The following is a 55,866-nucleotide window of genomic DNA, read 5'->3' as shown; positions in this document are numbered from 1 at the left end:
GACGCCGCCACCGGCGACGATCAGCGGGCGCTCGGACGCGTTCAGCATCCGAAGCGCCTTCTCGATCTGCGGGCGGCTCGCGCACGGCTTGTAGACCGGCAGCGGCTCGTACGTCTCGGGGTCGAACTCGATCTCGGTGAGCTGGACGTCGACGGGCAGGTCGATGAGTACGGGCCCGGGGCGACCGGAGCGCATCAGGTGAAAGGCCTGCTGGAAGACGCCGGGGACCTGCGCCGCCTCCAGCACGGTGACCGCCATCTTGGTGACCGGCTTGGCGATCGAGGCGATGTCGACGGCCTGGAAGTCCTCCTTGTGGATCACGGCAGTTGGCGCCTGACCCGTGATGCACAGGATCGGGACGGAGTCACCGGTCGCGGAATACAGGCCGGTGATCATGTCTGTGCCTGCGGGGCCGGAGGTACCGATGCAGACGCCGATCTTTCCGGGCCGGGTACGGGTGTACCCCTCGGCCATGTGCGAGGCGCCCTCGACATGGCGCGCGAGGGTGTGGTCGATTCCGCCGGAGGCCTTGAGGGCGGCGTACAAGGGGTTGATCGCCGCGCCCGGCACACCGAACGCGTCGGTGACGCCTTCCAGTTTGAGGATCTCAACTGCCGCGCGGGCAGCGGTCATTCGAGCCATTGCGTACTCCTGCTTCGGCCGTCGGTTTCCGGCTCCCGTCGCGCCCCGCGGAGAGCTTCACCTTCCTGCCGGAACCCTTCGCAGAATTCCGTATTGCGGAAAATGACTTCTACTATCTGGAAGTAATGTAGGCGTGGCCCCAAGGGCCGTCAAGACACGGCGCCCATCCGGCAGGAACCACTCCGCCTGGCCCGACGTCTCCCTGCTCGCACCACGGAAACCGATGGACTACGGCTGGGGCACGGCGTGGTCGCAGCGTCCCGGGAAGCCCGCGGTGCCGGTGAGGGAAGCAACCTGCGCGGCGAATCCAGGAAGCTCATCGGTGCCTGGCTCACCGAGGACGTTCTGGTGCGCGCCAATGAGAAGGACGTACGGGCCTTCGACTCGGACACCGGAAAGGCGCGGTGGACCGTGAAACCGCCGGCGCCGGGGCTGGTGCCCTGTGCGATGTCGGGGACGCCGGGTGATGGTGGAAAGCTTGGGGCGATCGTCTACGGCACCGGACCGAAACCAACGGAAGGGTGCGACCAGTTGGTCGTGCTCGACCTGGCGAACGGGCGCACCACCTGGTCGCGTTCGCTGACGGTCCGGAAGCCGCCCGGGCCCGAGGCCGTGACCCGGATCGGTGTCGCGGGCGGCACGCTCGTCGTCCTGTCCCCCGCCGACGAGGCCGGATACCGCCTGTCGGACGGCGGGCGGTTGTGGAAGCGCCGCTGGTACGACAGCGGCTGCGTACTGGCGGGCGCACGGGTCGGGCAGGCCACCGTCGTCGAGGTGGCGCGGTGCGGCCCCGGGGAAGGGCGCCTGCGGATACGGGAGGTCGACGCCCGGGACGGTTCGGTGCGGTGGGCCACGCAACTGCCCACGGATGTCATCGTGACCGGCATCGCCACCGCGAAACCCGCCTCCGTGACGCTCCGCGCCACCCGGAGTCGGCGATCGGGGTGATCGCGTACGAGTAGATCGTTTACGCGTCGGTGTGGTGCACCGGGTGCCCGTTGTTCCAACTCCCTGCCGTGGCTCTACCGGTTGGAGGACGATGGGGGTGTCCCGCTGGGGCGTTTGTGGATGTGACGTTTCTGGAGTGGTCATGGCCGAGAGCGTGCCGGTACGGTGTCCGGCCTGTCGGCGCGAGCATGTCTATGCGGCGCCGTCGTACCCCTGTGTGTGCGGTGCGCCTGTCACGCCCGAGCTCGACCGGGACGCGGTCCCGGAATCCCTCACGCATCACACCTGGGACGACGACTGGATCACGGTCCGGTGCACAGCCTGTGGCCGGCAGGACCAGTGGCCGCGGCCCGAACTGGGGTGCCCCTGCGGGACGGTGCTGCGGGTGCCGTTGGCTCAGGAGCGGTCGGGGCCGGGGGACGCGTTGACGGAGGAGGCAGACGGGGAGCGGGACAACGACTCGGGCGTGGGTACGGGTACGGTCGGCGAGCCGGAGGCCACGGCCTCCGGCAGCGGCTCCGACGCGGACGCCGACCAAGGCAGCGAACTCCCGGCGCCCCGTCGCCCCGGCTCGCGTCGCCCCCGCATCCCACTCCCCCGTGCGGCTCCTACGCCCCGGCCCCCCTTCAACCCGGTGACGATACGTACGGCCCGGGACGCCGTGACCGCCGCCGCCCTGTACCTCCGCTGGCTCGGCTACCAGGACATCCGGCGGGCGGACCAGCGTCCGCCCGCCGGCATCGGGCTGGCCGCGCGCGGCGTTCTCGCGCAGGTCGACCCGACGCTGCGGCCGGCCTCGCTGCGTGACGTGGAGTGTCTGTGGCTGACGGCGATGACGGAGTCGACGGGCTGCGTCTACTTCTCCCTGGCCGGGTACGCGGATGACGCCCGCTCCGTCGCCGACTCTCTCGGAGTCCCCCTGTTCGTGCTGGACCTCACGGGGACGCCTCAGCCGGTCAACAGCTCGGCGGACGAGCTGGTCGCCGCGGGTGCGTGACCAGGGGCTCTGCACCTGGGCCCCGCTGGGGCTCCGCCCCAGGCCCCCGATCGGCCTGAACGGCCTCGTCCTCGAGCTCCACCAGACGAGCTGATTTATTCATGCGGGACCCAGCTGCAAAGTTCGCATACTTGGCCCATGCCCATCAGACCCGCCGCCTCCGCCGACCTCCCGCTCCTCCAGGACATCGAGCGCGCCGCCGGCGAACTCTTCCGCCCCCTCGGTATGCCGGAGATCGCCGATGACGAGCCGCCCTCGCTCGAGCAACTGGAGCGTTTCCGGCAGGCGGGGCATGCCTGGGTCGCCGAGGACGATGTCACCGGGCGCGTCGTGGCGTATCTGATCGGTGAGCCTGTGGACGGCGCGTTTCATGTCGAGCAGGTCACCGTCCATCCGGACGCGGGGCGCCGGGGCGTAGGCCGGGGCCTCATCGCGTACGCCGCCGAGCGCGCACGTGACGAGGGCCTGACAGCTCTCACCCTGACCACCTTCGCCGAGGTCCCCTGGAACGCGCCGTATTACGAGCGCCTCGGCTTCCGCATCCTGACCGGCCCCGAACTCACCCCGGGCCTACGGAAGATCCGCGCCGCGGAAGCCGAACACGGCCTCGACCGTTGGCCCCGGGTGTGTATGCGCGGAACCTCCGGCTGGAGAGGCCGAGAGACGCAGGTCACATTCGCGGATGTCACATCTCGCCGCGCCGTCCCGTCGTAGAGGTGAAGCCACCAACAACGACGGAGGAGCTCATCGTGGAAGCTCGCTTGGACATCATGGCCCGCCCGCAAGCAGCCAAGGCCTTCAAGCACATCGTCGCGGCGGGCAAGGCGCTCGCGGACTCGACGCTGCCGCTCTCGACGCAGGAGCTGGTGAAGCTTCGCGCCAGTCAGATCAACGGCTGCGGCTTCTGCACCGACATGCACAGCAAGGAGGCCATACACGCCGGGGAAACCTGGACGCGCCTCAACCTGGTCGCGGCCTGGCGGGAGGCCACCGTGTTCACCGAAGCCGAGCGCGCGGCTCTTGAGCTGGCGGAGCAGGGCACCCGCATCGCGGACGCGGCCGGTGGTGTCACGGACGAGGCCTGGGCGAACGCCGCCAAGTACTACGACGAGGACCAGCTCGCCGACCTGGTGTGCGTCATCGCCATCATCAACGCCTTCAACCGCGGGAACGTCATGCTCCAGACACCCGCAGGCGACTACCAGCCCGGCATGTTCGGATAACTCGGACTACGAGGACCACCGCGGCACACGCACGCCCCGGGCACCTCTCGCAGGTGGCCCGGGGCGTTGTGGCCGTCTAGTCCGCGAACTGCTCCCTCAACTCCACCTTCCGCACCTTCCCCGACACTGTCATCGGAAAGGACTCCAGGATCCGCAGCCTGCTGGGCACCTTGTAGTGCGCCAACTGCCCCGCGCAGAAAGCCCGTAGTTCCTCCAGGGTCAGCGGGTCGGCGCGGTCGCGCGGGATGACGCAGGCGAGCACCTCCTCGCCGTAGCGCTCATCGGGTACGCCCACCACCTGGACGTCCGCGATCTTCGGGTGCGCGTACAGGAACTCCTCGATCTCGCGCGGGTAGATGTTCTCGCCGCCCCGGATGATCATGTCCTTGATCCGGCCGACGATCTGTACGTATCCGTCGTCGAGCATCACGGCCAGATCCCCGGTATGCATCCAGCGCCCGGAGTCGACGGCTTCGGCTGTCTTCTCGGGCTCGTTCCAGTAACCGAGCATCACGCTGTAGCCGCGGGTGCGCAGTTCACCGGCGGAGCCGCGCGGCAGCGTCACCCCGCTCGCCGGGTCGACGACCTTGACCTCGATGTGCGGCAGTACGCGGCCGACCGTGCCGGTGCGGTGTTCCAGGTCGTCGTCGCGGCGGGTCTGGAGTGAGACGGGCGAGGTCTCGGTCATGCCGTAGCAGATGGAGACCTCGGCCATGTGCATCTCGGACACGACCCGTTTCATGACCTCCACGGGGCAGGGCGAGCCGGCCATGATCCCGGTACGCAGGGAGGAGAGGTCGTACGTCGCGAAGTCCGGGAGGTTCAGCTCGGCGATGAACATCGTCGGGACGCCGTACAGCGACGTACAGCGCTCGCTCTCGACGGCCTTCAGCGTCGCCGCGGGATCGAAGGACGGCGCCGGGATGACGACGCACGCCCCGTGGGACATGGCGGCCAGATTCCCCATCACCATGCCGAAGCAGTGGTAGAAGGGCACCGGCACACACACCCGGTCCTGCTCGGTGTAGCCGACGGTCCGGCCCACCCAGTAGCCGTTGTTGAGGATGTTGTGGTGCGAGAGCGTGGCTCCCTTCGGGAAGCCGGTGGTGCCCGAGGTGTACTGGATGTTGACCGGGTCGTCACAGCTCAACTCGGCTTCGAGTGCGGCCAGTCGCTCGTACGGGACCGACGCCGCGCCGGCCACCAGCTCGTCCCAGCTCTCGTCGCCGATGTACACCGTCTCGCGCAACTGCGGGCACTTTCCGCGCACTTGGTCGACCAGCGCCCGGTAGTCACTGCCCTTGTGCGCGAGTGAGGCGGCCAGGAGCGAGATGCCGGCCTGCTTCAGCACGTACTCCAACTCATGGGCGCGGTAAGCGGGGTTGATGTTCACCATGATCGCGCCGATGCGGGCGGTCGCGTACTGAATGAGCACCCATTCGGGACAGTTGACCGCCCAGATGCCGACCCGGTCGCCCTTCGCGACTCCCTTGGCGAGCAGCCCACGCGCCACCTCGTCGACCGCGGCGCCGAACTCCTCGTACGTCCAACGCCGTCCGGAGGGCACATCCACGAGCGCGTCCCGCTCGGGATACTCGGCGATCGCCCGGTCGAGACGGGACCCGATGGTGTCGCCGAGCAGGGGTGTCGTACTGGTTCCATGCGCATAGGACAGCTCGGTCACCGGAAGTCCTCCTCGCGGTACTCGGCGTCCGACCCCGCCGCCGTCGCCTCACGCAGCTCGATCCGGCGGATCTTGCCGGACACGGTCTTGGGGAGGTCGCCGAACTCCAGTCGGCGGATGCGCTTGTACGGGGCGAGTGTGGTCCGCGCGTGCTCGAAGAGGACCTTCGCCGTGTCGGGGCCCGGCTCCCACCCCTCCGCCAGCACGACGTACGCCTTCGGGACGGCGAGCCGCAGTTCGTCGGGGGCGGGGACGACGGCCGCCTCGGCGACGGCCTCGTGCTCCAGGAGCGCGCTCTCCAGCTCGAAGGGGCTGATCTTGTAGTCGCTGGCCTTGAAGACGTCGTCACTGCGCCCGACATACGTGATGTAACCGTCCGCGTCCCGCGAACCGATGTCGCCCGTCCGGTAGTAGCCGCCCGCCATCGCCTCCGCCGTGCGGTCGGGGTCGCCGTGGTAGCCGGTCATCAGGCCCACGGGCTTCTGGGACAGGTCGAGCGCGATCTCGCCCTCGTTCGCACCCGGTGCCCCCGACACCGGGTCGAGCAGTTCGACGCGGAAGCCTGGACCGGGCCGCCCCATGGAGCCGGTCTTCAGCGGCTGCCCGGGGCTGTTGGACACCTGCACGGCCGTCTCGGTCTGCCCGAAACCGTCCCGGATCGTCACGCCCCACGCCCGCCGCACCTGCTCGATGACCTCGGGATTCAGCGGCTCCCCGGCGGCGACGACCTCGCGCGGCGGGGTCCGCAGCTGGGTCAGGTCGGCCTGGATGAGCATGCGCCACACAGTGGGCGGGGCGCAGAAGGTCGTCACGCCCGCGCGGTCCATCTCCGCCATCAGGCGGGCCGCGTCGAAGCGCGTGTAGTTGTGGATGAAGACGGTCGCCTCGGCGTTCCAGGGGGCGAAAAGGTTGGACCAGGCGTGCTTGGCCCAGCCGGGCGAGGAGATGTTCAGATGGACGTCACCGGGCTTGAGGCCGATCCAGTACATGGTCGCCAAGTGACCGATGGGGTACGACACATGGGTGTGCTCGACGAGCTTGGGGCGCGCGGTCGTGCCCGAGGTGAAGTACAGCATCAGGGGGTCGTCGGGGCTGGTGGCGCCGTCGGGCTCGAAGTTGGCTGGAGCGGCGTACGCGTCCTCGTACGACCGCCAGCCGTCCCGCTCACCGCCGACCGTGATGCGGGTGTAGCGGCCGGGTACGTCGTCGAACTTGGCGGTGTCCTCGGCCCGCACGATCACATGCCGTACGAGCCCGCGCTCGACGCGGTCGCGCAGATCCGCGGGGCCGAGCAGCGGTGTCGCGGGGATGACGACGGCGCGCAGCTTCATCGCGGCGAGGGCCGTCTCCCACAGCTCTGCCTGGTTGCCGAGCATGACGAGGACGCGGTCCTCGGGGCGTACGCCCTGGTCGCGTAGCCAGTTGGCGGCGCGGGCGGAGCGTTCGGACAGGGCTGCGAAGGACAGCTCGACGCGCTCGCCGTCCTCCTCGACGATGTGCAGGGCCGTCCGGTCGTTGCCGCGTGCGATGACGTCGAACCAGTCGAGTGCCCAGTTGAAGAACTCCGGCCGGGGCCAGGTGAAGCCCTCGTATGCCGTGGCATAGTCCTCGCGGTGCTTCAGCAGAAAGTCCCGCGCGCTGCGGAAGCGCTCCGTCGGCGTCGTCATCCGTGGTCCTCCTCGAACACGGCCACATAGCTGGGCGGCTCAATGACATCGTGTAGTCGTGACGTGGATCTCACCACCCCCGAACGGGGGGGCGCTGCGGCGGAAGGGACGGGCAGATGGTGCCGGATGTGACCGGAGCGGTGGAGATGCGGGGCGCCCTGATACGACTGCGGCGCGCGACGGGGCTGCCGGTCGCCTTCGGCGGCCTGGTCGAGCCGGATCGCGGGCAGACGCGTATCTGCGAACTGAACGGTACGAGGACAACGGCGCTCAGCGCGCTCGCGGTGACGTCGGGCAACGGGCTCGGCGGCAAGGCCGTGGCCCTGGCCCGGCCCTGTGCCGTGACCGACTACTCCTCATCGCGGCAGATCAGCCATGAGTACGACGCCGCGGTCGCGGCGGAGGGGCTGCGGTCCGTCCTCGCGGTGCCGGTTGTCGTACGCCGCCGGGTGCGCGGAGTGTTGTACGGCGCTCTGCGTACGGCCCAGCCGCTGGGCGACCGCACGCTGGGCGCGGCGGTGGAGGCGGCGCGGGACGTGGAGCAGTCGCTGGTCGTACGGGACGAGGCGCAGGGTCTGCTGGCGGCGGCACGGGAACATCGGGCAGGGACGGCCTGGGAGCAGGTCCGTGAGGCGCACGGGGCGTTGCGGGCGCTGGCCCCGCGGGTCGCGGACCCGAAGCTGCGGGCCGAACTCCTCGCCGTCTGCGACACCTTGGCGGCTCCGGTTCCGGGCCCGGCGGCCGGTGGTGTGCGGCTCGCTCCCCGTGAGCTGGACGTCCTCGTCTGTGTGGCGGGCGGTGCGACGAACTCGGTCGCTGCGGAGCGGCTGGGACTGCGGCCCGAGACGGTGAAGACCTATCTGCGGTCGGCGATGCGGAAGTTGGGGGCGCATACGCGGCTGGAGGCGGTGGTGGCGGCTCGACGGGCGGGACTGCTGCCCTGAAGCAGGGCCTGAAGTGGGGCTCCATTCATGCTCGGGCACCCTGAAATCCCGTATACCAAAACCTGAGCACAACCCCTGACCCTGTTATTTCCCTCACGGTGCACCCCTCCGAAATTCAGGGGGTCTTTGCTTAATATTGAAACGGACACGACATGAGAGGGGCGGTGCGCGTGCGACGGGATGCCGAGGAGCCTGTCAGACCCCGTTCCGACCAGGTCATCGGCCGGGACGAGCTGCTGGGGCGGGCGCGTGACCAGCTCTCCGGAGGGGGCAGCGTCCTCTTGCACGGTCCGCCCGGAATCGGGAAATCGACCATGCTGCGCGCGCTGGACGCGGAATACGCCGAATCGGCCCGGACCGTGTTGCGCTGCTCGGCCACCGAGTCGGAATCCCACCTCCCCTTCCTTGCCCTCGTCGATCTGCTCGGCCTTGTCGCCGACGAGGTGGCGGACGCGCTGCCCTTCCCGCAGCGTGCCGCGCTCGAGGCGGCGCTCACCGGCCGCGGCGAATCGTCCCTGCACCGGGACGGCCTGGCGCTGCGCCTCGCGGTGCTCTCGGTGCTGCGCGCGCTGGCGGCCAGGGGCCCCGTTCTCCTCATCGCGGACGACCTTCAGTGGCTGGACGCGCCCAGCGCCGAGCTGCTCGGTTTCGCGGCACGTCGCCTCGGCAGGATGCCGGTGCGGATGCTCGGCGCGGTGCGTACACGCACGGAGCCGAAGGAGCAAGAACACGTTCCGTATCTACGCGCGTATCCTCCGGAGTCGCTCGCCCTGCGCCTGACCCCGCTCACCCACTCCCAAGTCTCCGAACTCCTCGCCGCCCGCGGTTACACCGGTCTGCGCCGCTCGACCGTCCGGGACATCCACCACACCAGCGGCGGCAACCCGCTGTTCGCGCTCGAACTCGGCCGTGCCCTGGCCGAGAGCCCGACGCCGCCCCGCCCCGGCGAGCCGCTTCCGGTGCCGACCTCGCTGCGCGCCCTGGTCCTCAGCCGCCTCGATCTGCTGTCCGCCGAGGCCCGGCGCACGCTGCTCGTCGCAAGTGCCGGGGCGCGCCCCACGCTCGCGCTGCTGCACGCCGCGGGCCGCGCCGACGCGGAGTCGGAAACGGCGCTCGCGGCCTCCCTCGGGCTGGTGGCGACAGGCGGTCCGGACGGCCAGGAAGGAACCGTACGGTTCGCGAATCCACTCGTCTCGGCCGCGCTCTACGCGCAGGCGACGCCCCAGGAGCGGCGGGCCGCCCATACCGCGCTGTCCACGGCGGCCTCCGACCCGATCGAGCGGGCCCGCCATCTGGCCCTGGCCACGACCGGCACGGACGAGCAGGTCGCCACGCGGCTCGCCGAGGCCGCGACCCTCGCCCGGGACCGCGGCGCGCCCTCGGTCGCGGCCCAACTCGGCCTGCTCGCCGCCCGGCACACCCCGCACGACGCCCAACCGGGCGCGGACGAGCGCCGGTTGAGGTCCGCCGAGGACGCGCTGACCTCCGGTGACATCGACCTCGCACGGGAGGTGGCCCGCGACGTACTGGACCGGGCGACCGACGCGGCGATCCGGGTACGCGCCTGGATGGTCGTCATCGACGCGGCGGGGCAGGCGATGGCCGAGGTCGAGTCCGTCTTCCCGCAGGCCCTCGCCGACGCGGGCGACGACCCACGGCTCCTCGCGCTGGTCCGCTACCAACTCGCCTGGCGGGCCCTGCTCGTCGAGGGCGAGATGACGAAGGGCCGTGAGGAGGCCGCGCACGCCGCGCGGCTCGCCGCCACGGCCGCCGACCGGCGCACCGAGCTGATGGCCCTGTCGTTCCAGGCCCAGATGGAGACCCTGATGGGGCATCCCGACGCCCCGGCGACCCTGGAACGGGCGCTGACGGAGCCGCAGGACCCGCAGGTGGCCTGCGATCACAACGGCGCGGGCGCCACCCGCTTCCGCTGGCAGATCATGAGCGACCAGCTCACCGAGGCCCGTGCGACGATCACCGGGCTCCTCGTCGAGGTCCGCAAGCGCGGCATGGTCGAGGCCGAGGTGCACTTCCTGCGCGGCCTCGCCGAGACCGAACTGCGCGCCGGACACTGCGGCAGGGCCCTCGACCTCGCCCACGAGAGCCTCGCGCTCGGGCGGGACACGGGGATCGGCGAAGCGGCGGGCAACATGTTCACCTCGCTCGCCGAGGCCGCCGGCGGTGACGTGGACCGAGCCCTCGCCCTGGCCGGCGACGCGGTCAGCCGCGCCGAGGAGGACGGCGACCTGATCTACCTCTCACGCGCGCTGGGCGCGCTCGGACACGCCCAGCTCGTGGCCGGGAATGCCGCAGGGACGGTGCAATCTCTGCGCCGAGCAAGGGAGTTGGAGCAAGGGCTCGGCATCTTCGATCCCGCACGCGGCCGTTGGCACGGTGACCTCGCCGAGGCTCTGATCCGGATCGGCGAGCTCGCGGAGGCGCAGGACGTCATCGACACCACGCGCGAGCACGCTCAGCGGCTCGGGCGGGCGAGCGTTCTGGCCGTACTGGACCGCGCCGAGGCGCTGTTGAAGGCCGCGCACGGCGAACACGAGGCGGCCGTACGGCAGTTGACGTCGGCACAGGAGCAGTTGGCGAAGCTGGGGTACGGGCTCGAAGAGGCGCGCGTGGCACTGGAGTTGGGGCGGCTGCGGGCGGAGCGGGCTGGTGGATCGGGGCTGTCGGGACGGTCGGCGCGGGGTGCGTACGACGAGGCGACGCGGTTGTTGCGGCGGTGCCGGGCTGTGCCGTGGCTGCGGCAGGTGGAGGCGGCTGTTGTCGGCGCCACGGGGGCGGTGGGTTCGATGGGTTCCCCAGGCGCTTTGGGCGCGGCGGGTTCGGTGGGTTCCGTTGTCGGCGCCGTGCCGCCGGCCGGCGGCCGGTCCGCTCCCGTGGAGCTCGACCGGCTCGCCTCGACGGAGCGTCAGGTCGCCGCGCTGGTACTCGAAGGGGCCACCAACCGGGAGATCGCGGCACGGCTGTTCATCAGCGTGAAGACGGTCGAGGCGACACTGACGAGGGTCTACCGGAAGCTGGGGATAAGGTCGCGGGTCGACATCGTGCGGCTGGCGGCGGGGCAGCAGCGGACGGGGTGAATCGGGGTCGTCCGGTGGGTGACCGCGGCCGTCGAACGGCGCTTGCACGCGCGGGGCGTGCAAGGGGTGGCCGAGGGGTCGTAGGGACCTTTTGAGCGGGGTCGAGCGGTGGGTGGCCGAGGGTCGTAGGGACCTTGTGAGCGCAGGGCGAGCGGTGGATGACCGAGGGGTCGTACGGACCTTGTGAGCGCAGGGCGAGCGGTGGATGACCGAGGGGTCGTACGGACCTTGTGAGCGCGGGGCGAGCGGTGGATGACCGAGGGGTCGTACGGACCTTGCAAGCGCGGTCGGGCGACGGGTGATCGAGGGTTTACCCTCGTCAACTCCCGCAGGGAGTTCCCTAATTGGGGAAACGAGAGGTCCGCTTCTAGCGTGGGACCCACGCCCGCAGGCCGTCGCACCCCCCACACCGCTCCCCCCACAGTGCAACCCCCCACCGGCACTCCTGAGGAGACTCATGTTCGGGCTCACCCTTGCCAAGAAGGCCATCGCCGTCACCGCGGCGGTGGCCGCAGCCGCAACAACCGGACTGCTCGGCGCGACCACCGCAAGCGCCGCTCCCAACCCCATCGTCGGCGGCACGACGACCACGGCGTCCGCGTACCCGTACGTCATGCAGATCACCGACTCCTCCCAGAGCCAGTTCTGCGGCGGCACACTCGTGCGGGCGAACAAGGTCGTCACAGCCGCCCACTGTCTGGTCGGCGAGACCACGAGCAGCATCAGAGTGGTCGGCGGCCGCACCTACCGCAACGGCACGAACGGCACCGTGGCCAGAGTCAGCAGAATATGGATCCACCCCGACTACAGATCCGTCACACGGGGCGACGACGTCGCCGTGCTCACCCTGTCGACGTCGATGCCGTACTCCCCGATCGGCTACGTCTCCTCCTCCGACACCGGCGTCTACGCGGCCGGCGCCACCGCCCGCATCCTCGGATGGGGCACCACCCGCTCGGGCGGCTCCTCCTCCAACCAGCTGCGCACCGCGACGGTCCCGACCGTCTCGAACTCCTCGTGCTCTTCCGCGTACGGCTCGCGCTTCGTCGCCAGCGACATGGTGTGCGCGGGCTACACGCAGGGCGGCGTCGACACCTGCCAGGGCGACAGCGGCGGTCCGTTCGTGATCGGCGGCAGGCTCGCGGGCATCACCTCGTGGGGCGACGGCTGCGCCGACGCGGGAGTCCCCGGCGTCTACACCCGACTGACGACCTTCTCCTCGATGGTCACGTCGCAGATCAACTCCTGAGCACCAACCCGCTCAGGTAACGCCAGGGGGCGTTGCGGGCCGCCACGAGCGGGTCGCAACGCCCCCTATCCACGTATCGCCCCATCCACGTGCCTGGACGGTCCATATCTCTGCACTGTCCACAGGCCTTCACTGTCCACAGGCCGGGACTGTCCACAGGCCTCGGCAGGTTGTCGGCGCCGCCTGTTTCAATGTGGCTCGATGGAGGTGATGGGCATGGTGTCCATGGATCGTTTCCTGGCCTTCGCGGCCATGTCACTGCTCGTGATCGTGATCCCGGGCCCCAGCGTGCTCTTCGTGATCGGCCGCGCGCTGGCCCACGGCAGGCGCACGGCGGTGGCGACGGCGTTCGGGAACGTCTTCGGCTCGTACCTCCTGGTCGTGGCGGTGGCCATAGGTGTCGGCTCGCTGGTCGAGCGGTCGGTCGTCGCCTTCATGGCGCTGAAACTTGCGGGCGCCGCGTATCTGGTGTTTCTCGGCGTCCAGGCGTTCCGCCACCGCAAGGACTTGAAAGCCTCGGCGATCGGTGCCGAGCCGTCAGGGGCGGTGGTTGCGGCCCGTGGCGATCTGCGGACGGTGCTGGACGGGGTCCTCGTAGGCGTCACGAACCCCAAGGGCATCGTCTTCTTCGCCGCAGTACTCCCCCAGTTCGTGGACCACTCGGCCGGTCAACTGCCGTTGCAAATGCTCCTGTTGGGTCTTGTCCCGATATCCATAGGCCTGATCACCGACACCCTGTGGGGCCTCACCGCGGCTGCGGCCCGTACTTGGTTCGCGCGCTCGGACCGTCGCCTGTCGGTGATCGGCGGCGCGGGCGGCTTCGCGATGATCGGGCTGGGCGTGACGGTGGCGGCGACGGGACGCGCGGACTGAGGCTCTGTCCGTAGCGGTTCTGCCTGTGCTCTCAGGCGCGTACGACGGTGCCGAACCGGATGTCGTACGAGGCTGCCGAACTCAGGACCGACAGCATCCGCTCCGCTTCCGCGACCACGTCGTCACGCTCGCGCCGGGTGAGGGGGTCGAACGGCTGGACCGTGAGCACGGCGCCCTCACGTGACTCCTCAAGCTGCCACACGCCCCTGAGGAACCCGTCGACAAGGAGGGTGCGGTAGGCCTGATTTCCTTGCCAGCTGCGCCCCTTGTACGCGGCGGGGACCACTCGGGAGCGGTCGGCGTGTGAGAGAAGCAGGTTGTCGAACTCGGGCAGGAGGCGAGGTGGGGCCGGGGTGCCGGGGTCCGGGCGGGGCGCGTCCGGGAGGTCGAAGAGTTCGACGCCGTTCTCGTCGCGGAAGGTGAGCAGCCGGGGCCGTAGCCGTTCGAAGGCGTCGCGGAGCCGGGTGAGGCCGGCCCAGGTCTGCATGTCCTTGACGGAGGCAGGGCCGAAGGCGGCGAGATAGCGCAGCACGGTGTCGTCGGGCGGGGGGACGGGTGCGGCGGGACGGCCCAGCCAGTGCTCGGCGGTGGTGAGCGCGACCTGGCCGCTTCTGCCCCACATGCCGCGTGGGGTCACCTGGACGAGGGGCAGTCGGCAGCGGGCCGCGACGGAGAGGGCGAGCGGGTCGGCGTCGGGCCACTCGGCGAGCAACGCCTCACGCAACTGCTTCATGGTGCGCGGCTCGGCCTCGACGAGCTCCCGGCTGATCGCGGCGAGCCGGTCCAGGTCGACGCCGACGAGCCCTTTGCGGAAGCCGTGCAGTTCCCGCTCGCGCGCGGCCTGCACCAGCGGCCGCAGTATGAGGCAGTCGTCGGCGGTGTGCGTATGGATGGTCGAGCGCATGGTCACGATGCGTACGACCGCACGGGCGCCCATCGCCGCCGAGAGCTCCTCGGGATCGAAGCCCTCGAGGCGGGCGGCGAGCGCGTAGTACGGGGGCTTGACGTTCTGTGCCTGGAGGCCGACGAGGTGCTCGATGGCCTCCGTCGCGGACAGGGCTGCCCGGCGCAGGAGCAGTTGCCGGTCGAGAATCGCCCTGTTCAGGGCTCGGGCGCTCAGCACGGGGGCGGTCGAGGTCTTCGTCATGCTCCGCAGATTAGCGAGGCATGGGGACAGGTTCTGTCCGCATGCCCGGGCGCTTCGACTCGGAACTCCCTGGCATCAGTCAGACTCGGGGGCAGGCCGGACTCGGGGATGAGCCAGGCTGTGGAGTAAGCAGGGACAAGAGAGACAGCTATTCGACTCGACCCGGGAGGCAGTCGCGATGCCGGAGCGCCGAGCCCGCCCCCTACCCGCCGCGAAGAGCATCCGCAAGTCGGTGTGGCGACGCGGCATGACCCCGTCGGAGCCACCGTCCGCGGAGCCGCCGAACCCCCGTCCGGCTCCCTCGCCCACGACTGAGGCGGAATCGCGCAGCATCGTCCAGGCAGCGCTCTATCGCGACGGCGTACGTGTCTCCACGCCCGAGTCGCTCGCCGAGACCTTCCGTGAGCTGCGCAAGCAGCAGGACGGTATGGCGTGGATAGGACTGGCCCGTCCGACGGAGGCCGAAATCCTGTCGCTGGCCGACGAGTTCGACCTCCATCCGCTTGCCGTCGAGGACGCGATGGAGGCCCATCAGCGTCCCAAGCTGGAACGCTACGGCGAGACCCTCTTCGTGGTCCTGCGCGCCGCCCGCTACCTCGACGCGCCCGAGGAGGTCGACTTCGGCGAGCTGCATGTGTTCGTGGGCCCCGACTTCCTGATCACCGTCCGGCACGGTGCGGCACCCGACCTCTCGGCCGTACGCCGCCGTATGGAGGAGAGCCCGGAGCTGCTGAAGCTGGGCCCCGAGGCAGTCCTGTACGCGATCCTGGACGCGGTGGTCGACGGCTACGCACCGGTCGTCTCGGGCGTCCAGAACGACATCGACGAGATCGAGACCGAGGTCTTCCGCGGCGACCCCGAGGTCTCCCGCCGTATCTACGAACTGTCCCGCGAAATGGTCGAGTTCCAGCGCGCCACCCGCCCCCTGGTCGGCATGCTGCACGGCCTGATGGCGGGCTTCGCGAAGTACGGCACGGACGAGGAACTCCAGCGCTACCTGCGGGACGTGGCGGACCACGTCACCCACACCAGCGAACGCGTCGACGGTTTCCGTCAGGCCCTCACCGACATCCTCACGGTGAACGCGACGCTGGTCACGCAGCAACAGAACGCGGAGATGCGGGCGTTGGCGGAGGCGGGTTTCGAACAGAACGAGGAGATCAAGAAAATCTCGTCGTGGGCGGCGATCTTGTTCGCTCCGACGCTGGTCGGGACGATCTACGGCATGAACTTCACGCACATGCCGGAGTTGCACTGGGTGCTCGGGTACCCCTTCGCCGTACTGCTCATGGCTGCCGTATGTGCCAGTTTGTACGTCATCTTCAAGCGGAAGGACTGGCTCTGATTGACTTGCACCTCGGGCTGGAGCCCGAGGATTGTGGCCTTCCGTTCCGTTGCTTTCTCGCCCATCACCTGCCAGTCGACCTCATCCCCGCTCGCGTTGGACTCCTTGATCGACTCGGTGATCCGAGCCCCCAGGTTGACCTGCTTGCCCCCGGCGGCTCCCTTGTCGGCGTTGACCAGGCCGACGGGCAGCTTGGTCATGTGATCGACCGGATCGATGTTGGCGCCGACGTAGAACATGGCGAACAGCAGCGCGAGTACGCCCGTGATGACGCCGTTGGCCAACCACAGAGGTATGGCGCGCAGGACACGGAAGGGGTGAATGCCACTCATGACGTACGTTGCCCTCGCTCGGTGGACGCGGAACGCTTCGCCGGGGGCTGCCAGCCGCCGGTGACTTCCTTGACGGGCTTGTGGGGGAAACGGCGCTGGGCGTACTCCTGCGCGTGTGAGCCCGGCAGGACGTAGAGCGTTTCCTTCTTGTCCTGGAGCGGGCGCAGCACGGTGTCCATGAACGACTTGCGGTCGTCCAGGTACGGGCCGAGGACGTCCTCGCCGGCGGGGCAGACGGCAAGGCAGTAGCCGGACTTGTAGCCGGGCGGTGAGCTCAGGCTCTGCCACATGGAGGCGCTCTCGGAATCGGTGACCCGGGAGCGGTAGTCGGCGGCGTCCTCGCTGTCGGCCACGGTCTGCGCCCAGTCGGTGAACCCGCTCATGAACTCGCGGTAGTTGTGCGTGGTGCAGGCCAGCGCGTCGAAGGCTCCGTCCTTGGCGATGGCGCCGACCGGGCAGGCGGCGACGCACAACTTGCAGTCGATACAGGGGTTGTAGTCCAGCGCCTGCCCGTACTCGCTCACCTCCGCGTCCACCAGGACGGTGACCAGCAGGACGAAGCTGCCGAACTTCGGGTGGATGACGTTGCGGTGCAGGCCCATCACACCGAGCCCGGCGGCCACCGCGACCGTCTTGTGCGCCACCACCCAGATCCGCTCACTGGGGAAGCGGTCCATCTCCTGCGGGAAGCCGACGGACGGATTGAGCGCGCGGTAGCCGGCGTCCTGGAGCGCCTGAGTGACGCTGCGCGCGGCATGGTTGGCCTGTTCGTCGGCCTGATGGAACTCCTGGTTGGCCACGCTGCGGGCCGGGGAGCGGCAGTTGTCGCGGTTCATCCGGACCGCCATCGCGATCAGGGTGCGGGTGCCGGGCAGCGCGGACCGCGCGTACTCGCGCTCGCCGGCCAGGTCGGGGTGGTCCAGGCTGACCGCGGCCGCGTCGTCCGCACCGGCCGCCAGGCACAGCTCGCGCAGCCAGGCCGCGTCGATCACCTTCGGTGGGCGCACCGCGTCACCGGCCCTGCGTCGGGCCAGTACGGCCTGTACCGACGGGTGGGCGGCCAGCTTCGCCGGAAGCCTGGGACTCGGCAGTTGCCCCTCGGCGTCGCGCGCGGCAGTCATCCGTGCTCCTTGTGACTCGGGTCCGGAACTCGCCCGCCTGCACGACGAGAAACCGATCAGTTTCACCACTGTAAACTGATCGGTTTCCACATGCAAGCCCGAGTTGCGGGCCCGAGTCGCGGACCACCCCCGCTCCACCCGCCTTCGAAGCGCGCCGCAATCGGTCCTCACGCCGACCGCGCCGTCAGCGGCAGGTCACCCGGCCACTCCGCCGCCCCCTGGAGACCACCCCTATGGGGCCGCTAGCCCCGCAGCCGACTCCTCACTGCCCCGCCACCCCGTCACCAACGCCCGCAGGACCCGCTCGTAGCAGTCGGCGACCGCGAGCTCCGGGGGCTCGTTCCCGGACAGCACCAGGGAGACCAGGCCGTGGGCTGTTCCCCGGACCGACAGCGCGATGACCTCGGGGTCGGACGCGGAACCCAACTGCCCGGCCCGCTGTCCGCGGCGCACGGCGTCGACGAGGGGCCGGTATGTCTCGACGACCTCACGCGGCCCGTCCACGTCGGACGGGCCCTGGGCACTGCGGTCGGAGAAGAGGATCGCGTAGAGGTGCGGGTTGGCCACGGCGTACTCGCGATAGGCCAGCCCCGATACGGATCACGTCCCGGCCCTAATCGTGTAAGGCTTCCTGCGCCCGCTCAAAGGCGCCGCCAGCCGTCGTCGGGGAGATGGCTGCCGGCCTGCGGGCCCATCCGCAGCATCCCTCCGTCCACCGCCCAAGAGGCGCCCGTGACATACGACGCACCCTCCCCTGCGAGGAAGGCGATCACGGCCGCAACCTCACGGGCATCGCCTGGGCGGCCCAGTGGCACACCGGGCCGCCGTTCGGCGGTGACGTCAGTGTTCTCCTGGCCGGTCATCGGGGTGGCGATCTCTCCGGGAGCGACGGAGTTGACCGTGATCCCGTGCTCGGCCAGTTCCAGCGCCATCACCTGGGTGAGCAGCCCGAGGCCGCCCTTGGCCGCGCAGTACGGCGCCGCGCCCACGCGTGGCTGATGCTCATGGACACTGGTCACGTTGATGATCCGACCGCCGTCACCCTGGGCGATCATGTGACGGACGGCGCGCTGAGCACACAGGAAAGGCCCCACCAGATCCACATCGAGGACCTGGCGCACGGTGCTGAGATCCAGGTCGAGGAAGGGCGTCATGGTGCCGATCCCCGAGTTGTTGACCAGCACGTCGATCCTGCCGAGCCGCTCGGCCAGCCGGTCGATGACGTCCGCGGCCTCCGGAAGCCCAGTGAGGTCCAGCTGCAAGATCTCGGCACGGCGCCCGGTCCGGCGTACCTCGTCCGCCGTCTGCCGTGCCCCTTCCCGATCGCGATGCCAGGTGACACCGATGTCCATGCCGGACTCGGCCAGCCTGACCGCGGTCGCGCGGCCGATACCGGAGTCGGATCCGGTGATCAGGGCCACGCGGGCGGCATCAGGGCCTGAGGCAGCATCATGCGGTTCCATGACGGCTCCACACGTGATCGACGATTGACTGCTCAGTCGACGTCGGCAGGGTGAACGAGGGCGCGCTGCACCGTCACGTCGCTGCCACGCGCCCCAAAGGTGACAGGTGCTGAAGGCACGACGAATGACGGATCGGGCGGGAGTGCGTACAGCGCGCCGCCGGTCATGCCGGATTCGGTGCCGGCATGAGGCGTGTGTGTGGACGGCAAGGGCGGCACTCGATTCTCCGTATCCCGAACCACCCGGTCACGCCTCGGCGACGGGTCCGCCCAGCCCTTCACGTCTCGGCTTGTCAGGCCGAACCAGAATCCTCGGGCCGCACGCGTCCCCGCCAGGCGCCCGTCTCTCCCCCGCGCTGTTCGATGTAGTCCTTGAAGCGGTACAGATCACCCTTGACCCGGCGGTCGATCACGCCGAGCATGTCCGCGCCCTTCTCTGCCATACCGGAAGGCTCGACGTCCATCGTGAGCTCCACCCGGGTGTGGGTGTCGTCCAGCCGTTCGAACCTGACCGATCCCCGCTGCCGGGTCTCGCCACCGATGGCCCGCCAGGTGATCCGGTCGTCCGGCATCTGGTCGACGATCTCGGTGTCGAACTCGCGCCGCACCCCGCCGATCTTGGTGGTCCAGTGGTTGTGCCGTTCGTCGAGCTGCCGCACCTCCTCGACGCCCTCCATGAATTTCGGGAACTCCTCGAACTGCGTCCACTGGTTGTAGGCCGTGTGCACGGGGACCTCGACGTCCACCGCTTCCTTCACCGTGCTCATCGTTTCCTCCTCGCTGTCGTTCCGCATGCCGTCGGGTACCCGGTCACAGAGGTCTAAAAGACCTGCGTACTGGCGCTGAACACTCATAACGGGCGCTCGGCTTCCCCGCTACAGGTCGACCGGCTCACCGAACGGCGCGAGACTGCTTCTACCGCTTCCTGGGGGACTTCGAGTCGCTGCGGCAGATCACCGGTTACATACGCTCGATCCCCTCCTACGGCACCCAGGGCGACGCGGGTCCGACCCGAGGCTGAGCGATGATGACCGTCGGCCTCGCGGCGGCCGCGCTGTTCGGCTTCGGCGCGCTGGGGTGGTACGACCGCAAGGGACCGCACCGCCGCATCCCGGTCGAGACGGAGCCGGAGAAGGCCGCTGCCCCGGCGTAGCGGAAGGCATCCCCGACATCACTCAGGACGGGGCCATCGCTCGGTTCTGTGCGGACTTCAGGGGTCCGCTCACCTGTGCGCGGCGCCGGAAACCGCCACGGCACACCCTGAAACCGGTCGGTTTTCATTTCGTCCGCATCGAGCTAACCTCGCAGTATGACCACCGGAGTAAAGCCAAGTACCAGAGAGCGGCTGCTGGAGGCGGCGGCCACGCTCACCTACCGAGACGGTGTCGGCATCGGCGTCGAGGCGCTGTGCAAGGCAGCGGGGGTGTCCAAGCGCTCCATGTACCAGCTGTTCGAGAGCAAGGACGAACTGCTGGCAGTGAGTCTGAAGGAGCGTACCTCTGCCTTCGTGGCGACCCTCCTGCCCGCGGCGGACGATGGCCGGTCACCCCGCGAGCGCATCCTGCACGTCTTCGAGCGGATGGAGTCGCAGGCGGGTGTCCCCGAGTTCCGAGGCTGTCGGTATCTGGCTGTTCAGATCGAGCTCAAGGATCAGAGTCACCCTGCGAGCCGGGTGGCCCACCAGGTCAAGGCGAACCTGACGGCGTTCTTCCGTTCCGAGGCCGAACAGGGTGGGGCGAGCGATCCCGACCTGCTGGCCCGTCAGCTCATCCTGGTCTTCGACGGCGCCAGCGCCCGTGCGGGAATCGGAGCCGACAATCTGACCGGGCTCATCGCGCCCACTGTGGCCGCCCTGCTCGATGCGGCAGGCATGCGCTGACGCATCGCCTTCCAGAAGACTCGGCCACTGATGCGCTCCCCGAGCTGGTGCCGACAGCCACAACAGCTCGCCTGACCACTTGCAGCTCGACTCGCCGACACCGATCCGTTCACCGCGCTGTGCGGCTCACCCATCGCCGACCGCACCGAAGTCGTTGCTTATGAGCGTGTCTCATTCCCCTGACGGTCCTCTCGCAGGTGCCACCGCAGTCTGTTGTAGCCGGTCATGTCGGATATCCAGGGTCCGCTTCGTCATCCAGCGCTCCGCACGTCGTCGGATTCCCGACGCTTCTTGGAGGCGGTTCTTCGGCGGACTCCTCCATGACCGGGGGGAGATTGCGCCGGTAGAAGCGCCGGTACGCGCGTACGGTGGGCCCGTCCGCCGCTGACCAGAGGTCCTTGGTCACCGGGCGCATCCAGCGCAGGATCTCGAAGTCGGCGTGGTGATTGCGCCTGACCAGGCGCCACAGGATCGCCGCCCAGAGACGGTTGGCCGGCCAGAGCAGCCAGTCAGGTCCGAGTTTGCGGACGATCAGGCTCCACATCCCGATCGTGACACCGGGCCGCACGGGACTCACAGCGGCGACGAAGGCCACCCGGGGCGGCTTGCCGTCCGACTGCGGGCCCGGCTGTGGAGTGGCCACCGCGGTTGTCGGGCTTCCCCCAACCGGCGGCCAGGAGCCCGCCGGACACTTCCACGGCGTACGTGCCACGGCCCGGATCCGCGCGGCGCACAACGGACGCGTCACCACCCTCCCGCAGTTGCGCAGCGACGGCCCCTTCCCCCTGCGGCGCATGCGCACCCACGGCAACGCCGCCACGGTGGGGATCATCGGCGCAATGAGCGCCCCCCCTCGGTGGCGACCGGCTCATCCTCGACATCACCGCCGAGGACCGGGCCGAGCTGGAGGTCACCACGGCCGCCGCCACGCTCGCCCTGCGCGGCCCCACCACCGACGCGGCCACCTACGACGTGCGCCTCACGGCCGGAGAACACGCCCGTCTGCGCTGGCTGCCGCAGCCCCTCATCAGCGCCGCCGGCAGCAACCTGCGGCAGACGTACACCGTCGAACTCGCCGCCACCTCACGGTTCGTACTGCGAGAAGAGCCACTCCTGGGCCGGGCCGACGAGGAACCAGGCCACCTCGTCAGCCGGATCCTGGTCCACCGCGCCGGGCGACCGCTACTCGACCAACACAATGCGTACGGAGCCCCACAACCCGGCTGGGACGGCCCGGCCGTCCTGCACGGGCACCGCGCCGTGGGCCAGCTCCTGGTCGTGGACCCACGCCTCGACCACCGACAAGACCCCGTACTGCTCGGCGAAGGCACCAAGGACGGGTGCGCCGTCCTCGCACCGCTGGCAGGCGGCCCGGCACTGCTCGCCACCGCCATCGCACCAACCACCTCAACGCTGCGGGAACTGCTCGACGAGGCCCACGCACACGCCCTCGCCCGCTAGCGCGGATGGGCTGCCGAGCCGACGGGCGACGGGCCCCCAGCGTCCAACCAGTCGCTACTGAGGGTCGAGATGAGCGGCTGCGCCGGATCGTCGATCACGGCGGCGGACGTAAATGCTGCTGTTCGGACCGAAGATGCCCAGGCCGAGCCAGGCCGGTCATCATGCCTTCCCGCTCGGCGAGGCTCGCTCTGATCGGGGTCGAGACCAGTATCCGAGGTGTGCCATCGCTGGCAAGCACAAACAGCGGGCTGGCAGTTGCTGCGCGAGCCCGGGTAGGGATGCCGATCAACTGATCGTGCCCGTCACCAGGGACACCGACAAAGACGCCGTCTCGACGACGGCCGAACGAATCGAGCGGTGTCCCGTCGACCGGGAAACTGCTTACGGAGGGATGGCCAACGAACGCAATCGCCTGTCCGCACGTGTGACCTGGGCGGCGGCGGCCGCACTTGAACTGGGCGAGGCATCGCCCCGCCCTGAGCCGGGGGCGGGCCTGGCACGCCCCTGACGTCAGGATGCGGTGAACGCGGAACCAGTCATGTCTCGTTCGAGGCTCGCGCCCTGGAAGCCGTAGGTACCGATGTTCGCGACCTTGATGAGGACGCAGAAGCGATCGATCGAGTCGAGGGCATCGGCCACTTGACGGTGGTTCCTTTTGAGGAAGTGGATCGCGGCTTGGTTCGCCAGGGAGCTCTGGCCGCAGACCAGCACGACCGGGCGAGTCGCCTGTGGCGGCGTGAACTTGGCCACCAGTGCGTACTCCACCTCGTTCTTCCGAAAGAGGTAGCGCCGGCCGCCGACGACGAACGCAACCGACTCGGGACTCTGACCGTACGGCAGGATGCGGACACCGGGCAGATGAGCCGCAAGGTGGCCGCCCGCACGGAGGTTGGCCTCGCCGAGCGGACCGCCGATACAGAACTCCGTGCGGTCGTCGTTGCTGCCACGGAAATCGTCGCTGGACTCGGTGGCGACGTCGCAGCCGAGCTGACCGGCCAGGGTCGCCACCTCGATCATGGCGCGGATCTCCTTGTGCGTCGCGACCCCTCGCGCGTTGTGCTTGTTGCCGATGACGATGAAACAGGTCTCGCCAGGAACAAGACCGAAGAAGTCCGCCTTGCGCCGCAGCACGCGGGCACGCTTGCCGCGCTCCCAGAGCCAGACGAACCCACCACCGATGAGACTGGTCACCAGACCGACCAGCACATTGACGACTACGGAAAAAATCGCCGCCCCCTCGCGCCCTCACCGCGCACAGCAACCAGTGCGCCTCGAACGCCGTTGATCCTCCACGACGGACCCGCCGGTGACAACCGGGCGAGGCCGGTGACGGCTGCGAGGCCAACCTCACCAAGGCTGCTCCCGGCTACGCCCCGGGACCAAGCTCAGAAGGCACTTTCGGGTTTCCGCCCCACGTCCGGCCTCATCCCAGCCGAAACGCCGAGGCCAGGGGCAGGCAATCGCCCCTCAAACCACTCGGTGGCGTCAGTGCCTGCACCTGCCTATGAGCTCGTAACACGATCTTGTTGAGGTGTCCTGGTCGGGCGTGACCGATGTGACGGTTCGGCCGTTCGGGAGGGTGTGAGTACCCGGCCGTGGATCGTGGATGACGACTTGTGGGCGCTGATCGGGCCGCTGCTGACGCCCTGGCCGGAGCGGGCGTCGGGGCCGCGACCGGTGGACGACCGGCTGTGTCTGCAGGGCATCCTGTACGTCCTTCACAACGACATAGCTTGGCAACTGCTGCCGCTGGAGCTCGGGTTCGGCTCCGGACAGACGTGCTGGCGGCGCCTGGAGCGGTGGCAGCAGGCCGGTGTCTTCGACCAACCGCACCGCATCCTGCTCGCCGAACTGAACGCGGCCGGCGAACGCCGCCTGTCGAAGGACTACGAGTACCTGCGCGTCTGCTCGGAGAACGCCATCTACCTCTCCATGGCCATGCTCCTCGTGCGCCGCCTCGCAAGATCAGCCCGTTGACAGGCTTTTCAGACGCCCTCTAGCGGCGGGCTTTCACTGCCAGTACAGGGCGTTCGGCTCCCAGCAGAATCTGCTGGGCGGTACTGCCGAGGAAGAGTTTCCCGATGGCGGTGCGTCTGCGCAGCCCGATGACGATGACCGAGGCGTTGATTTCTTCGGCGGTTTCGATGAGCAGGTCGGGGAGTTCGCCGCGGTGTGGGGTCGTTCGGAGGTCCATGGATACGCCTGCCTGTTGTGCCTGGGCTTGGAGCGTTTCGGTGTCATCTGGCGAGGGCAGTTCGGTGCTGACGAGGGCGCCGTCCCGGGGGCTGCTCAGGACGACGAGGGCCTCGCGTCGTCGTGCCGCTTCGTCCAGGGCGGCCGTGAACGCGGCGTTCCCTTCGGGGGTGGGCAGGTAGCCGACGAGGACGGTCATACCGGTTCCTTGCTGCGTTGGGGGTCGCTTCTGCGGTTGCGCCAGATCGCCCGGGCGGTCGGCACCAGCGCGACGGCGAGGAAGAGCGCGAACAGCGTTCCCGAGATCGGGCGGGTGAGGAAGCCTCCTGGGCTGCCTTCGAAGAGCAGCAGTGAGCGGCGGAGTGAGCTTTCCAGGAGTGATCCGAGGACGAAGGCGAGGACGAGTGGGCCGGGGTCGAATCCGAGTTTCTTCATGAGGTATCCGAGGACGCCGAAGAAGACCACGAGTCCGATGTCGAAGACGCTGTTGTTGACGGTGTAGGCGCCGATGAGAGTGATGAGGACGGTGATGGGGGCGAGGATGGTCGGGCGTATGCGCAGGATGCGTACGAACAGTCCTACGAGCGGGATGCTCATGATGAGCAGAAGGATGTTCCCGATGTACATCGAGTTCACCACGCCCCAGAACAGCTCGGGGTGCTCGGTGACGAGCTGGGGGCCGGGGGTGATGCCCTGGATCAGGAGGGCGCCGAAGATGACCGCCATGGTGGCGTTGGCGGGTATGCCGAGGGACAGCAGCGGGATGAACGAGGATGTGGCGGCGGCGTTGTTGGCGGTCTCGGGTGCGGCGACACCTTCGACGGCGCCGCGGCCGAAGCGCTCCGGGGTGCGTGATCGGCGTTTTTCCAGGGCATAGGCGGCGAGTGAGGCGAGGACCGCTCCGCCGCCGGGGAGAATGCCGAGGACGAAGCCGATGACACCGCCTCTGCCGATCGCTCCGGAGGACTGGCGCAGATCGGAGCGGCTGGGCCAGACGTTGGCGACCTTGGTGGGGGCGTGGGCCGCGCGATGGCGTTCTTCCAGGGTGTAGAGGATCTCACCCAGGCCGAAGAGACCCATGGCGATGGGGACGAAGTCCAGACCGTCTGCGAGTGACAGGCTGTCGAAGGTGAACCGTTCGGCGCTGGTGAAGCCGTCTCGGCCGACGGTGGCGAGCAGCAGGCCGAGGGCGGCGGCGATGAGGGCTTTGAGTATGCCGCCGTTGGAGACGGTGGCTACCAGCAGGATGCCGAGCAGCGCCAGCATCGTGTATTCGGGTGGGCCGAAGTCCAGGGCGAATTCGGCGACCATGGGGGCGACCACGCTGAGGGCGATGATGGCGAGGGTGCCGCCGACGAAGGAGCCGATGGCGGCGATGCCCAGGGCGGTGCCGGCCTTGCCTTGGCGGGCGAGGGCGTGGCCGTCGAAGACCGTGACGACGGAGGATGCTTCACCGGGTAGGCGCAGCAGTACGGAGGTGATGGTGCCGCCGTACTGGGCTCCGTAGAAGATGCCTGCCACCATGATGATCGCGGTGACGGCTTCGAGGCCCAGGGTGATCGGAAGCAGAATGGCTATGGTGGCGGCTGGTCCCAGACCGGGCAGGACACCAACCAGCATGCCGATGACGACACCGACAAGGCAGTACAACAGGTTGGTCGGCTCGAGGACGACGGCAAAGCCGTCGAGCATGGGGGACACCTCCAACGATCCTCCCAAACGTGTGGTGATGTGCGGTCAGAACAGGTGCGGGATGGTGACCTTCAGCGCGCCGACGAACAGGGCGTAGAACGCGCAGGTGGCGCCGAGGCTGACGACGATGGAGGTACGCCAGCTCTCCCGGCCCAGGATCCGTAGCCAGAAGAAGGCCAGGAGGGCTGTGGGGATCTCGAAGCCGATCACGCCGATGACCGCTACGTAGGCCACCATGGTCCCGACCGCCACGATCACCAGGAAGCTGGTGCGGGTGAACTGCTCGGCGTCGTCCATGCGTCGGGCAGCGGCGGCCAGGAGCACGCCGAGAATGATCAGTGTTGCGCTCACCAGGGCCGGCCAGGTGCCGGGCCCGGGTTTCGAGGGGCTGCCAATGCCCAGGTTCAATGCCCCGGCGAGCGCCGCGCCACCGAGAACCACGACGACTGTGGCCGTGACGAGGTTGGTCACCGTGCCCGCTGCCGGCGGCCGGGTGTCGTCGGAGGGTTCGTCGGCGGTCGACGGGTTCTCGGTGGACATGCTCCTCAGTTTCCGCTCATGTCGATCTGGTACTCGTCGGCGAGGGCACGGTATTTCTCCAGCGAACCGGTCCACTGCTTGAGCAGTTCGGCGCCCTCGACCTCGTTGGGTGTGAGCAGCCGCTGAGTGTTGAAGTCCTGGTACTTCTTGTCCTCGAAAGCCTTGCGGAACGCCGTCCGCAGCCGGTCGACAACCTCCCGGGGAGTGCCCTTCGGGGCGACGACGGCACGCGACTGCTGCACCGGGACGTCGTAGCCGGCCTCGACCGCGGTGGGGATGTCGGCCATGTACGTGGGCCGCTTCTCCGCGAAGGTGACGAGAGGGGTGATCTTCCCGGCCTTGATCTGGGCCTGGGCCTCACCGAGCTGGATCGAGGCGACGTCGACCTGACCGCCCAGGACGGCGGTGAGTGCGGGGGCTCCGCCGTCGAACGGCACGGCGGTCGCCTTCACCTTCGCCTGGGAGAACAGCAGCGCCTGGCTGAGGTGGCTGCCCGTGCCGACGCCGGTCGTACCGTACTTGATCGAGCGGCCGGCGTCGGCGATGTCCTTGACCGTCTTGAAACCGGACTTGGGGCCGGCGACCAGGACGTAGTCGTCCTGGGACAGGCCGGTGATGACTTCGTAGTTGTTGATGTCGACGGCTTCGTCGGCGGATACGGCCAAGGGCGTGATGTAGGCCAGCGAGCCCACGAAGAGCATGATGGTGTGGCCGTCGGCCTTGGCGCCGGCCAGTTCCTTGGCGGCGACGGCGCCGTTGGCGCCGGGCTTGTTGACCACCGTGATGGTCTCTTCGAGGTCGGCGCCGGCAGGTTCGGCGGCCGCGCGGGCGGTGAGGTCGGTGCTGCCGCCGGGGTCCTGCCCGACGAGCAGGGTGAGGGCCCTACCTGGGAACGAGGCTTCGTCCTTGGATCCCTCATCCCCGACGTTGCCACCGCAGCCGGGCAGCGCGATCACGGCGGCGAACACAGCGACCGCGGCTATGCGGCGGTGAAACCGAAGCCTGGTGTGCATGAGCGTCTCCCTCAAGCGAGTTGGGTGGAGATGTGATACAGATCTCGGTCCGCGGTGCCGCGCAGCCTATGACCGCCCGTCATGCCTGTCCAACTCCGTTAGCGCATGGGCTGATACCTTTCTTGCATGACGTATACCTTGGGGCAGTTGCGGGGATTCGTCGCTGTTGCCGAGGAACTTCACTTCGGCCGGGCGGCGGCACGGCTGCGCATGACCCAGCCGCCGCTGAGCCGTCAGATCCAGAAGCTCGAAGCGGCCGTTGACGTGCAGCTCCTCGAGCGGGACAAGCAGCATGTGGCTCTCACGCCGGCCGGTGAGGCGTTCCTGGTGGAGGCCAGGCGCATTCTGGCGATCGCCGAGGCCGCCCCGGACCTGGCCCGCCGCATCCACTCGGGTTCCCGTGGCGTGGTGCGGCTCGGCTTCACCGCCGCGTCGACCTTCGGCACGCTCGGCCGCATCCTCAACCGGCTGGAGCAGAGCCTGCCGGAGGTCCGCATCGAGCTGTTCGAGATGGTGACGCGCGAGCAGATCGACGCCCTCACCGGCGAGGACATCGACCTCGGGCTCGCCCGCCCGCCGTTCGACTCCGAACTCTTCGAATCGCGCCTGATCCAGCAGGAGGCGCTGGTGCTGGCGGTGACCGCCGGGCACCGGCTGGCCCGCCTGGACCGGCCCGCTCGCGCCGACGACCTGACCGGCGAACCGCTGATCGTCCACTCGCAGCGCAAGGCGCGGTACTTCTACGACCTGATGGTCAGCATGGTCCCGCTGGCCCAGGAACGGGTCGTGCACAGCGTGAGCCAGATCCTCACCATGCTGTGGCTGGTCTCCGCCGGGCGGGGAGTCGCCTTCGTGCCCGCCTCCGCCACCTTGCTGCGCATTCCCCATGTCGCGTTCATCCCGCTGGCCACGCATGTGCCGCGACCGGTGGAGCTGCATCTGCTGTGGCCGCGGCATTCACGCAATCCCGCCCTCGCGCAGGTGCTGGCCGCGCTTGAGGACCTGGCCCCGCGGGAGCACCCGAGCGGGCCGGTGGTTTCGCCCCGCGCCGGCGAGGAGACTGATACCGAAGCGGCATCGCACAATGCGTAAACACTCTTGGACAGGCATCAAGGCCGCTCCTACCGTGGCGGCGTGACGCTGACTCTCCCTGCTGAACTCGCCCGGCAATTGACCACCGGCCTGCTCTCCTTCCCGGTGACGCACTTCGATGACCAGGGCGCCTTCGACGAGATCAGGTATCGCGACCATCTCGCATGGCAAGCCGACTTCGACGTCGCCGGGCTGTTCGCCGCCGGCGGCACCGGCGAGGGCTTCTCGCTCACCTCGCAGGAGATCGACGAGGTCGTGCGCAGCGCCGTCCACGAGGTCGGATCCCGCGTGCCGGTCATCGCCCCGGCCACCGGCGGCACCGCCCAGGCGACCGCTCAAGCCAGCGCCGCGCAGCACGCCGGCGCGGCCGGCATCCTGCTGATGCCGCCCTACCTCACCGAGGCCAGCCAGGCCGGGCTCATCGCGCACATCAGCGCTGTCTGCCAGGTGACCGACCTCGGAGTCATCGTCTACAGCCGGGCCAACGCGGTGCTGGAGGACGACACAGTCGCCGAACTGGCGGAGCGCAACCCCAACCTCATCGGCCTGAAGGACGGCGTCGGCGACATCGAGCGCATGACCCGCACGTACGCCAAGGTCGGCGACCGCCTCATCTACATCGGCGGCCTGCCGACAGCCGAGACCTTCGCATTGCCCCTGCTGCAGCTGGGCGTGAACACCTACTCCTCGGCGATCTACAACTTCGTCCCCCATTTCGCCCTGCGGTTCTTCGGGGCGGTCCGAGCCCAGGACAAGGACTCCGTCTACGGGATGATCAACGACTTCATCATCCCCTACGTCGATATCCGCAACCGCGCCCGAGGCTACGCGGTCTCCATCGTCAAAGCCGGCCTCACCGCCGTCGGGCGCGACGGCGGGCGGGTCAGACCGCCGCTGACCGACCTGACCATCGAGGAGCGCGAGGAACTCGCCGCATTGATCGAGAAGATCAATCGGCCGTCATGAACGCGAAGACACCCACCGTCGCGCGCATCGAAGCGATACCCGTCGCCAGCCGCGACAGCATACTGCTCAACCTCAGCGGCGCCCACGGCCCGTTCTTCACCCGCACCGTCATCATCACCGACAGCGAAGGCCGCACCGGCGTCGGCGAAGTATCCTGAGGCGAGGCCATCCGCCGCGTGATCGACGCAGCTCGGGCAGCCCATCACCCACTACGCAAGCCTGCTGCGCACCATCGCCGATACGTATGCGGACCTCGACGCCGCCGGCCGCGGCCGGCAGACAGAGGGCGACGGGCGCGCTGCTGACACTCGGTCACCCAGTGAGTCCTCAATGGCGCATCCGAGCATTGAGTAACAGGTGGGGTGCCGCGTCCGCCGCAGATCAAGTGGTGTTTGCTGCCCGTCTTGCGCCGGTCGACCGGCCGACGGGCCGGTGTCGGCACCCCCTTTTCGTGCGGACATGGGAGCCGTCCACACCGGCCCGCGACCAGTCGAGTTCGCCCGCCGCGTTCAGCTCGGCAGCAGGACGCGGTGCAACTGATCGAAGATCCCTGGCTGCTGCCACCGCTCCAGGCGGCGCCAGCAGGTCTGTCCGGAGCCGAACCCCAGCTCCAGCGGCAGGAGTTGCCAGGCTATGTCGTTGTAGAGAACGCAGAGGATGCCCTGCAGACAGAGCCGATCTACCACCGGCCGCGGACCCGACGACCGCTCGGGCCAGCGCGGCAGCAGCGGTTCGATAAGCGCCCACAAGTCGTCGTCCACGATCCACGGCCGAGTACTCACAGCATCACGAACGGCCGAATCGCCAGACCAGTCACGCCCAACCAGGGCACCTCAACAAGATCGTGTTACGAGCTCTATGAGATGGCCAGGCGTCGGAACCGGCTGTTATGGAACACCAGGGGTTCTCGATCGGGTTCGGCCTTCAGACCGTGGATTTCGAGGAGCACGATCGTGTGGTCGCCTCCGGGAAGTTCGGCGTGCAGTGAACAGTTCAGCCAGAGACTGGCACCGTGGATGTACACGCCGCCGTCCTCGTCGGCGTCCCAGTCGACTCCCGCGAACCGGTCGCCCTCCTTGCCGGCCAACGTCCGGCAGATCGTGTCCTGTCCCTCGGCGAGCACGCTCACGCCCACACGGCCCCGCCGGCGCAACTTGGGCCATGTCGTGGAGGTGTCCTGCACACAGACCGATATCAGGGCAGGTGACAGGGAGACGGGGGTGAACGTGCTCGCGGCCATGCCCACCGGGGTGCCGGCGTCGAGTGCGCACACAGCGGTCACCCCGGATGGGAAGCAGCCGAAAGCCTGGCGCAGCAGTGCAGGGTTGGTCGGTGTCGCGTCGAGCGGGCTCATCGGGAGCCACCCTTCCGGTGTCGGCGTGTGAGGTGCGGCCGCGCAGCGGCGCGGATCGCGCGGCTGCGCGGGACGAGGATCAGTGGCGTCTGCATTGGCTTCCTCCGAGATGCGGAGAGGGATTCTGGCGGGACCTCCGCACGTGGAGCCGTACGGGCCGGGGCAGGTCGGCCCTGGCGGTTCACGACCACGCGCCACGCGATCACCAGGGCTTCCCAGGGGGTGTGGCCGCTGCCAGGCGTCAGTCCCGGCCCGACAGAACCGCGCCGAACTGCCGCATCGCGCCGGTGTTGCCGACCACGTGCTGGGAGACGCAGCGGACATCGCGCCAGCGGCGCTGCAGGGGACTGGTGCTGTAGAGGCCCGCACTGCCCGAGAGGGTCATGATCTCGTTGAGTATCCGGATGCCTTCATGGTGGATGTGCTGGGTGCCGCCCTTGTAGCCGAACCACTCGGCCGGGGTGGGTGCCTCTCCCGCGAGGGCACGGTCCATGACGATGCGTCCGGTCTGCTCCGACAAGGCCCCCAGGGCCGCGGCTCGCAGCTGCAGCTCGGCGAACTTCTCCTGGAACACCGGGTCCTCACCGAGCAGGGCCCTCGGGCTGAACGCCGGCCGCTTGGTGGCGGCGAGTTCGGCCAGATCATCGAGTGCACCGTCAAGGGCGCCGAGAATGACCGCGTCGTGCGAGGCCCCGGTGGGTGAATAGGGCAGGTGGAACAGAGGCGCCGGGATGTGGTTGTCGCCGAACATCGGCCCCGTGTGGTGCTCGGGCACGAAGACGTCGTCCATCGTGAAGTCGGTGCTCTGCGTGGCACGCAGGCCGACCGCGTCCCAGGTGTCGAGGAACGTGACCTGCTCCGGCCGGAACATCGCGACCCGCATGTCCGGGCGGCCGTCCGGCAGCGGAGGCGCGCCTTCGACCAGAAAACCTCCGAGCATCCAATCCGGGGTGAACGGGCCGCTCGCCAGCGGCCAGCGGCCACTGATCCGGTAACCGCCCTCCACCGGCGTCGCCAGCCCCTTCGGAGCCACCGCTCCACGGAGCATCAGGTCGGCACCGCCCCCGAAGACCTCCTTCTCGAGCGTCTCCCGTGGCAGCGATCGTACGAAGAACCACGCCATCGAAGCGGCCTGGACGGTCCAGCCGGTCGATCCGTCCGCTCGGGCGATCTCCCGCACCACCCGGGCACCCTCCAGCAGCCCGAGCTGCTCGCCGCCCCACGCCCGCGGCAGGGCCATCCGGAACACTCCGGCCTCGCGCAGTGCGGCGACGATCTCCGCCGGTACGGCCTGGGCGTTCTCGCCCTCGGCGGAGCGGGCCGCGATCCCGGGAAGGAGAGCACGGACGCGGTCGAGCATGCTGTCGCCGGCTGCTCGGTCCTGGGATTGAGTGGGGTCAAGAAGCGTGGTCATGAAGGGTCTCCTAGCTGAACGTGCGGGGGCCTGCTCGTTTTATCGAGCCCTTTTCAACACCTGATGACTAAGGCTTAGGATGACACCCGAGTTACAGCCAGGAAAACCAGAAATTTCCTATAAGGCTTATCGATGGTTCCCATAGCAGCAGGAGAGAAATGGCAGCCAATTTTTCCCTCCGTCAATTGGAATACTTCGTCGCGGTGGCGGACACGGGCTCGATGAGCGCGGCGGCGGTTCGGTGCCATGCCTCCCAGGCGAGCATCTCCACGGCGATCGCCGACCTGGAGCGCCGTCTCGGCGTCCAGTTGGTGATACGACGCCGGGCGAAGGGTGTCACTCTCACCGAGGCCGGCAGCCGGATCCTCGGACGCGCCCAGGCCATGTTGGCCGATGCCGAGGAGATCACGGCCAGCGCCCAGGCCGAGGAAGGCCGACTGGCCGGCCGACTGACGATCGGCTGCTATTCGGCCCTGACACCTTTTCTGATCCCGCTTCTGGTGGACGGGTTCACCCGACTTCACCCGGCGGTCAACCTGGAACTGATTGAGGGTCAGCAGGACGAAATGCGACAAGCCCTGCTCCAGGGCTCGTGCGACGTGACTTTGCTGTACGCGTTCGGTGATGAGGGCGGCCTTTCCTGTACGACGCTCCGCGCCAGCCGCCCGTACGTAATCCTGCCTGTCGGCCACTCGATGGCGGTGCGCAAGTCGGTCTCACTCGCCGAACTGGCGGACGAGCCACTGATCATCTACGCCGAGCCGCCCGCCCAGCAGAACGCCGACCACTGGTTCTCCCTCGCCGGAGCACGGCCGAACATCCGGTACCGGACCTCGAGCATCGAGGCGGTTCGCAGCATGGTGGCCCGCGGGCTCGGCTTCGCCACGTTGATCCAGTCCTGGCCGACCAGTACCAGCATCGAAGGACTCCCCCTGGCGTCAGTGCCCATCAGCGACCCACTGGACGAAGTCGAGCTCGTGATCGCGCATGCGGCACACGTCGCGCCCACGCACCGCGCCCGCGCCTTCCTCCAATACGCCAAGGAGACGCTCGCCGGCCCGGACGCACCACGGTCAACGGGCTGACTGGCGTGGGACGTTCATCGATGCCCGTCCACCACAGGGCGTCCACCCCAGGGCGTCCACTTCCCGTTGGTCTCTGACCTCCCCGGCAGGAAGTGGCGCCTGACGTCCACTCCAGCCCTGTCAGCCGTCGCGTTCCGCGCCGACGAGGACAAAGGCCATCGTGACCGGTTGGTCGCTGCGGTTGCGCCAGCCGTGGCGGGTGCCGTTCTGGATCACGATGTCCCCTGCCGAGAGGTGGGTGCACCGGCCGTCGTCGAGTTCGAGGACGATCTCGCCCTGCAGCACAATGCCGTAGTCCACGGTCGACGTCGTGTGCATGCCGTCGGGCTCCATGAGGTCCGCGATGCCGGGCGAGTCGGCCCGCTGCTCGCGGTCGAAGGCGACGGGGTCGAACGCCGGGTCGGCCATCGCGGTCTCCGGCGGGAAGGTCAGAACGATGAATCGCGTGCCGCCGGGCGCCGGAAGCAGGCTGGTGACCTTCGCCGTGGGGTCCTCCCCGGTCCGACTGACCCGCTCGCCGGGTTCGGTGGCCCACGGCAGGCGGGACACCCAGCCCGGCAGACTGGTGAACTCCCGGCTGCGTGGGACGGGGCCGTCGCTGACGACGACCGACCTGCCGTTCTCGTCATGGCCGGTGACGACTCTGCGCATGCGTGCCTCTCTCCTCGGTCAGGTCCGTCGAAATCCGCCAGGTCTGCCGGATCCGTCGAGTCGGTCGGGTCAGCCGGCCCTGGCGCTGCCGGACTCGGTCGGCGCATCGAGCGCGGTCGCCCAGGCGTCCAGGAGGTCCGCCGTCGTGAGGGCGGGCGCCCGCAGCAGGGCCGATGCCACCGTGCGTACGAACAACCGGTGCCGGTCGTCCGTGAGGTACTCCACCGGGGACTTGCCGTCCACGCGCGCGAGCAGCAGCGCCGGCAGCAGCGACGCGGCCCGCGCCTCCAGCGCCGGCCGGGGCTCCCAGTCGACGCACCGGACGTACTCCTCGGCCAGCACGCGGGCGGAGCGCAGGAGATCGGCTCGGCGCGCGGGCACCACCAGGCTCTTGAGGAGCAGATGGTTGACGCAGAAGGCGAGGTCGAAGGCCGGGTCTCCGTACCAGGCGCACTCGGCGTCCAGCAGCACGGGCCCCGATGGGCCGACGAGGATGTTCTTCGGGCTGACGTCACCGTGCACCAGGGCCAGGTGCGTCGTGGCCGTGCGTTCGGCGAGGTCTTGGAGCATGTCGCTCAGACCGGGGTGCGCGGCAGCGGTGGCCAGCAGGTACGGCTCGATGCGCAGGGCGTGGAAGTTGTCGTCGGTGGCGAACTCCGCGGCGAAGGCTGCGTCACCCGCGCTCGCCGCGTGCAGGGTACCGAGCAGCTCTCCGACGGCCGCCGCGGTCGCCACTCGCACCTCGCCGCGCAGCAGTCGGGCCTTCCACATCGGGTAGTGCTCGGGGGGCAGGAACGCCATCGCGAAGAGGCCGGCTTCGGGGTCGTGGGCCAGCAGCTCGGGCACGCTGTCCGGGCGGTGCCGGGACGCGAACCGCATCCACGCCCATTCGTAGGCATTGCGCGACACCGGTGCCTGCCAGTCGGCGGCGACCTTCAGTTTGGCCAGGGCGCGCTTGACGCAGAGGGAGCGTCCCGGCAGGTCCACCCGCCACAGGTCGGACGAGACTCCGCCGGCCAGGGGCGTCCAGCGCGCGGCTTCGCCGGGCCCGGCGAGCTTGTGGGCGGTCAGGAAGTCGGCCAGCGCTGTGTCGGGCACGGGGCCCGGGTTCACCTGCGCGGAGATCGAGTTCACGGCCGGTCACCCGATCCCGTGGTCAGACCGAGGGGGCGGTTGCAGGCGTGAGCCGGTGCCTCGCCCGCCAGGATCCGTACGACCTCCTCGGCAGCGCGGCGGCGCAGTTCCGTGACCGAGGCGTCGGAGGAGAAGGCGATGTGCGGGGTGAGGAGAGTCCCCGGCTGCTCCAGCAGCGCGGCGGGGACGTGCGGTTCGGTCTCCAGCACGTCGAAGGCGGCTCCGTCCAGCTGCCCGCCGGCCAGCGCCTTGACGACCGCGTCGGTGTCCACAAGGCCGCCCCGGCTGACGTTGACCAGTAGGCCGCCCGGTGGCATCAACGCCAACTGCTCGGCGCCGATGACATGGCGCGTGCCGGGCGTGAGCGGCAGGTGGAGGATCACCACGTCGCTTCGGCGCAGCAGCTCCTCCAGGTCCACCACCTCCACACCGGGGGCGTCCTTCGGCGGGTACGGGTCGTGGGCCAGGATCCGGCAGCCGAACGCGCCGAGCTTGCGGACGGTGGCGCGGCCGATGCGCCCGTATCCGACGACGCCGCAGGTCAGCGTCGACAGTCGGCGCAGCCGGGCGCCGGCGGGGTTCCAACGGCCCGCGCGGACCTCCCGGTCGGACACGGCCAGGCCCCGCGTCCACGCCAGCACCATGCCGACGGCGTGGTCGGAGACCTCCTCGACGCAGTAGTCCGGCACGTTGGTGACCCACACACCGCGCTCGGTGGCGGTGTCCACGGCGATGTTGTCGAGGCCGACCCCGAGCCTGGCCACGATCCGAAGATCCGGCGAGGTGCCGATCGCGGTGGCTGAAACGGGGGCCCAGCAAGTCAGGATCCCGGCGGGTCGGTGCTCGGTCACCAGCTCCTCGATCGCCTCGGCGGAGGCAGGATCTGCCGGGCCGGTCACCAGGGTGTGGCCCGCCTTCTCGATGACCGATCGCTCGACGGAGTCGTCGGGCCAGGCGTAGTCCGTGAGCAGTACGGTTGCCGGGCGGCTCGGTGGTTTCATCACAGTCGTCCTCGCAGAATCTGCGGCCGCAGCGGACGGCCGGGCATCGCGCCCGGTCCCATCCGATGAGCGGGTCTGATCGCCACCCGGAAGGGCGGCCGTCGGCTTGTCCGTGCGTGCCGTCGGCCGCCATGGGTGGAGTGGAGGGGGTCGCTGGGCTCAGGTCGGGGTGTCGCGGGCACTCACCGACTTGTGGTCGGTGCGGGCGCCGCGGTACGCCCCAGGGAACGGGTCACGAGATGCGGGGGCACGTCGAATCACTTTGTCACAGCCACGTGGTGCTAACGATAGCACTCACGGTCTTCGACACGTCAAGAGTGCAGCGCACACCCGATCTCCGGCCCGTCCGCGGGAGGGTCCGTTCGGAGCCGAGGAACCCGGTCACCACGGGAAAACGAGGAACGACGAAGAAATACGGTGCCCGCGTCTTGACGCGCCAGAGATTTCCCCTTCATGGTTTCTGCCAGCGCCGCCCGTGTGACCGATAAGTGCCCGCACGGGGTCCGGCTGTCGAAGACGCCATAGCCACGGACGTCCCCGACGGGCGACATACGGCTGAATTCCGCATGCGGTGTCCGACCGCGCGGCAGCCCGTCGCCCTCATTCCGCCAGTCGGCGACAGTATCGCCGTCGCCGAATCGAGTCCGTGTCCAGCTCGCTCACCGCTTGTCCATCGCCCGTACGGCCCCGTACGGGCGATGGATCCGCCGCGGCCCGCCGCGGTCCATTCCTCCTCAGGAGCCGCTATGACTCACGCAGCGCAAGTCGAAACCAATGCGGTGCCCGCCGACGAAACACAGAAAAGCAACCGGCCGCCCATTTCCCGCCGCATGATCGGTGTGGGTTTCCTGCTGGTGGTCCTCTCGTACATGGTCAACGCGATGGACCGTCAGGTCTTCCCGCCCCTGCTGCCCAGCATCCGTGAGGAGTACGGGTTCTCGCTGGAGCAGGGCGGGCTGCTGGCGACGAACTTCACCCTCGGCATGGCCCTCGCCGGCCTCCCAGCGGGCTATCTCCTGGACCGCTTCCGCCGCAAGACCGTACTGCTGGTCAGCATCGTGATCTACTCCCTGGGCACGATGGCCACGCCGCTGGCGACCGGTTTCGCCGACATGACGGCGTACCGGGTCGTCTCCGGCTTCGGGGAGGGCATGCAGTCGGCCGCCATCTTCGCGGCGATGGGCGCCTTCTTCACCCACCGGCGCGGCCTCGCCTTCGGCGTCATCGGCATGGGCTACTCCGTCGGCGTGTTCATCGCCCCGCTCATCGGCGTCCACCTCATGAACCTGCACGGCACCTGGCACTCGCCCTTCTACCTGTTCGGCGCGGCCGGGCTGCTGATCGCCGCCGTCTCCCTGTTCCTCGTGAAAACCGGCCTGACCGAGCACTCCGTCGAGAAGGTCGTCTCGACCAGGACCTACGAGTACATGCCGGCCTCCGCCTACAACCGCAACTCCATCGCACTGGCCGTCCACGCGGTCATCAGCGGTGTGGCCATCTACGGGTTCCTCGGCCTCTACCCGACCTTCCTCATCACCTCGCTGCACTACAGCGCCGGGCAGGCCGCACTGGCCATGAGCTTCCTCGGTTTCGGCGGCATGCTGGCCGTTCTCGGCGGCTGGCTCGGTGACCGCGTCAACCAGCGCAACCTGCTGATCCTGAGCCTGCTGGCCGTCTCCACCATCAGCGTGTGCATCTACGAGACGCAGGCCGGAGTCGGCATACAGTGCGTGTTCGCCTTCGTCATGGGCGCCTTCGGCCTGGGCGTCATCTATCCCAACACCAACAGCGCGATGCAGCGGGCTGTCCGTCCCGGGCAGATCGGCCGTGCCTCCGGTCTCTTCGTGACCAGCTACTACGGACCGGCGGCGTTCTCGGGCTTGCTCTTCGCCGCCCTGGTGGAGTCCTTCGGCTGGAGCCAGGCCGGGTTGCTGCAGGTCACGGTCCTGCCGCTGGCAGGCGTCGTCGCCCTGGCCTTCGTCCGCACCTCGCAGTTCAACAACGCGGTCCGCTAGCGGATCGGTCTGCCAACCAGGCATCTGCCACCGTGCTGCACCGGGCCCCGGCCCGGTGCAGCACGGTGGCATTCCACCGGCAGAACGCAGAACCGGGGCACGCCGCCGACACCCCACAGGGCCTGCCCACCGCTCGGCGGTGGGCAGGCCCTGTGGGGTGTCGCCCGGTGAACGTCCGGACTCAGGGGCTCTCGGCCACGACCGGGTTGCGCAGGACGCCGATGCCCTCGATCTCCACCTCGACCTCGTCTCCGGGGCCGATCGGCCCGACACCGGCAGGCGTACCGGTCATGATCACGTCTCCGGGCAGCAGCGTCAGGTAGCGGCTGAGGTAGCTGACGATGTCGGGAACGGCGAGCAGCAGGTCGGCCGTGCTCGCCGACTGCAGGACGGTGCCGTTCACACGGGTCGTCAGCGCCAGCGCGGACGGGTCGAGCTCAGTCGCGATGACCGGTCCGAGGGGAGCGAAAGTGTCCTGCCCCTTGCCGATCAGCAGGGTTCCGAATTTGCTTTCCTTGCGCTGGACGATGCGGTCGCTGACGTCATTGCCGCACGTATAGCCGAGGATGTACTCGTGGGCCTCGGAAGGCTTCACATGGCGGGCTTCCTTTCCGATGACGACGACCAACTCGCCTTCGAAATGGACTAGTTCACCATCTGCCGGATAGATGATGGCGTCATCCGGCCCTATCACCGCGGTACTCGGCTTCATGAAGCACACGGGAACTTCCGGAACCTCGCGGTCGGTCTCGTCGATGTGCGAGGCGTAGTTGTAGGCGAACCCGAAGATACGGGGCCGCTCGAGCGGCGGGAGAATGGCTACGTCGCCGACTTCGTCGACATGCCCCGTAGGAGACAGACCTGTGAAGGGATCACCCTCGAGTCTCGCGATCCTGGCATCACCGGCTTGGAATTCTCCGTAGTGACGCACGCCGCCGACGGCATACCTGACAATCCGCACGGAAACCTCCGCAACTAGGCAGCCGCGGGCGGCTGCACGGCCCATCCAGCAGTGCTAACGTTAGCATAAAGGTAATGACCAACCCCGCGACGCCGCCTTTCCGACCACAGAGCGCGACGGAAATGCTATCGTTGGCATACGGAAAGTAACGGCACGGGACCAGTCACTCGAGGGGGCCCCTTACGTGATCACGACCAGGGACATCGCCGAACGCCTGGGGGTCTCCGTCTCGACGGTCGGCCGGGCACTCGCCGACGATCCCCGTATCAGCGAGGAGACCAAGTTCCGGGTCCGCAAGGCCGCTTCCGAGATGGGGTACGTCGGCAACCGCGCGGCGCGGATGATGCGAGGAGCGTCGAGCAACGTGGTCGGGCTGGTGATCCCGGACATCCGCAACAGCTTCTACTCGACCATCGCGCACGAAATGTCCAAGAACATGGAGGCCGAGGGCTTCCAGCTGATGCTCTCCGAGACCGACGACGACCGGATGGTGGAGCTGCGCCATCTGCGGGAGCTGTCCGCGAACCGCGTGGCGGGCGTCATCATCGTGCCCACCGCGCGCCCGCACGGCGACTCCGTCAAACTCCTGCGCACGGTGCCGCACCTGCAACTGCTGCGCCGCCACCCGGCGCTCGGCTCCCAGTGGTTCGGCGTGGACGACCATGAGGCGCTGCGCCAGGGCACCGCCCACCTGGTGGCTCAGGGCCACACCCGCATCGCGTACGTGGGCGGCCCCACGGAGCTGCCCACGGGCGCGGAGCGGCTGCGCGGCTTCCGCAGCGCCCTGAGCGAAGGCGGCCTGCCGGACGATGCCGGGTACACGGAGCTGGGACCCCCGGCGTCCGTGGACCACGGCAGCCAGACGGTGCGCCGGCTGCTGAAGGGCCCGGGCGCGCCCACCGCGCTCGTACTGGGATCGATCCAGCTCACCCTGGGGGTCCTGGAGGAGTTGGCCAAGCAGGGCGTGAAGGTGCCAGGGGAACTGTCCGTGGTCGGCTTCGGGGATGAGCCGGGGTTTTCCTGGTGGGGTCCCGGACTCACCACGATCGGGCTGCCGATCCAGGAGATGGCCACCGGCTGCGCGCTGTGGCTGATGCGCCGGCTCAAGACCAAGCCGGGCAACGACGGCCCGTACACGTCGGTCTCCCCCGGATCGCTCATCCTGCGCGGCAGCACGGCACCCCCAGACGGAAGGGCTCCGTCCAGGTCCGGCTGAGCCAGGGCGGCCTCGTCCACAGACACGAAGGCGCCCGGAGCGATGGGCTCCGGGCGCCTTCGTGTTTTTCGGCGCCAGGTCAGTACGAGCCGCTGCGCAGCCGGCGCATGACCCGGGCGGTGCGCGCGAGTTCGCCGAGCATCTGCTCCGCGGCGGCCTCGTGTAGCTTGCCGGACCGGAAATCGCCGTCCTCAACGAGTTCGTTGACGAACGGGATGCTCACCGTCGGACCGATCGGCAGCATCCTGAGGTTCGCCACGACCTGCTTGGACATCTGCACCGCACGGGTGCCCGCCGAGACGCCTCCGTAGCTGATGAACGCGGCCGGTTTGTGCTGCCACTCCACGACGAGGTAGTCCCACGCGTTCTTCAGGGGTGCCGGAAAGCTGCCGTTGTACTCCGGTGTGACGAAGACGAACGCGTCCGACGCGTCGACGATCCGGCTCCATGCGCGGGTGTGGCTCTTCGTGTACTGCCTCAGAGCGGGCGGATGCGGCTCGTCGAGGAACGGGAGAGCGAGTTCGTGCAGGTCGACCGTGTGCGACACGAACTCGTCGTACTCCGCGGCCCGGGCGGTGAACCAGTCCGCGACGGATCTGCCCACACGTCCGGGACGAGTGCTGGCCACAACGGTGGTGAGGGTCATCGGCGCCACAGAGGGCTCTGGTGCCATATCGGTCTCGCTTTCCTTTCGTCCGCGGTCCGGCCCGGCGGACCCGCACTCGCCTGTGCTGTCCGTCCGATCCAGGAAGAGCGCGGATCCGCCGGAGTCCTGCCGGGGGCGGGCGATGCGAACGATAGCATTAGCATTCAGACAGGCCAAGAGGACAAGAGAAGGCGGCGAATCAGCCAATCCGAAGTGCCACCTGCCCCTTGACAGAGCCGCCGACGCTTCGGACGATTGCGCTATCGTTAGCACTCAGGGGAATCGGTGGGTGAGCAGTCCTCGTCATCGCCCGTCGCACCTGTCGTATTCCTCGTCTTTCCTCGTCTTTCCTCGTCTTTCCTCGTCTTTCCTCGTCGGCCTGTCACGCTTCGCTCGCGTCCAGCGCCGCCGCACCGATCCGGGTGCTTCCGGGAACGTCCGTCCCTCGAGACGGGCCACGGGCACAGGGCAGGGGACCCCCGGTTCATCACCGTGATCGTCCGAACTCCGAAAGGTTGCACCGCCATGACAGACGCGCGGATCGCCAAGCTCTACGGCCGCAGGGTGTGGGACTCACGCGGTCGGCCGACCGTCGAGGTCGAGACCCATCTCGCGGACGGCTCGAGCGGGCGGGCCATCGCACCGGCGGGGGCCTCGACGGGCCAGGGCGAGGCGCTCGACCTGCGTGACGGCGGCAGCCGCTTCGGCGGCCTCGACGTCCAGCGCGCGGTGGGCTCGGTGAACCACGAGATCGCGCCCGCCCTCCTGGACCGCGACGCGACCGATCAGGAAGCCGTCGACCGGCTTCTGGTGGACCTCGACGGAACCCCCGACCGCAGCCGTCTCGGCGGCAACGCGATCGTGGCCACGTCCATGGCCGTCCTGCATGCCGCCGCGGCGTCGGCGGACGTACCGCTGTGGCAGCACCTGGCGGGCGGACGGCCGGTCCGCATACCGCTGCCGGAGATCCAGATCTTCGGCGGCGGCGCCCACGCAGACCGTCGCGTCGACGTTCAGGACTTCATGGTGGTCTGCCCCGCGGCGCGGAGCTTCTCCGAGGCCCTGGACTGGACGGCGGAGATCTACCGGGCTGCCGGCAGTCTGATGCGGAAGGCGGGCAAGGCTCAGGGCGTCGCCGACGAAGGCGGCTTCTGGCCTGCGTTCGACTCGAACGAGGAGGCTCTGGAGACGCTGACCCGGGCGATCGAGAGCGCGGGCTTCGCTCCCTCGACCCAGGTCGCCATCTCACTGGACGTCGCGGCCTCGCAGTTCGGCGGCGGCGGGCAGTACAGGCTGGCGTTGGACGACCGCACGCTGGACACCGCTGCACTGATCGACATGCTGGGCAGCTGGATCGAGGAGTATCCGATCCTGTCCATCGAGGACCCGGTGGGCGAGGACGACCACGAGGGCATGCTGGAGTTCACCCGGCGCCATGGCCACCGCTGCCAGGTGATCGGCGACGACTACCTGGTCACGAACGCCAAGCGGGTGGAGGCGGCGGCCACCGGCGGAGCGGCGAACGCCGTCCTCATCAAGCCGAACCAGGCCGGTACGGTCACGGAGGCGTTCCAGGCCCTGCGGGCCGGAAAGGAAGCCGGCTTCGGCACGATCGTCTCGGCGCGTTCCGGGGAGACCGAGGACATCACCATCGCCCATCTCAGCGTCGGCTGGGACGCGGGCCAGCTGAAGGTTGGCTCGTTCACCCGCTCCGAGCGCATGGCCAAGTGGAACGAGGTTCTGCGTATCGAGGAGTCCCTCGGTGAATCCGCGGAATTCAGCGGATGGTCCGCCTTCTCATTCGACGGATCCGGGTCCTCCAGCACCAAGCCGTAAAAGGGCCTCGAGATACTACGTATCACAGTCATCGAAATACAGAGCCGATCCGAGCACGGAGACCAGCATGCTGCCACCCGTCAATCTGCGCCCGAGTTTCAACATCACCCGCTCCAGCCACGTACGTCTCACAGTCGCGGATCTGGCCGAGAGCCGGAACTTCTACGTGAACGTGCTGGGGCTCGTCGTGAGCGACGAGGACGAGCGCACCTGCTACCTGCGTGGCCTGGCCGAAGCCTGCCATCACAGCCTCGTCCTCGAGCTGGACGAAGAGGGAGCGGGGATGTGCAGGAGGATCGGCTTCCGGGTGTTCTTCGACGAAGACCTCGATCTCGCGTACGCCTGGTTCCGTGAGCGGGGCCTGCCCGCCGAGTGGGTCGACGTCCCGTACCAGGGCCGCACCCTGCACGTCAGCGACCCGATCGGCACGCCGCTCGAACTGTGCGCGCACATGGAGACCCGGCCGAGGCTGCACATCAACTTCGAGCTCTACAAGGGTGCCCACGCGCAGCGGCTGGACCACTACCAGACCTTCGCACCCGACACCTACGAGCTGTGCGCGTTCTACGGCGAGCTCGGCTTCCGCAACTCGGAGTACCTGGAGCACGGGGACAAGCTGCTGGGCGCGTTCATGTACCGCAAGGGCACCTGCCTCGACCTGGCGATCATCGAGAACACCGGGCCCGCCCTGCACCACTTCGCCTACACAGTCTCGGAGAGCCACGACATCTTCACCGCCTGCGACTGGGCGGGCATCCAAGGCTACGGCGACGGCGTGGAGCGGGGCCCCGGACGTCACGGGCCGGGCGGGATGCTCTTCGCCTATCTCCGCGACCCCGACGGGCACCGGGTGGAGGTCTTCAACAGCCACTACCAGACGATCGACACCGAGATCGAGCCGGTGCGCTGGGACGCGGGATCGCTGAGCACCAACGCCCGCTGGGGCCTCCCTGCCCTGGAGAAGTGGTATTTCGAGGCGTCGCCCTTCGTCGGCGTACCGCAGATCGCGCCGGCCGAGCCGCCGAAGCCGATGTCGCTCGAGCGCTTCCTGCTCGAACAATCCGCGCACTGACCGTCCGTACTTCCAGGAGTCACCATGGCACGAGTCCCCTATCTGCACCGCGAGGACGCGGACGAGTCGCAGAAGCCCCTGTACGACCGGCTGGAAGCCGAGCGCAAGGTGCCGACGGCGAACATCTTCCTCGCCCTGACCAACGCGCCGACCCAGCTGGATGCCTTCCTGACCTACGCCAACTCGCTGCGGGCCGCCGACCTCAGCCCCAAGCTGCGGGAACTGGCGATCCTGACCGTGGGGTACGCGACCCGGTCGGCGTACGAGGTCGCGCACCATCAGTCGCACGGGCTCAAGGCCGGGCTCACCGAGGAACAGCTCGCGGCGGTGGCCGACTTCGAGTCGTCGGACCTGTTCGACGGAACGGAGAAGGCGGTGATGCACCTCGCCAAGGAGTCCACGCTCCTGGTGGACGTCTCCGAGGAGACGTGGCGTGCCGCCGCCGATCATCTGACGGACAAGCAGATGGTCGAGCTGTCGTTGTCCATCGCCTGGTACAACTCCGGCGTCCGCATCATGGGGCTGCTGGGCATCGACCTCGAGGACAATTACCCCAACCCCTTCCCGAATTCGTAGAACTCGGCGCCGCAAGGCCCGTCAATACCCACAAGGCCATCAATAGCTGAGACGTGATTACCGGGCCGCAGGTCCGCCGCCTCGGTCGCCGAAAAAGATTTCTCCGTCCCCGATCGTCGGAACGGAGCAGCTTCAAGGAGTATTTCAATGGCGAAAATGCTCGCTGCACGACTGCACGCGCTCGGTGAGCCGATGTCCGTGGACACGATCGACGTGCCCACCCCGCGGCCGACCGACGTGCTGGTGCGGGTCAAGGCGTGCGGGATCGTGCCGAACATGGCCAACGTGATCAACAACTGGCCGACCTGGTTCCCGCACCAACCGTTGCCGAAGTTCCCCGCGATCTTCGGCCTGGACGCCGCGGGCGTGGTCGAGCAGGTCGGCGAGGCGGTGCTGCACACCAAGCCCGGTGACCGGGTATACGTCAACCCCCTTCGTTCCTGCGGCAGTTGCCAGGTGTGCCGGGGCGGTGAACTCAGCCGGTGCCGCTACTTCACCCTGAATGGCTACTTCAGCACCTCCCGTGACGGCCAGCGGATCTTCGACCTATACCCCTACGGCGGTTTCGCGGAGTACATGACAGCTCCGCAGTACTCGATCGTCAACATCCCGGACCACATGACGTTCGAGCAGGCCGGCAAGCTGGGCTACATCGGCACGGCCTACGGGGCACTCAAGAACGCCGCCGCCGGCCCCGGTCAGGTCGCGCTCATCGACGGGGTCACCGGAACCCTCGGTGTGGCGTCGACCGTGCTCGCGCTGGCCTCCGGCGCCTCCCGGATCCTCGGCACCGGCCGCAACGAGGAACTCCTCAAGCGTGTCAAGGAACTGGCCCCGGAGCGCGTCGAGGTCTTCCGGCTGGGCGACGGCTCCACCGGTGAGTGGGCGAAGTCCCTCACCGGCGGGGAGGGCGCGGACTACGTGATCAGTGCCCTGGGTGCCAAGGCCCCGGTGGAGACGATGCTCGACTCCATGCAGGGCGTGCGCAGGGGCGGCAAGGTGGTCAACGTCGGCGGCGTGGCCGACCGGCTGCCCGTGGACGTGAAGTGGCTCATGGACGAGCAGGTCCAGCTGATCGGCTCCAACTGGTTCACCACCGCGCAGGGGCAGGAACTCGCCGACATGGTGGCCACGGGCACCCTCGACCTGTCCTACCTGCAGGCCAAGCCCTTCCCGCTGTCCAGGGTCAACGAGGCGATCTCAGGCCTGGCAGACCGCGACGGCGGATTCAGCAACTACGTCGTCATCCCCTGACGACCCGTACTCACCCCGCGACGGTCCTGTTCTGCCCCGACACCGCCGCGGGGTGTCCATCCCACCGGCTGTGCACACAGCCGGCACGCCCAGCAGGACGGAGGAGCCGGTGGAACTGCGCTGGCTGGAAACGTTCGTCACCGTCGCCGAGGAACTGCACTTCGCACGCGCGGCGGACCGGCTGCATCTGGCTCCTTCGGCACTCAGCGCCCAGGTCAGGGCGCTGGAGACGCACCTGGGGGTCCGACTGATCGACCGCGGACGCCGCACCCGCCCGGCGCTCACCAGCGCCGGCCGGCTGTTCCTCGAAGAGGCACGGCTGACGCTCGCTCAGGCCTCCCGGGCGGAGGCGGTCGGCCGGCGCGCCGGTCGCGGGGAGCTCGGACACGCCGAGATCGCCTACGTGGCCTCCGCCGCCTTCTCCGGTGTGCTGACCGAGGTTCTCACCCGGTGCGCTGCCCTCGACACCCACCTCACTGTGCAGGTACGGGAGTTGGAGACACCGGCCCAACTGGAGGCCCTGGCCTGCGGGGACATCGACATCGGTTTCCTGCGCTGGCGGCCGGAGTACCCGGCCGGCGTCACGGCCACCTGCCTGCTCACCGAGAAGGTCGTGCTGGCGCTGCCGGACGGCGCCCCTTTGGCGGCGTACGAGGCGGTGCCGGCGGCGAAGTTGCGCCACGAGCAGTTCGTGGCCCCGCACTTCGACGAGGAGTACGGCTGCCGTGACCAGATCTTGGAGGTGGCCGAGCAGGGGGGCTTCAGCCCGCAGTGCGCGCCTCCCGTACGGGACTTCATCGCCGCTCTCACTCTGGTGGGCGGCGGTCTCGCCGTGGCACTGGTCCCGGACTCACTTCGCCGCGTACAGATACCGGGTGTCGCCTACCGCCCACTGGCGGACGTACCGCTGACCACCCGACTGGTGGGCGCGTACCGCAGGGGCGAAACCTCGCCCGCGGTCCGCGGCGTGATCCGCCGACTGAGGGAGGCGGCTGCCGCCACGACCGCCGTCGGCTGATGCCACGGTGACCCGGTGGGCGTGCGGCCACGGGCGAATTCCACGATCCGCGGCCTGCTTCACGCTGCCACGACCCGCTCGCCGGGAGCGCCGTCGGGCCCGTCCGGGCGCACCGTCCCCTGATGTACCCGGCCTCCTCCTCGCGCTCGCCTCCCCGGCCGCGGACCCGGCCCGGTCGTCATCGGCGTGGGCTCGTGCGGCCCGGCCGGTCGAAGACGAACCCGACGCATGTTTGTGCGCGGAAAACGCACTGTCCGAGCAGGTCAGAGGGGTTGTACCCCACCTAGGCTCACCATGGCACCGCAGAGTCCGGCGGTGTCGGCCGACCGCCCCGGGCGGAGGGACACACGGAGGAACACATGACATCGATCAAGCACGTGGGCGTCGTCGGCGCCGGGCAGATGGGCCGGGGCATCACCGAGGTCTGCGCCCGGGCCGGGCTGCACGTCACGTTGTGCGACGTGACCGAGGACAGAGCACGTGCCGGCCTGGCGGGCGTGGCGGACTCGCTGCTCAAGGCGGAGAAGCGCGGCGCCATCACCTCGGAAGACCGCGCCCATGCCCTGGCCGGGGTTTCGGTCACTGCGGACCTCTCCCGCCTGGCCGGGGCGCACCTGGTCATCGAGGCCGCGGTAGAGGACGAGCAGGCCAAGACGGCGCTGTTCCGGCAGCTGGACGAGGTGGTCACCGACCCGGCCACCGTACTGGCCAGCAACACCTCCTCGATCCCCATCGCCCGGCTCGCGGCCGTGACCGGACGGCCGGAGGCAGTGGTCGGCCTGCACTTCTTCAACCCTGTCCCTGTCATGCCGCTGGTCGAGGTGATCCCTTCGTTGCATACCTCGAAGGCCACGGAGCTGCGCGTGCGTGCCTTTGTCGGCGAGCTCCTGGGCAAGAAGACGATCGTCACGCAGGACCGGGCGGGCTTCGTGGTGAACTCCCTGCTGGTTCCCTACCTGTTGGCAGCGGTGCGGATGGTCAGCTCCGGCACGGCGACGGCGGAGGACATCGACACCGCGATGACCGCCGGTTGCGCTCACCCCATGGGCCCGCTGCGGCTCGCCGATCTGATCGGCCTCGACACCGTGGCGGCGATAGGAGAGGCGCTGTACGAGGAGTACCGGGAACCGCTGTACGCCCCTCCCCCGTTGCTGCGCCGCATGGTCGAGTCGGGTCTGATGGGCCGTAAGTCGGGGCAGGGGTTCTTCAGCTACCAGGCGGCCTGAGGGCCCGCAACGACGTGGTGTCGCGCGTCCAGCACCGTACGTCCACGACAGGGCGCTGCCGTCGCGGTCGTGGGTCGCCGCGTCGGCCGCCGCGTGTGCCGCAGGGAGGCCAGGCGTGGTGGAAGCCGGCGCGGTCGGCATCTGCCTTGCGCGTCCCTGTGCACACGCCCCGTGCGCACAGGCCCTGAGCGCCGTCAGGCAATGCTCAGGGCCTGCTGCTTCGTCACTGCGAACGCCAGTTGACGTCATCGAGGGGCCGCACGTGCCCTCAGCTGAAGGAGGCGGGGCGTGTCGGTGGTGCTGCCATCGGCGTCCTCGCGGTCGAGGAGGTGGTCGGTCTGGGACAGGGTGCGTTCCGCGCCGGTGTCCGGGACCTGCTCGACGAGTACGGCGATGTTCACGGGCGTCTTCCTTCAGCCTTCGATGCCCGGCCTCCAGCGGTCAGCGGAACGCCGCCTGCCCGGTGATCGCCTGCCCGACGACCAGGGTGTGCATCTCGCCGGTGCCCTCGTAGGTCAGGACGGACTCCAGGTTGTTGGCGTGGCGCAGCGGTGAGTACTCCAGGGAAATACCGTTGGCGCCGAGGATGGTGCGGCACTCGCGGGCGATGGCGATCGCTTCGCGGACGTTGTTGAGCTTGCCGACGCTGATCTGCTCGGGGCGGATGCGGTGCTGGTCCTTGAGCCGGCCCAGGTGGATCGCGAGCAGTGCGGCATTGCCGACGGACACGCTCATGTCGGCGAACTTCTTCTGGGTGAGCTGGAAGGCGCTGATCGGCTTGTCGAACTGCACCCGGGAGTCCGCGTACTCGATGGCCGCCTGGAGCGAGTCCCGGGCGGCGCCGACCGCGCCGAACAGGATGCCGAAGCGGGCCTCGTTCAAGCAGGACAGCGGTCCTCGCAGGCCCTCCGCGAGCGGGAGCCGCGCCGAGTCGGGCAGCCGTACGTTGTCGAAGTACAGCTCCGAGGTGATGGACGCGCGCAGCGACATCTTCTGCTTGATGTCCTGGGTCGTGAAGCCGGGCGTTCCGCGGGGGACGAGGAAGCCGCGGACGCCGTCCTCGGTCTGCGCCCAGACGGTGGCGACATCGGCGATGCCGCCGTTGGTGATCCACATCTTGGAGCCGTTGAGAACCCAGTAGTCGCCGTCACGTACGGCCCTGGTGCGCATGCCGGAGGGGTTGCTGCCGAAGTCGGGTTCGGTCAGGCCGAAGCAGCCGATCGCCTCACCGGCGGCGAGCCGGGGCAGCCACTCCTGCTTCTGTTCCTCCGAGCCCCACTTCCAGATGGAGAACATCGACAGCGAGCCCTGCACGGAGACGAAGCTGCGGAAGCCAGAGTCCGCCGCCTCCAGCTCCAGGCAGGCCAGTCCGTAGCTGACCGCGTTCGTCCCGGCGCAGCCGTACCCTTCGAGGTGCATGCCCAGCACGCCCAACTTACCTAGTTCCGGAGCGAGTTCGCGGGCGAAGTGCGCGTTCTCGAACCACTCGCCGATGTGCGGGCGTACCCGGTCGGCGAGGAACTTGGCGACGGTGGCCTGGATCTCGCGCTCCTCGTCGGTGAGGGTGGAGGCAAGGTCGAGCAGGTCGAGGGGGTCCTTCATCGGCTTGGCGCCACTCATCGTGTGCTCCTGGGGTTGTGGTGATCGGTTCGGTCGTGCGGCCTGCGCCGGGAAACGGTCAGCCGGCCGCTTCGTCTGGTGCGGAGGCCTGGTCGGAAGAGCGGTGGAGGATCTCAGCGGTGTGCTGGCCCAGGCCCGGCGGCGGCAGGCGGTACTGCGCGGGCGTGCCGCTCAACGCGATGGGGCTCGCGACCTGGCGAGAGGGCCTGCCGCTTGCTCCGTCGGCGGATGCGGCAGGGACGTCGACGAGGCCGGGAAGGCCGAGCTTCTGGGCGAAGTCGAACGCCTCGTCAAGGGTGTTGACCGGTCCGGCGGGCACCCCCGCGGCCAGCAGGACGGCCGACCAGTGGTCCGCGCCGGCGGCGCCCAGCCGCTGCGTCAGGATGCTGCGCAGTTCGGTGCGGTGTGCGACCCGGTCGGCATTGGTGCGGAAGCGGTCGTCGAGAGCGAGACCGGGATCCCCGACGAGGTCGGCGAGCGTGGCGAACTGCCGGTCGTTGCCCACCGCGATGGCGATCGGACGATCGGCGGCCGGGAAGGTCTCGTACGGGGCGATGCTCGGGTGAGCATTGCCCATACGCCCGGGAACCACACCGGCGACGGCGAATGCTGACGCCTGGTTGACCATGGCCGACAGCAGCGAACTGAGCAGGTTGACCTCCACGTGCTGCCCCTCCCCGGTGGCGTCCCGGTGTCGGAGGGCCGCGAGGATGCCGAGCGAGGCGTGCAGGCCAGTGATCACATCGACCAGGGCCACGCCCGCCTTCACCGGCTCTCCGGCCGCTTCCCCGGTCACGCTCATCAGACCACCCACGGCCTGCACGAGCAGGTCGTATCCGGGGATCCCCGCGCCCGCACCACTGCCGAAACCGCTGATCGAGCAGTAGATCAACTCCGGGTGCCGGCCGCGGAGTTCGCGCTGGCCGAGCCCCAGTCGTTCCATCGTGCCGGGACGGAAGTTCTCCACCAGCACGTCGGACTCGGCGACCAGGGCACGGGCCTGTTCGAGGCCGGTGTCGGTCGTGAGGTCCAGGGTGACGGACCTCTTGTTCCGGTTGACGCTCAGGAAGTAGGTCGACGTGCCGTCGTGGTCCGCCGGGGGGTGCCAGGCCCGTGTGTCGTCCCCGATGCCCGGCCGTTCGACCTTCACCACGTCGGCGCCGAGGTCGGCGAGGAGCATGGTGGCGTAGGGCCCCGCGAGAACCCGGGAGAAGTCGGCGATGCGCAGACCCTCCAGTGCGCCGCGCCCCTCTCCCTCATGAGCGCCGATCCGTCCGTCGGGCGCATTGTGCCGGGTGCCCACGCACCCTCCTCTCAGTTCGTCCGGTGTACGCGAGGTGGCCGCGTGCGAGCGGTTCCCCGTCACCACCAGCGGTCCGAAGCCGGCCTCGGGCGGGTGGGTTCGACGACGGGGAGTCCCTGCCCGAGAGGGGCGACGACCCGTACGACGCTCACCCTCGACCCGACCGTGACCGGAGCCGTGCCGGTGGCCTGGCAGAGCAGGTTGAAGCCCTCGTTCATCGCGACGAACCACGTGTTGTGCGGGACATGGCCGTGGCGGCGAACGACGACCCCGTCGCCCGCGCTGCGTTCCCGTTGGAAGGCCATGGACCCGCAGGCACGGCAGAACGAGCGGCGGTAGGCCGGGGTGCCGCACCAGAGGCAGCGCTGGAAGAACAGCTCGTCGCCGGCCACCGGTGCGTCTGGCACAGCGGGCGCGGCCGTGGCTGCGGTGCCGGTCTCGTGGTCTTCCGCGACCTCGGCGTGTTCACGGGTGTCTGTCTGGAGCATCACGGCCTCCTGCGAGCAGTTCGGTGACCGGAAACGGTGATCGGAATCCGATATGGCTCCACCACCCTGGCCCTGCCGCGGATCGCCGGTCAACGACGTACTGACGCATCTTTGTGCGCGGAAAACGCTCCATTCACTGAGGTCAGAGCTGGTTTCCCGGCACTACTCTCCCTGCAGGGCGCCGGTCCCGGTGCACGGCGCCGATCCGCGCGCACCGCGCGAGGAACCCGAGCACCGGAGGCAGACACGGCAGCGCTGATGGCCATCCCACCGAGAGAGAGCTTGCTTAACTCAAGTAACCTGCCTAAGGTTGCGTAAGTCAAGCAATCCCGCTCCCAGACGGAGGCTCTCCATGTCCGACGCCCTTGTCCCAGACGCCAAGGCCGGGTCCTCCTCCCCACCGAGGTCGAACGCCGTGGTCGCGGTCCTGGCCTTCGCCGGCATCGTGGTCGCACTGATGCAGACCCTGGTCATTCCGATCGTTCCCGAGCTGCCGAAGTACCTGGACACCTCGGCGTCGAACACCGCGTGGGCCGTCACCGCCACCCTGCTGGCCGCCGCTGTCGCGACTCCGGTCGTCGGCCGCCTCGGTGACATGTACGGCAAGCGCCGCATGCTGCTGGTCAGCATCGTGCTGCTGATTTCAGGTTCGGTCGTCTGCGCTCTGAGCGACTCGATCGTCCCGATGATCGTGGGCCGGACCCTGCAGGGCCTGGCGGCGGCCGTCATCCCGCTCGGCATCAGTGTCATGCGCGACGTACTGCCCGCCGAGCGGCTCGCCGGCTCCACGGCGCTGATGAGCGCCTCGCTCGGCGTCGGAGGCGCACTTGGCCTGCCCTCGGCCGCGTTCATCGCCGACAACTACGACTGGCACACGCTGTTCTGGACCTCTGCCGTCCTCGGTGTCGTGGCCCTGGCGCTCGTCCTGCTGATCGTGCCGGAGTCGAAGGTCCGCACCGGCGGCAGCTTCGACCTGGTCGGTGCACTCGGACTGTCCGCCGCGCTGGTGTCCCTGCTGCTGGCCATCTCCAAGGGCGGCGACTGGGGCTGGGCCGGCGGCACCACCCTCGGCCTGTTCGGCACCTCGATCGTCGTCTTCCTGATGTGGGGCCGGTATGAGCTGCGCACCGCGCAGCCGTTGGTCGATCTGCGCACCTCCGCCCGCCGTCAGGTTCTGTTCACCAACCTCGCCTCGGTGGCGCTCGGTTTCTCGATGTTCGCCATGTCGCTCGTCCTGCCGCAGGTCCTGCAACTGCCCGGCGCCACCGGCTACGGCCTCGGCAAGTCCATGCTGGCCGTCGGTCTGATCCTGGCCCCGCAGGGCCTGGTCATGATGGTGATGTCCGCCGTGTCCGCGCGCATCACCAAGGCGAAGGGCCCGAAGATCACGCTGATGACGGGCGCGGTGATCGTGGCCGCCGGCTACAGCCTGAGCGTGGTGCTGATGTCCGAGGTCTGGCACATCGTGCTGGTCGCCTGCGTCATCGGCGGCGGCGTCGGCTTCGCCTACGGCGCCATGCCCGCCCTGATCATGGGTGCGGTTCCCGCGTCCGAGACGGCCGCGGCCAACAGCCTCAACACCTTGATGCGGTCCATGGGCACGTCGTTCGCCAGTGCCCTCGCCGGCGTCATCCTGGCGCAGATGACCACCGACTTCGGCGGCTTCCCCCTGCCCTCCGAGAACGGCTTCAAGGTGGTCATGGCACTTGGTGCCGGTGCGGCTCTCCTCGCCTTCTTCTTCGCCTCCTTCATCCCTCGTCAGAGGGCCGCCGCGGTCCCGGCTGCCGCGCTGGACGAAGGGGCCGCGGAGCCGGCGGCGGTCTCCGGGGCGTGAGCACCCCGCTGGAGATGCAGTTCGAAGCTGCTGTTCATCGTGGCTGGTCGCTCCCCGACTCTCGGCTTCTCTCCCACTCTCGGCTTCTCTCCCACTCTCGGCTTCGCTCGAGCGGGGGGAGCCCCCTGAGCGGGGAGACCCCCATCGCGGCGGAGCCGCCCTCCCATCCCCCCACAGAACCGAGAAAGACCCGAGGTGACAACCATGCGTGTGGAATTGGACGTGGCGATGAAGCGGATCGTGGTCGTCGGTGCCTCGGCCGCCGGGCTCGCGGCGGCCGAGACCCTGCGCCGGGAGGGTTACGACGGCACGCTCACCCTCATCGGTGACGAACCGCATCCTCCGTACGACCGTCCTCCCCTGTCCAAGCAGATCCTCTCGGGTGAGTGGACGGCCGGGCGGCTGCCGCTGCGTCCGTACGACGATCTCGGCGCGCTGCGTCTCGATCTGCGGCTGGGCCTTGCGGCGACCGGGCTGGACGTGGCGGACCGCACGGTGGGCCTGGCCGACGGGTCGCGGGTGCCGTACGACGGGCTGATCGTGGCCACCGGCGTACGGCCCCGGCGTCTGCCCGGCGAAGGCGCGCATGTGCTGCGCACCCTGGACGACGCCCTCGCCCTGCGCGACCGGCTGAAGCCGCGCAGTCGTCTGGTCGTGGTGGGCGCCGGGTTCCTCGGCGCCGAGGCCGCGGCCGTCGCCCGGGACCTCGGCGCCGAGGTGACCCTGCTCGAACCCGCCCCCGTCCCGCTGGCCCACGCGGTCGGCACCGAGATCGGCCAGTTGCTCTCACGCGCTCATCTCGACCGGGGCGTCGAGCTGCGTACCGGGGTCACCGTGACCGAGGTGACCGAGGTGGGCGTGCGGCTCGGGGACGGCGAGGTGGTCGAGGCCGACGAGATCCTGGTCGCCATCGGCTCACAGCCCAACACCGAGTGGCTCGCGGACAGCGGTCTGGGGGTCGGCGACGGGGTCCTCTGCGACAAGTACTGCGCAGCCGCCGGGGGCGTGTACGCGGCCGGTGACGTCGCCCGCTGGTACAACCCGCTGTTCGGGACGTCGATGCGAATCGAGCACCGTACGAACGCCGCCGAGCAGGGCATGGCCGCCGCCCGCAATCTGCTTGCCGCGCCTCAGGCTCGCAAGCCGTTCGCGCCGGTGCCGTACTTCTGGTCCGACCAGTACGACATGAAGATCCAGGCGTACGGATACCTGCGGGGCCAGGACGAAGTCACCGTCGTGGACGGGGAGTTGGCCGAGCGACGGTTCATCGCTGCCTACCGCACCGGCGAGCGGCTCACCGGCGCCCTCGCGGTCGGCATGCCGCCCAAGGCCGTCCGGGCCCGGCGGCAGGCCGTCGCGAGCGGCGCGGACTGGCGCGACGCCGTAACGGCCGCCGGAACCGGGACGGTCTGACCCCGCTCACCCGGGCGGGAGCGGACGAGTTCCGCTCCCGTCCGTCAGCCAAGTCAGCAAGGAGATCGCTCATGCGGGACCGCAGGGACCAGCCGCGCGGCGACCGGAGTAGGCGGTATGTGCATGCACCCGGCGGATGCCAGGCCACCGCCACCATCGACATCCGGGTCGGCAGCGGGGCCGAACAGGACCGCGTGGACGCCGAGTTCGACGCCATCAAGGTCAGCGACCCCCGCGTGCGCATCGACATCGAACACGCCTGGAACCGGCCGCCGATGACCCTCAACACCGCCTCCGCCCCTCTGCTCGACCTCGCTCGCGAGGTTGCCCGCGAGCAGGGCCGCGACGGTTTGCCCGACGCGGCGGTCGGCGGTGCGAGCGACGCCAACTTCGTTGCCGCGCTCGGGTTCCCGGTGCTGTGCGGCATGGGTGCGGTCGGGGACGGGGCCCATGCTCAGGGCGAGTACATCTACCCCGACACTGTGCCCGCACAGACGGCCCTCGTCGCGGGACTGCTGGGACGACTGGCAGAGCCGCTGGAGGGCTGAGCCGGGGTGCCCCTCGGTAAGGTCAGGCGGTCGGCTCCTGTCGGCAGTACAGGAAGACGTGGGGCTCGGCGACGGCACCGGGGTGGGCCGGGGTGAACATCGTGTGGTGCTCGGACTCCACCTCGAGACCTGCCCTGTTCACAAGGGCGACGAGGTCCTCGGTGGCGAAGCTCGTCGCACGGACGTGCTGACCCATGAACACGACCTCGACGTCCTCCACGTCGGCAGGCACCGTGGCGAGCAGCAGACTGCCTCCCGGCCGCAGGCCCCGCGCCAGTCGCCGTATCAGGTCCGACTGCTGCTCGCGGGACATCTGCAGCAGCGAGAAGTACACGCAGACCGCGTCGAACGAGCCGTCCCCGAGGGGGACTTCAGCGATGTCGGCGCGGCGGAACGTGGCGTCGGGCACCTGCCGGGTGGCGAGTTCCACCATCACGGGGGAGACGTCGATCCCCAGTACGTCGTGGCCCGCCGCGGCAAGCGTCGAGGCAGTGGGACGCCCCGTTCCGCTGCCGACATCCAGCACCCGGCTGCCGGGCGTGAGCCTCCCGAGCAGCCACTCCAGCGACGCCAAGTGCGCCTCGGAATGGGCGAACGCCTCCTCGTACACGGGCCCGAGCACGTCGAAGACCGCCG

The 55,866-nt window shown here is 69.1% G+C and carries 55 protein-coding genes and 1 pseudogene (2 of these 56 only partly in view); 28 read left to right on the top strand and 28 right to left on the bottom strand.

Annotated elements, in window-relative coordinates; translation table 11 throughout:
• Positions 1–642, bottom strand: partial view of a glyoxylate carboligase gene (gcl, locus tag ACFYO0_RS20105; protein WP_388677468.1) — the 5' end (the start) only. Its footprint begins 1,143 nt before the window's first position; 642 of the gene's 1,785 nt are visible here — the first part of the coding sequence; its start codon is at positions 640–642; its stop codon lies beyond the left edge, outside the window.
• A 246-nt stretch (positions 643–888) separates the two neighbouring features.
• Between gcl and ACFYO0_RS20100 the strand changes: the two genes are divergently transcribed.
• The 4 genes from ACFYO0_RS20100 (at position 889) to ACFYO0_RS20085 (ending at position 3,810) form a co-directional block, all read left to right on the top strand.
• The gene (locus ACFYO0_RS20100; protein ID WP_388677465.1) at positions 889–1,590 is read left to right on the top strand and encodes a PQQ-binding-like beta-propeller repeat protein; all 702 of its coding nucleotides are present in this window, start codon (positions 889–891) and stop codon (positions 1,588–1,590) included.
• A 142-nt stretch (positions 1,591–1,732) separates the two neighbouring features.
• Positions 1,733–2,587, top strand: a complete 855-nt coding sequence (locus ACFYO0_RS20095) for a hypothetical protein (RefSeq protein WP_388677462.1) — start codon at positions 1,733–1,735, stop codon at positions 2,585–2,587.
• 138 nt (positions 2,588–2,725) lie between these two features.
• Positions 2,726–3,301 carry a GNAT family N-acetyltransferase gene (locus tag ACFYO0_RS20090; RefSeq protein ID WP_388677459.1) on the top strand — a complete coding sequence of 192 codons (576 nt, stop codon included), beginning with the start codon at positions 2,726–2,728 and terminating at the stop codon, positions 3,299–3,301.
• 35 nt (positions 3,302–3,336) lie between these two features.
• A complete protein-coding gene (locus ACFYO0_RS20085; protein WP_388677456.1) occupies positions 3,337–3,810 on the top strand; it encodes a carboxymuconolactone decarboxylase family protein in 474 nt (157 codons plus the stop codon).
• A gap of 76 nt (positions 3,811–3,886) precedes the next feature.
• On the opposite strand, the gene ACFYO0_RS20080 is transcribed toward ACFYO0_RS20085, so the two are convergent.
• Positions 3,887–5,494 (bottom strand): AMP-binding protein, encoded by a 1,608-nt coding sequence (locus tag ACFYO0_RS20080; RefSeq protein WP_388677453.1) that lies wholly within the window; start codon positions 5,492–5,494, stop codon positions 3,887–3,889.
• On the bottom strand, positions 5,491–7,161 hold the full coding sequence (locus ACFYO0_RS20075; RefSeq protein WP_388677450.1) for an AMP-binding protein: 1,671 nt from the start codon (positions 7,159–7,161) through the stop codon (positions 5,491–5,493). Before ACFYO0_RS20075 ends, ACFYO0_RS20080 begins: the two co-directional genes overlap by 4 nt.
• A 116-nt stretch (positions 7,162–7,277) precedes the next feature.
• On the opposite strand from ACFYO0_RS20075, the gene ACFYO0_RS20070 reads away from it, so the two are divergent.
• The 4 genes from ACFYO0_RS20070 to ACFYO0_RS20055 all read left to right on the top strand — a co-directional run bounded on the left by ACFYO0_RS20070 (position 7,278) and on the right by ACFYO0_RS20055 (position 13,322).
• On the top strand, positions 7,278–8,105 hold the full coding sequence (locus ACFYO0_RS20070) for a response regulator transcription factor (protein WP_388677447.1): 828 nt from the start codon (positions 7,278–7,280) through the stop codon (positions 8,103–8,105).
• A 170-nt stretch (positions 8,106–8,275) separates the two neighbouring features.
• The gene (locus tag ACFYO0_RS20065) at positions 8,276–11,200 is read left to right on the top strand and encodes an AAA family ATPase (protein WP_388677445.1); all 2,925 of its coding nucleotides are present in this window, start codon (positions 8,276–8,278) and stop codon (positions 11,198–11,200) included.
• A 457-nt stretch (positions 11,201–11,657) separates the two neighbouring features.
• The gene (locus ACFYO0_RS20060; protein ID WP_388677442.1) at positions 11,658–12,449 is read left to right on the top strand and encodes a S1 family peptidase; all 792 of its coding nucleotides are present in this window, start codon (positions 11,658–11,660) and stop codon (positions 12,447–12,449) included.
• A gap of 216 nt (positions 12,450–12,665) precedes the next feature.
• The gene (locus ACFYO0_RS20055; protein WP_388677439.1) at positions 12,666–13,322 is read left to right on the top strand and encodes a LysE family translocator; all 657 of its coding nucleotides are present in this window, start codon (positions 12,666–12,668) and stop codon (positions 13,320–13,322) included.
• A gap of 31 nt (positions 13,323–13,353) precedes the next feature.
• On the opposite strand, the gene ACFYO0_RS20050 is transcribed toward ACFYO0_RS20055, so the two are convergent.
• On the bottom strand, positions 13,354–14,469 hold the full coding sequence (locus ACFYO0_RS20050) for a winged helix DNA-binding domain-containing protein (protein WP_388677436.1): 1,116 nt from the start codon (positions 14,467–14,469) through the stop codon (positions 13,354–13,356).
• A gap of 178 nt (positions 14,470–14,647) precedes the next feature.
• Between ACFYO0_RS20050 and ACFYO0_RS20045 the strand changes: the two genes are divergently transcribed.
• Entirely contained in the window at positions 14,648–15,814 is a 1,167-nt protein-coding gene (locus ACFYO0_RS20045; protein ID WP_388677434.1) for a magnesium and cobalt transport protein CorA, read from the top strand.
• A 68-nt stretch (positions 15,815–15,882) separates the two neighbouring features.
• Here the strand turns inward: ACFYO0_RS20045 and ACFYO0_RS20040 are convergent.
• The 5 genes and pseudogenes from ACFYO0_RS20040 to ACFYO0_RS20020 all read right to left on the bottom strand — a co-directional run.
• A pseudogene (locus tag ACFYO0_RS20040) lies at positions 15,883–16,146 on the bottom strand (DUF3533 domain-containing protein); the annotation flags it as partial.
• On the bottom strand, positions 16,143–17,267 hold the full coding sequence (locus tag ACFYO0_RS20035; RefSeq protein WP_388677431.1) for a 4Fe-4S binding protein: 1,125 nt from the start codon (positions 17,265–17,267) through the stop codon (positions 16,143–16,145). The gene ACFYO0_RS20035 and the pseudogene ACFYO0_RS20040, both read right to left, overlap by 4 nt.
• 231 nt (positions 17,268–17,498) lie before the next feature.
• A complete protein-coding gene (locus ACFYO0_RS20030) occupies positions 17,499–17,834 on the bottom strand; it encodes a TetR-like C-terminal domain-containing protein (protein WP_388677428.1) in 336 nt (111 codons plus the stop codon).
• A gap of 74 nt (positions 17,835–17,908) precedes the next feature.
• The gene (locus tag ACFYO0_RS20025) at positions 17,909–18,730 is read right to left on the bottom strand and encodes an SDR family oxidoreductase (protein WP_388677426.1); all 822 of its coding nucleotides are present in this window, start codon (positions 18,728–18,730) and stop codon (positions 17,909–17,911) included.
• 292 nt (positions 18,731–19,022) lie between these two features.
• Positions 19,023–19,496, bottom strand: a complete 474-nt coding sequence (locus tag ACFYO0_RS20020) for an SRPBCC family protein (protein WP_388677423.1) — start codon at positions 19,494–19,496, stop codon at positions 19,023–19,025.
• A 257-nt stretch (positions 19,497–19,753) separates the two neighbouring features.
• On the opposite strand from ACFYO0_RS20020, the gene ACFYO0_RS20015 reads away from it, so the two are divergent.
• Together ACFYO0_RS20015 and ACFYO0_RS20010 are read left to right on the top strand one after the other, a co-directional pair.
• Positions 19,754–19,882 (top strand): hypothetical protein, encoded by a 129-nt coding sequence (locus tag ACFYO0_RS20015; protein WP_388677420.1) that lies wholly within the window; start codon positions 19,754–19,756, stop codon positions 19,880–19,882.
• Between the two features lie 156 nt (positions 19,883–20,038).
• A complete protein-coding gene (locus ACFYO0_RS20010) occupies positions 20,039–20,608 on the top strand; it encodes a TetR/AcrR family transcriptional regulator (RefSeq protein ID WP_388677417.1) in 570 nt (189 codons plus the stop codon).
• Between the two features lie 223 nt (positions 20,609–20,831).
• Here ACFYO0_RS20010 and ACFYO0_RS20005 read toward each other — a convergent pair whose 3' ends face one another.
• The gene (locus ACFYO0_RS20005; protein WP_388677415.1) at positions 20,832–21,251 is read right to left on the bottom strand and encodes a hypothetical protein; all 420 of its coding nucleotides are present in this window, start codon (positions 21,249–21,251) and stop codon (positions 20,832–20,834) included.
• Between the two features lie 227 nt (positions 21,252–21,478).
• Here ACFYO0_RS20005 and ACFYO0_RS20000 point away from each other — a divergent pair, with 227 nt between their 5' ends.
• The gene (locus tag ACFYO0_RS20000; RefSeq protein WP_388677624.1) at positions 21,479–22,069 is read left to right on the top strand and encodes an urease accessory protein UreD; all 591 of its coding nucleotides are present in this window, start codon (positions 21,479–21,481) and stop codon (positions 22,067–22,069) included.
• A 510-nt stretch (positions 22,070–22,579) separates the two neighbouring features.
• Here the strand turns inward: ACFYO0_RS20000 and ACFYO0_RS19995 are convergent.
• A complete protein-coding gene (locus tag ACFYO0_RS19995; protein WP_388677412.1) occupies positions 22,580–23,260 on the bottom strand; it encodes a hypothetical protein in 681 nt (226 codons plus the stop codon).
• Between the two features lie 390 nt (positions 23,261–23,650).
• Between ACFYO0_RS19995 and ACFYO0_RS19990 the strand changes: the two genes are divergently transcribed.
• The gene (locus ACFYO0_RS19990; RefSeq protein ID WP_388677409.1) at positions 23,651–24,046 is read left to right on the top strand and encodes a transposase; all 396 of its coding nucleotides are present in this window, start codon (positions 23,651–23,653) and stop codon (positions 24,044–24,046) included.
• A 19-nt stretch (positions 24,047–24,065) separates the two neighbouring features.
• On the opposite strand, the gene ACFYO0_RS19985 is transcribed toward ACFYO0_RS19990, so the two are convergent.
• From ACFYO0_RS19985 to ACFYO0_RS19970, 4 genes are read right to left on the bottom strand one after another with little or no spacing between them, the layout of a single operon-like run.
• The gene (locus ACFYO0_RS19985) at positions 24,066–24,461 is read right to left on the bottom strand and encodes a universal stress protein (RefSeq protein ID WP_388677406.1); all 396 of its coding nucleotides are present in this window, start codon (positions 24,459–24,461) and stop codon (positions 24,066–24,068) included.
• Entirely contained in the window at positions 24,458–25,954 is a 1,497-nt protein-coding gene (locus ACFYO0_RS19980; protein ID WP_388677403.1) for a tripartite tricarboxylate transporter permease, read from the bottom strand. Before ACFYO0_RS19980 ends, ACFYO0_RS19985 begins: the two co-directional genes overlap by 4 nt.
• A 45-nt stretch (positions 25,955–25,999) precedes the next feature.
• Positions 26,000–26,494, bottom strand: a complete 495-nt coding sequence (locus ACFYO0_RS19975; protein ID WP_388677401.1) for a tripartite tricarboxylate transporter TctB family protein — start codon at positions 26,492–26,494, stop codon at positions 26,000–26,002.
• Between the two features lie 5 nt (positions 26,495–26,499).
• Entirely contained in the window at positions 26,500–27,507 is a 1,008-nt protein-coding gene (locus tag ACFYO0_RS19970; RefSeq protein ID WP_388677398.1) for a tripartite tricarboxylate transporter substrate binding protein, read from the bottom strand.
• A gap of 126 nt (positions 27,508–27,633) precedes the next feature.
• Between ACFYO0_RS19970 and ACFYO0_RS19965 the strand changes: the two genes are divergently transcribed.
• The 3 genes from ACFYO0_RS19965 to ACFYO0_RS19955 are packed head-to-tail and all read left to right on the top strand — an operon-like array spanning position 27,634 to position 29,723.
• Entirely contained in the window at positions 27,634–28,599 is a 966-nt protein-coding gene (locus ACFYO0_RS19965) for a LysR family transcriptional regulator (RefSeq protein WP_388677396.1), read from the top strand.
• Between the two features lie 42 nt (positions 28,600–28,641).
• Complete coding sequence (gene kdgD / locus ACFYO0_RS19960; protein WP_388677393.1) at positions 28,642–29,565, top strand: 5-dehydro-4-deoxyglucarate dehydratase; 924 nt, start codon at positions 28,642–28,644, stop codon at positions 29,563–29,565.
• Positions 29,562–29,723, top strand: coding sequence for a hypothetical protein (locus ACFYO0_RS19955; RefSeq protein WP_388677390.1), 162 nt, complete (start codon positions 29,562–29,564; stop codon positions 29,721–29,723). Before kdgD ends, ACFYO0_RS19955 begins: the two co-directional genes overlap by 4 nt.
• Positions 29,724–30,074: 351 nt before the next feature.
• On the opposite strand, the gene ACFYO0_RS19950 is transcribed toward ACFYO0_RS19955, so the two are convergent.
• From ACFYO0_RS19950 to ACFYO0_RS19940, 3 genes are all read right to left on the bottom strand, one after another.
• Positions 30,075–30,347: a transposase gene (locus ACFYO0_RS19950; RefSeq protein WP_388677387.1), complete on the bottom strand. Its 273-nt coding sequence runs from the start codon at positions 30,345–30,347 to the stop codon at positions 30,075–30,077.
• 74 nt (positions 30,348–30,421) lie between these two features.
• Positions 30,422–30,919 (bottom strand): flavin reductase family protein, encoded by a 498-nt coding sequence (locus ACFYO0_RS19945; protein WP_388677385.1) that lies wholly within the window; start codon positions 30,917–30,919, stop codon positions 30,422–30,424.
• Between the two features lie 241 nt (positions 30,920–31,160).
• Positions 31,161–32,333, bottom strand: coding sequence for an acyl-CoA dehydrogenase family protein (locus tag ACFYO0_RS19940; protein ID WP_388677382.1), 1,173 nt, complete (start codon positions 32,331–32,333; stop codon positions 31,161–31,163).
• 185 nt (positions 32,334–32,518) lie between these two features.
• On the opposite strand from ACFYO0_RS19940, the gene ACFYO0_RS19935 reads away from it, so the two are divergent.
• Entirely contained in the window at positions 32,519–33,418 is a 900-nt protein-coding gene (locus tag ACFYO0_RS19935) for a LysR substrate-binding domain-containing protein (RefSeq protein WP_388677379.1), read from the top strand.
• Between the two features lie 120 nt (positions 33,419–33,538).
• Here the strand turns inward: ACFYO0_RS19935 and ACFYO0_RS19930 are convergent, their stop codons facing one another.
• The 3 genes from ACFYO0_RS19930 to ACFYO0_RS19920 all read right to left on the bottom strand — a co-directional run bounded on the left by ACFYO0_RS19930 (position 33,539) and on the right by ACFYO0_RS19920 (position 36,204).
• A complete protein-coding gene (locus ACFYO0_RS19930) occupies positions 33,539–34,069 on the bottom strand; it encodes a cupin domain-containing protein (protein WP_388677377.1) in 531 nt (176 codons plus the stop codon).
• 69 nt (positions 34,070–34,138) lie between these two features.
• Positions 34,139–35,203: a phosphotransferase family protein gene (locus tag ACFYO0_RS19925; RefSeq protein ID WP_388677374.1), complete on the bottom strand. Its 1,065-nt coding sequence runs from the start codon at positions 35,201–35,203 to the stop codon at positions 34,139–34,141.
• Entirely contained in the window at positions 35,200–36,204 is a 1,005-nt protein-coding gene (locus ACFYO0_RS19920) for a C-terminal binding protein (RefSeq protein WP_388677371.1), read from the bottom strand. Before ACFYO0_RS19920 ends, ACFYO0_RS19925 begins: the two co-directional genes overlap by 4 nt.
• A 746-nt stretch (positions 36,205–36,950) precedes the next feature.
• On the opposite strand from ACFYO0_RS19920, the gene ACFYO0_RS19915 reads away from it, so the two are divergent.
• Entirely contained in the window at positions 36,951–38,219 is a 1,269-nt protein-coding gene (locus ACFYO0_RS19915) for an MFS transporter (protein WP_388677369.1), read from the top strand.
• Positions 38,220–38,400: 181 nt separating this feature from the next.
• On the opposite strand, the gene ACFYO0_RS19910 is transcribed toward ACFYO0_RS19915, so the two are convergent.
• Positions 38,401–39,225, bottom strand: a complete 825-nt coding sequence (locus tag ACFYO0_RS19910; RefSeq protein ID WP_388677366.1) for a fumarylacetoacetate hydrolase family protein — start codon at positions 39,223–39,225, stop codon at positions 38,401–38,403.
• A 139-nt stretch (positions 39,226–39,364) separates the two neighbouring features.
• Here ACFYO0_RS19910 and ACFYO0_RS19905 point away from each other — a divergent pair, with 139 nt between their 5' ends.
• The gene (locus ACFYO0_RS19905) at positions 39,365–40,396 is read left to right on the top strand and encodes a LacI family DNA-binding transcriptional regulator (protein WP_388677363.1); all 1,032 of its coding nucleotides are present in this window, start codon (positions 39,365–39,367) and stop codon (positions 40,394–40,396) included.
• A gap of 79 nt (positions 40,397–40,475) precedes the next feature.
• Here ACFYO0_RS19905 and ACFYO0_RS19900 read toward each other — a convergent pair whose 3' ends face one another.
• Positions 40,476–41,069: an NADPH-dependent FMN reductase gene (locus ACFYO0_RS19900; RefSeq protein WP_388677361.1), complete on the bottom strand. Its 594-nt coding sequence runs from the start codon at positions 41,067–41,069 to the stop codon at positions 40,476–40,478.
• A 498-nt stretch (positions 41,070–41,567) separates the two neighbouring features.
• Here ACFYO0_RS19900 and eno point away from each other — a divergent pair, with 498 nt between their 5' ends.
• From eno to ACFYO0_RS19870, 6 genes are all read left to right on the top strand, one after another.
• The gene (gene eno / locus ACFYO0_RS19895; protein ID WP_388677358.1) at positions 41,568–42,878 is read left to right on the top strand and encodes a phosphopyruvate hydratase; all 1,311 of its coding nucleotides are present in this window, start codon (positions 41,568–41,570) and stop codon (positions 42,876–42,878) included.
• 67 nt (positions 42,879–42,945) lie between these two features.
• Entirely contained in the window at positions 42,946–43,950 is a 1,005-nt protein-coding gene (locus ACFYO0_RS19890; protein ID WP_388677355.1) for a VOC family protein, read from the top strand.
• A gap of 24 nt (positions 43,951–43,974) precedes the next feature.
• The gene (locus ACFYO0_RS19885) at positions 43,975–44,526 is read left to right on the top strand and encodes a carboxymuconolactone decarboxylase family protein (protein WP_388677353.1); all 552 of its coding nucleotides are present in this window, start codon (positions 43,975–43,977) and stop codon (positions 44,524–44,526) included.
• Between the two features lie 147 nt (positions 44,527–44,673).
• Complete coding sequence (locus tag ACFYO0_RS19880; RefSeq protein WP_388677350.1) at positions 44,674–45,780, top strand: alcohol dehydrogenase catalytic domain-containing protein; 1,107 nt, start codon at positions 44,674–44,676, stop codon at positions 45,778–45,780.
• A 52-nt stretch (positions 45,781–45,832) separates the two neighbouring features.
• Positions 45,833–46,798 carry a LysR substrate-binding domain-containing protein gene (locus ACFYO0_RS19875; protein WP_388677348.1) on the top strand — a complete coding sequence of 322 codons (966 nt, stop codon included), beginning with the start codon at positions 45,833–45,835 and terminating at the stop codon, positions 46,796–46,798.
• 359 nt (positions 46,799–47,157) lie between these two features.
• Positions 47,158–48,024: a 3-hydroxybutyryl-CoA dehydrogenase gene (locus tag ACFYO0_RS19870; RefSeq protein ID WP_388677345.1), complete on the top strand. Its 867-nt coding sequence runs from the start codon at positions 47,158–47,160 to the stop codon at positions 48,022–48,024.
• A gap of 245 nt (positions 48,025–48,269) precedes the next feature.
• Here ACFYO0_RS19870 and ACFYO0_RS19865 read toward each other — a convergent pair whose 3' ends face one another.
• Genes ACFYO0_RS19865 through ACFYO0_RS19850 form a run of 4 tightly spaced genes read right to left on the bottom strand, consistent with a single transcriptional unit; the run spans position 48,270 to position 51,435 of the window.
• Positions 48,270–48,425: a hypothetical protein gene (locus ACFYO0_RS19865; protein ID WP_388677343.1), complete on the bottom strand. Its 156-nt coding sequence runs from the start codon at positions 48,423–48,425 to the stop codon at positions 48,270–48,272.
• Positions 48,426–48,465: 40 nt separating this feature from the next.
• Positions 48,466–49,644 carry an acyl-CoA dehydrogenase family protein gene (locus ACFYO0_RS19860; RefSeq protein ID WP_388677340.1) on the bottom strand — a complete coding sequence of 393 codons (1,179 nt, stop codon included), beginning with the start codon at positions 49,642–49,644 and terminating at the stop codon, positions 48,466–48,468.
• A gap of 58 nt (positions 49,645–49,702) precedes the next feature.
• Complete coding sequence (locus ACFYO0_RS19855) at positions 49,703–50,947, bottom strand: CaiB/BaiF CoA transferase family protein (RefSeq protein WP_388677338.1); 1,245 nt, start codon at positions 50,945–50,947, stop codon at positions 49,703–49,705.
• Between the two features lie 59 nt (positions 50,948–51,006).
• Positions 51,007–51,435, bottom strand: coding sequence for a hypothetical protein (locus tag ACFYO0_RS19850; protein ID WP_388677335.1), 429 nt, complete (start codon positions 51,433–51,435; stop codon positions 51,007–51,009).
• Positions 51,436–51,787: 352 nt separating this feature from the next.
• Between ACFYO0_RS19850 and ACFYO0_RS19845 the strand changes: the two genes are divergently transcribed.
• The 3 genes from ACFYO0_RS19845 (at position 51,788) to ACFYO0_RS19835 (ending at position 55,230) form a co-directional block, all read left to right on the top strand.
• On the top strand, positions 51,788–53,269 hold the full coding sequence (locus ACFYO0_RS19845; RefSeq protein WP_388677333.1) for an MFS transporter: 1,482 nt from the start codon (positions 51,788–51,790) through the stop codon (positions 53,267–53,269).
• A 228-nt stretch (positions 53,270–53,497) separates the two neighbouring features.
• Entirely contained in the window at positions 53,498–54,682 is a 1,185-nt protein-coding gene (locus ACFYO0_RS19840) for an NAD(P)/FAD-dependent oxidoreductase (RefSeq protein WP_388677622.1), read from the top strand.
• A gap of 71 nt (positions 54,683–54,753) precedes the next feature.
• Complete coding sequence (locus ACFYO0_RS19835; protein ID WP_388677330.1) at positions 54,754–55,230, top strand: M20/M25/M40 family metallo-hydrolase; 477 nt, start codon at positions 54,754–54,756, stop codon at positions 55,228–55,230.
• Between the two features lie 22 nt (positions 55,231–55,252).
• On the opposite strand, the gene ACFYO0_RS19830 is transcribed toward ACFYO0_RS19835, so the two are convergent.
• Positions 55,253–55,866: the 3' portion of a class I SAM-dependent methyltransferase gene (locus tag ACFYO0_RS19830; protein WP_388677327.1), read on the bottom strand. Its footprint extends 76 nt past the window's final position; only the last 614 of its 690 coding nucleotides appear in the window; the start codon falls outside the window, past its right edge — the gene reads right to left on this strand; it ends in the stop codon at positions 55,253–55,255.

The organism is Streptomyces sp. NPDC006365 (assembly GCF_042870755.1).
In the GTDB taxonomy this organism is placed as follows: Bacteria; Actinomycetota; Actinomycetes; order Streptomycetales; family Streptomycetaceae; genus Streptomyces; species Streptomyces xiangluensis.
Note: the sequence above shows the minus strand (reverse complement) of the source record. Positions and strands in the feature narration are given on the sequence as shown.

Coding starts and splice junctions, on each gene's coding strand:
- ACFYO0_RS20095 (WP_388677462.1), top strand. CDS start 1,733: ATGGCCGAGAGCGTGCCGGTACGGTGTCCGGCCTGTCGGCGCGAGCAT.
- ACFYO0_RS20090 (WP_388677459.1), top strand. CDS start 2,726: ATGCCCATCAGACCCGCCGCCTCCGCCGACCTCCCGCTCCTCCAGGAC.
- ACFYO0_RS20075 (WP_388677450.1), bottom strand. CDS start 7,161: ATGACGACGCCGACGGAGCGCTTCCGCAGCGCGCGGGACTTTCTGCTG.
- ACFYO0_RS20070 (WP_388677447.1), top strand. CDS start 7,278: ATGGTGCCGGATGTGACCGGAGCGGTGGAGATGCGGGGCGCCCTGATA.
- ACFYO0_RS20060 (WP_388677442.1), top strand. CDS start 11,658: ATGTTCGGGCTCACCCTTGCCAAGAAGGCCATCGCCGTCACCGCGGCG.
- ACFYO0_RS20055 (WP_388677439.1), top strand. CDS start 12,666: ATGGTGTCCATGGATCGTTTCCTGGCCTTCGCGGCCATGTCACTGCTC.
- ACFYO0_RS20050 (WP_388677436.1), bottom strand. CDS start 14,469: ATGACGAAGACCTCGACCGCCCCCGTGCTGAGCGCCCGAGCCCTGAAC.
- ACFYO0_RS20045 (WP_388677434.1), top strand. CDS start 14,648: ATGCCGGAGCGCCGAGCCCGCCCCCTACCCGCCGCGAAGAGCATCCGC.
- ACFYO0_RS20035 (WP_388677431.1), bottom strand. CDS start 17,267: ATGACTGCCGCGCGCGACGCCGAGGGGCAACTGCCGAGTCCCAGGCTT.
- ACFYO0_RS20025 (WP_388677426.1), bottom strand. CDS start 18,730: ATGGAACCGCATGATGCTGCCTCAGGCCCTGATGCCGCCCGCGTGGCC.
- ACFYO0_RS20020 (WP_388677423.1), bottom strand. CDS start 19,496: ATGAGCACGGTGAAGGAAGCGGTGGACGTCGAGGTCCCCGTGCACACG.
- ACFYO0_RS20015 (WP_388677420.1), top strand. CDS start 19,754: ATGATGACCGTCGGCCTCGCGGCGGCCGCGCTGTTCGGCTTCGGCGCG.
- ACFYO0_RS20010 (WP_388677417.1), top strand. CDS start 20,039: ATGACCACCGGAGTAAAGCCAAGTACCAGAGAGCGGCTGCTGGAGGCG.
- ACFYO0_RS19985 (WP_388677406.1), bottom strand. CDS start 24,461: ATGACCGTCCTCGTCGGCTACCTGCCCACCCCCGAAGGGAACGCCGCG.
- ACFYO0_RS19980 (WP_388677403.1), bottom strand. CDS start 25,954: ATGCTCGACGGCTTTGCCGTCGTCCTCGAGCCGACCAACCTGTTGTAC.
- ACFYO0_RS19975 (WP_388677401.1), bottom strand. CDS start 26,494: ATGTCCACCGAGAACCCGTCGACCGCCGACGAACCCTCCGACGACACC.
- ACFYO0_RS19970 (WP_388677398.1), bottom strand. CDS start 27,507: ATGCACACCAGGCTTCGGTTTCACCGCCGCATAGCCGCGGTCGCTGTG.
- ACFYO0_RS19965 (WP_388677396.1), top strand. CDS start 27,634: ATGACGTATACCTTGGGGCAGTTGCGGGGATTCGTCGCTGTTGCCGAG.
- ACFYO0_RS19955 (WP_388677390.1), top strand. CDS start 29,562: ATGAACGCGAAGACACCCACCGTCGCGCGCATCGAAGCGATACCCGTC.
- ACFYO0_RS19945 (WP_388677385.1), bottom strand. CDS start 30,919: ATGAGCCCGCTCGACGCGACACCGACCAACCCTGCACTGCTGCGCCAG.
- ACFYO0_RS19940 (WP_388677382.1), bottom strand. CDS start 32,333: ATGACCACGCTTCTTGACCCCACTCAATCCCAGGACCGAGCAGCCGGC.
- ACFYO0_RS19930 (WP_388677377.1), bottom strand. CDS start 34,069: ATGCGCAGAGTCGTCACCGGCCATGACGAGAACGGCAGGTCGGTCGTC.
- ACFYO0_RS19920 (WP_388677371.1), bottom strand. CDS start 36,204: ATGAAACCACCGAGCCGCCCGGCAACCGTACTGCTCACGGACTACGCC.
- ACFYO0_RS19915 (WP_388677369.1), top strand. CDS start 36,951: ATGACTCACGCAGCGCAAGTCGAAACCAATGCGGTGCCCGCCGACGAA.
- ACFYO0_RS19910 (WP_388677366.1), bottom strand. CDS start 39,225: ATGGGCCGTGCAGCCGCCCGCGGCTGCCTAGTTGCGGAGGTTTCCGTG.
- ACFYO0_RS19900 (WP_388677361.1), bottom strand. CDS start 41,069: ATGGCACCAGAGCCCTCTGTGGCGCCGATGACCCTCACCACCGTTGTG.
- eno (WP_388677358.1), top strand. CDS start 41,568: ATGACAGACGCGCGGATCGCCAAGCTCTACGGCCGCAGGGTGTGGGAC.
- ACFYO0_RS19890 (WP_388677355.1), top strand. CDS start 42,946: ATGCTGCCACCCGTCAATCTGCGCCCGAGTTTCAACATCACCCGCTCC.
- ACFYO0_RS19885 (WP_388677353.1), top strand. CDS start 43,975: ATGGCACGAGTCCCCTATCTGCACCGCGAGGACGCGGACGAGTCGCAG.
- ACFYO0_RS19880 (WP_388677350.1), top strand. CDS start 44,674: ATGGCGAAAATGCTCGCTGCACGACTGCACGCGCTCGGTGAGCCGATG.
- ACFYO0_RS19870 (WP_388677345.1), top strand. CDS start 47,158: ATGACATCGATCAAGCACGTGGGCGTCGTCGGCGCCGGGCAGATGGGC.
- ACFYO0_RS19860 (WP_388677340.1), bottom strand. CDS start 49,644: ATGAGTGGCGCCAAGCCGATGAAGGACCCCCTCGACCTGCTCGACCTT.
- ACFYO0_RS19850 (WP_388677335.1), bottom strand. CDS start 51,435: ATGCTCCAGACAGACACCCGTGAACACGCCGAGGTCGCGGAAGACCAC.
- ACFYO0_RS19845 (WP_388677333.1), top strand. CDS start 51,788: ATGTCCGACGCCCTTGTCCCAGACGCCAAGGCCGGGTCCTCCTCCCCA.
- ACFYO0_RS19840 (WP_388677622.1), top strand. CDS start 53,498: ATGAAGCGGATCGTGGTCGTCGGTGCCTCGGCCGCCGGGCTCGCGGCG.
- ACFYO0_RS19835 (WP_388677330.1), top strand. CDS start 54,754: ATGCGGGACCGCAGGGACCAGCCGCGCGGCGACCGGAGTAGGCGGTAT.